This window comes from Falsiruegeria litorea R37, assembly GCF_900172225.1.
GTDB classification, from domain to species: Bacteria; Pseudomonadota; Alphaproteobacteria; order Rhodobacterales; family Rhodobacteraceae; genus Falsiruegeria; species Falsiruegeria litorea.
Genome location: NZ_FWFO01000002.1, coordinates 115,344 through 171,332 on the forward strand (window position 1 = coordinate 115,344; position 55,989 = coordinate 171,332).

59 protein-coding genes (2 of these 59 running past the window's edge) are annotated in these 55,989 nt (G+C 60.1%); 37 read left to right on the top strand and 22 right to left on the bottom strand.

Annotation, left to right across the window (positions count from 1 at the left end; genetic code table 11):
* The 5 genes from TRL7639_RS14135 to TRL7639_RS14155 all read left to right on the top strand — a co-directional run.
* Positions 1-194 carry the final stretch of a primosomal protein N' gene (locus tag TRL7639_RS14135; protein WP_085796518.1) on the top strand. Its footprint begins 2,002 nt before the window's first position, so the window shows 194 of its 2,196 coding nt (coding positions 2,003-2,196); its start codon lies off the left edge, out of view; the stop codon is at positions 192-194.
* A gap of 127 nt (positions 195-321) precedes the next feature.
* Positions 322-1,554 (top strand): MFS transporter, encoded by a 1,233-nt coding sequence (locus tag TRL7639_RS14140; RefSeq protein WP_085796519.1) that lies wholly within the window; start codon positions 322-324, stop codon positions 1,552-1,554.
* A gap of 6 nt (positions 1,555-1,560) precedes the next feature.
* A complete protein-coding gene (locus TRL7639_RS14145; RefSeq protein ID WP_235820389.1) occupies positions 1,561-2,955 on the top strand; it encodes an MATE family efflux transporter in 1,395 nt (464 codons plus the stop codon).
* Positions 2,955-3,833: a 50S ribosomal protein L11 methyltransferase gene (locus tag TRL7639_RS14150; protein WP_085796520.1), complete on the top strand. Its 879-nt coding sequence runs from the start codon at positions 2,955-2,957 to the stop codon at positions 3,831-3,833. The genes TRL7639_RS14145 and TRL7639_RS14150 overlap by 1 nt, the downstream gene beginning before the upstream one ends.
* 100 nt (positions 3,834-3,933) lie before the next feature.
* Positions 3,934-4,278, top strand: a complete 345-nt coding sequence (locus TRL7639_RS14155) for a hypothetical protein (RefSeq protein WP_085796521.1) — start codon at positions 3,934-3,936, stop codon at positions 4,276-4,278.
* Positions 4,279-4,391: 113 nt separating this feature from the next.
* Here TRL7639_RS14155 and TRL7639_RS14160 read toward each other — a convergent pair whose 3' ends face one another.
* Positions 4,392-4,607, bottom strand: coding sequence for a DUF1127 domain-containing protein (locus tag TRL7639_RS14160; RefSeq protein ID WP_085796906.1), 216 nt, complete (start codon positions 4,605-4,607; stop codon positions 4,392-4,394).
* Between the two features lie 335 nt (positions 4,608-4,942).
* Between TRL7639_RS14160 and ruvC the strand changes: the two genes are divergently transcribed.
* From ruvC to folD, 18 genes are all read left to right on the top strand, one after another.
* Entirely contained in the window at positions 4,943-5,440 is a 498-nt protein-coding gene (gene ruvC / locus TRL7639_RS14165; protein ID WP_085796522.1) for a crossover junction endodeoxyribonuclease RuvC, read from the top strand.
* Positions 5,437-6,120 carry a Holliday junction branch migration protein RuvA gene (ruvA, locus tag TRL7639_RS14170; protein ID WP_085796523.1) on the top strand — a complete coding sequence of 228 codons (684 nt, stop codon included), beginning with the start codon at positions 5,437-5,439 and terminating at the stop codon, positions 6,118-6,120. Before ruvC ends, ruvA begins: the two co-directional genes overlap by 4 nt.
* Before the next feature lie 4 nt (positions 6,121-6,124).
* Complete coding sequence (gene ruvB, locus TRL7639_RS14175) at positions 6,125-7,144, top strand: Holliday junction branch migration DNA helicase RuvB (RefSeq protein ID WP_085796524.1); 1,020 nt, start codon at positions 6,125-6,127, stop codon at positions 7,142-7,144.
* 39 nt (positions 7,145-7,183) lie between these two features.
* On the top strand, positions 7,184-7,492 hold the full coding sequence (locus TRL7639_RS14180; RefSeq protein ID WP_085796525.1) for a nucleoside triphosphate pyrophosphohydrolase family protein: 309 nt from the start codon (positions 7,184-7,186) through the stop codon (positions 7,490-7,492).
* Positions 7,489-8,112, top strand: coding sequence for a hypothetical protein (locus TRL7639_RS14185; protein WP_085796526.1), 624 nt, complete (start codon positions 7,489-7,491; stop codon positions 8,110-8,112). The genes TRL7639_RS14180 and TRL7639_RS14185 overlap by 4 nt, the downstream gene beginning before the upstream one ends.
* Positions 8,109-8,495, top strand: a complete 387-nt coding sequence (gene ybgC / locus TRL7639_RS14190) for a tol-pal system-associated acyl-CoA thioesterase (protein ID WP_085796527.1) — start codon at positions 8,109-8,111, stop codon at positions 8,493-8,495. Before TRL7639_RS14185 ends, ybgC begins: the two co-directional genes overlap by 4 nt.
* Before the next feature lie 106 nt (positions 8,496-8,601).
* Positions 8,602-9,297 (top strand): protein TolQ, encoded by a 696-nt coding sequence (gene tolQ, locus TRL7639_RS14195; protein WP_085796528.1) that lies wholly within the window; start codon positions 8,602-8,604, stop codon positions 9,295-9,297.
* Positions 9,298-9,300: 3 nt separating this feature from the next.
* The gene (gene tolR / locus TRL7639_RS14200; RefSeq protein WP_085796529.1) at positions 9,301-9,777 is read left to right on the top strand and encodes a protein TolR; all 477 of its coding nucleotides are present in this window, start codon (positions 9,301-9,303) and stop codon (positions 9,775-9,777) included.
* A gap of 9 nt (positions 9,778-9,786) precedes the next feature.
* Complete coding sequence (tolA, locus tag TRL7639_RS14205; protein WP_085796530.1) at positions 9,787-10,869, top strand: cell envelope integrity protein TolA; 1,083 nt, start codon at positions 9,787-9,789, stop codon at positions 10,867-10,869.
* Positions 10,866-12,185, top strand: coding sequence for a Tol-Pal system beta propeller repeat protein TolB (gene tolB, locus TRL7639_RS14210; RefSeq protein WP_085796531.1), 1,320 nt, complete (start codon positions 10,866-10,868; stop codon positions 12,183-12,185). Before tolA ends, tolB begins: the two co-directional genes overlap by 4 nt.
* A gap of 94 nt (positions 12,186-12,279) precedes the next feature.
* The gene (pal, locus tag TRL7639_RS14215; RefSeq protein WP_085796532.1) at positions 12,280-12,780 is read left to right on the top strand and encodes a peptidoglycan-associated lipoprotein Pal; all 501 of its coding nucleotides are present in this window, start codon (positions 12,280-12,282) and stop codon (positions 12,778-12,780) included.
* A gap of 4 nt (positions 12,781-12,784) precedes the next feature.
* On the top strand, positions 12,785-13,606 hold the full coding sequence (gene ybgF / locus TRL7639_RS14220) for a tol-pal system protein YbgF (protein WP_085796533.1): 822 nt from the start codon (positions 12,785-12,787) through the stop codon (positions 13,604-13,606).
* Entirely contained in the window at positions 13,597-14,856 is a 1,260-nt protein-coding gene (tilS, locus tag TRL7639_RS14225; RefSeq protein ID WP_085796534.1) for a tRNA lysidine(34) synthetase TilS, read from the top strand. Before ybgF ends, tilS begins: the two co-directional genes overlap by 10 nt.
* A 75-nt stretch (positions 14,857-14,931) precedes the next feature.
* A complete protein-coding gene (gene ftsH, locus TRL7639_RS14230) occupies positions 14,932-16,848 on the top strand; it encodes an ATP-dependent zinc metalloprotease FtsH (protein WP_085796535.1) in 1,917 nt (638 codons plus the stop codon).
* A gap of 349 nt (positions 16,849-17,197) precedes the next feature.
* The gene (locus TRL7639_RS14235) at positions 17,198-17,773 is read left to right on the top strand and encodes an MOSC domain-containing protein (RefSeq protein ID WP_085796536.1); all 576 of its coding nucleotides are present in this window, start codon (positions 17,198-17,200) and stop codon (positions 17,771-17,773) included.
* Positions 17,774-17,951: 178 nt separating this feature from the next.
* Positions 17,952-19,628, top strand: a complete 1,677-nt coding sequence (locus TRL7639_RS14240) for a formate--tetrahydrofolate ligase (protein ID WP_085796537.1) — start codon at positions 17,952-17,954, stop codon at positions 19,626-19,628.
* Positions 19,629-19,684: 56 nt separating this feature from the next.
* Complete coding sequence (locus TRL7639_RS14245) at positions 19,685-19,990, top strand: chorismate mutase (RefSeq protein WP_085796538.1); 306 nt, start codon at positions 19,685-19,687, stop codon at positions 19,988-19,990.
* Between the two features lie 45 nt (positions 19,991-20,035).
* Positions 20,036-20,938 carry a bifunctional methylenetetrahydrofolate dehydrogenase/methenyltetrahydrofolate cyclohydrolase FolD gene (folD, locus tag TRL7639_RS14250; protein WP_085796539.1) on the top strand — a complete coding sequence of 301 codons (903 nt, stop codon included), beginning with the start codon at positions 20,036-20,038 and terminating at the stop codon, positions 20,936-20,938.
* 1 nt (position 20,939) lies between these two features.
* Here the strand turns inward: folD and TRL7639_RS14255 are convergent, their stop codons facing one another.
* On the bottom strand, positions 20,940-21,305 hold the full coding sequence (locus tag TRL7639_RS14255) for a PaaI family thioesterase (RefSeq protein WP_235820390.1): 366 nt from the start codon (positions 21,303-21,305) through the stop codon (positions 20,940-20,942).
* A 420-nt stretch (positions 21,306-21,725) separates the two neighbouring features.
* Here TRL7639_RS14255 and TRL7639_RS14260 point away from each other — a divergent pair, with 420 nt between their 5' ends.
* Positions 21,726-22,253 carry a LytTR family DNA-binding domain-containing protein gene (locus tag TRL7639_RS14260; protein ID WP_165759819.1) on the top strand — a complete coding sequence of 176 codons (528 nt, stop codon included), beginning with the start codon at positions 21,726-21,728 and terminating at the stop codon, positions 22,251-22,253.
* A 10-nt stretch (positions 22,254-22,263) separates the two neighbouring features.
* On the opposite strand, the gene pdeM is transcribed toward TRL7639_RS14260, so the two are convergent.
* From pdeM to TRL7639_RS14335, 15 genes are all read right to left on the bottom strand, one after another.
* Positions 22,264-22,926, bottom strand: a complete 663-nt coding sequence (gene pdeM, locus TRL7639_RS14265) for a ligase-associated DNA damage response endonuclease PdeM (protein ID WP_085796542.1) — start codon at positions 22,924-22,926, stop codon at positions 22,264-22,266.
* 42 nt (positions 22,927-22,968) lie between these two features.
* Complete coding sequence (locus TRL7639_RS14270; protein WP_085796543.1) at positions 22,969-25,389, bottom strand: ligase-associated DNA damage response DEXH box helicase; 2,421 nt, start codon at positions 25,387-25,389, stop codon at positions 22,969-22,971.
* Positions 25,390-25,653: 264 nt separating this feature from the next.
* Positions 25,654-26,961, bottom strand: a complete 1,308-nt coding sequence (locus tag TRL7639_RS14275) for a DUF8689 domain-containing protein (RefSeq protein WP_085796544.1) — start codon at positions 26,959-26,961, stop codon at positions 25,654-25,656.
* A gap of 111 nt (positions 26,962-27,072) precedes the next feature.
* Complete coding sequence (locus TRL7639_RS14280; protein WP_085796545.1) at positions 27,073-27,615, bottom strand: prepilin peptidase; 543 nt, start codon at positions 27,613-27,615, stop codon at positions 27,073-27,075.
* 3 nt (positions 27,616-27,618) lie between these two features.
* Positions 27,619-28,464, bottom strand: a complete 846-nt coding sequence (locus TRL7639_RS14285; RefSeq protein WP_085796546.1) for a tetratricopeptide repeat protein — start codon at positions 28,462-28,464, stop codon at positions 27,619-27,621.
* A 30-nt stretch (positions 28,465-28,494) separates the two neighbouring features.
* Complete coding sequence (locus TRL7639_RS14290) at positions 28,495-29,070, bottom strand: tetratricopeptide repeat protein (RefSeq protein WP_370809024.1); 576 nt, start codon at positions 29,068-29,070, stop codon at positions 28,495-28,497.
* Between the two features lie 19 nt (positions 29,071-29,089).
* A complete protein-coding gene (locus TRL7639_RS14295; protein ID WP_085796547.1) occupies positions 29,090-30,073 on the bottom strand; it encodes a type II secretion system F family protein in 984 nt (327 codons plus the stop codon).
* 13 nt (positions 30,074-30,086) lie between these two features.
* Positions 30,087-31,055 (bottom strand): type II secretion system F family protein, encoded by a 969-nt coding sequence (locus tag TRL7639_RS14300; protein ID WP_085796548.1) that lies wholly within the window; start codon positions 31,053-31,055, stop codon positions 30,087-30,089.
* An 11-nt stretch (positions 31,056-31,066) separates the two neighbouring features.
* Positions 31,067-32,512: a TadA family conjugal transfer-associated ATPase gene (locus TRL7639_RS14305; RefSeq protein WP_085796549.1), complete on the bottom strand. Its 1,446-nt coding sequence runs from the start codon at positions 32,510-32,512 to the stop codon at positions 31,067-31,069.
* A 23-nt stretch (positions 32,513-32,535) separates the two neighbouring features.
* Positions 32,536-33,774 carry a CpaE/TadZ family protein gene (locus tag TRL7639_RS14310; protein ID WP_085796550.1) on the bottom strand — a complete coding sequence of 413 codons (1,239 nt, stop codon included), beginning with the start codon at positions 33,772-33,774 and terminating at the stop codon, positions 32,536-32,538.
* A 192-nt stretch (positions 33,775-33,966) separates the two neighbouring features.
* Positions 33,967-34,593, bottom strand: coding sequence for an OmpA family protein (locus TRL7639_RS14315; protein ID WP_085796908.1), 627 nt, complete (start codon positions 34,591-34,593; stop codon positions 33,967-33,969).
* A 16-nt stretch (positions 34,594-34,609) separates the two neighbouring features.
* On the bottom strand, positions 34,610-36,019 hold the full coding sequence (locus TRL7639_RS14320; protein ID WP_085796551.1) for a type II and III secretion system protein family protein: 1,410 nt from the start codon (positions 36,017-36,019) through the stop codon (positions 34,610-34,612).
* A gap of 192 nt (positions 36,020-36,211) precedes the next feature.
* Positions 36,212-37,066, bottom strand: coding sequence for a Flp pilus assembly protein CpaB (gene cpaB, locus TRL7639_RS14325; protein ID WP_085796552.1), 855 nt, complete (start codon positions 37,064-37,066; stop codon positions 36,212-36,214).
* A 250-nt stretch (positions 37,067-37,316) separates the two neighbouring features.
* On the bottom strand, positions 37,317-37,514 hold the full coding sequence (locus tag TRL7639_RS14330; protein WP_085796553.1) for a hypothetical protein: 198 nt from the start codon (positions 37,512-37,514) through the stop codon (positions 37,317-37,319).
* A 94-nt stretch (positions 37,515-37,608) separates the two neighbouring features.
* The gene (locus tag TRL7639_RS14335) at positions 37,609-37,806 is read right to left on the bottom strand and encodes a hypothetical protein (protein WP_085796554.1); all 198 of its coding nucleotides are present in this window, start codon (positions 37,804-37,806) and stop codon (positions 37,609-37,611) included.
* A 360-nt stretch (positions 37,807-38,166) separates the two neighbouring features.
* Here TRL7639_RS14335 and TRL7639_RS14340 point away from each other — a divergent pair, with 360 nt between their 5' ends.
* Complete coding sequence (locus TRL7639_RS14340) at positions 38,167-38,982, top strand: lytic transglycosylase domain-containing protein (protein WP_085796555.1); 816 nt, start codon at positions 38,167-38,169, stop codon at positions 38,980-38,982.
* A 73-nt stretch (positions 38,983-39,055) separates the two neighbouring features.
* Here the strand turns inward: TRL7639_RS14340 and TRL7639_RS14345 are convergent, their stop codons facing one another.
* From TRL7639_RS14345 to topA, 3 genes are all read right to left on the bottom strand, one after another.
* Positions 39,056-39,685 carry a CoA transferase subunit B gene (locus TRL7639_RS14345; protein ID WP_085796556.1) on the bottom strand — a complete coding sequence of 210 codons (630 nt, stop codon included), beginning with the start codon at positions 39,683-39,685 and terminating at the stop codon, positions 39,056-39,058.
* Positions 39,685-40,407, bottom strand: a complete 723-nt coding sequence (locus TRL7639_RS14350) for a CoA transferase subunit A (RefSeq protein WP_085796557.1) — start codon at positions 40,405-40,407, stop codon at positions 39,685-39,687. The genes TRL7639_RS14345 and TRL7639_RS14350 overlap by 1 nt, the downstream gene beginning before the upstream one ends.
* A 135-nt stretch (positions 40,408-40,542) precedes the next feature.
* Entirely contained in the window at positions 40,543-43,239 is a 2,697-nt protein-coding gene (gene topA / locus TRL7639_RS14355; RefSeq protein WP_085796558.1) for a type I DNA topoisomerase, read from the bottom strand.
* Between the two features lie 132 nt (positions 43,240-43,371).
* Between topA and TRL7639_RS14360 the strand changes: the two genes are divergently transcribed.
* Complete coding sequence (locus TRL7639_RS14360; RefSeq protein ID WP_110647150.1) at positions 43,372-43,809, top strand: hypothetical protein; 438 nt, start codon at positions 43,372-43,374, stop codon at positions 43,807-43,809.
* 3 nt (positions 43,810-43,812) lie between these two features.
* Here TRL7639_RS14360 and dprA read toward each other — a convergent pair whose 3' ends face one another.
* Together dprA and tldD are read right to left on the bottom strand one after the other, a co-directional pair.
* Entirely contained in the window at positions 43,813-44,958 is a 1,146-nt protein-coding gene (gene dprA / locus TRL7639_RS14365) for a DNA-processing protein DprA (RefSeq protein ID WP_085796909.1), read from the bottom strand.
* 173 nt (positions 44,959-45,131) lie between these two features.
* Positions 45,132-46,553: a metalloprotease TldD gene (tldD, locus tag TRL7639_RS14370; RefSeq protein ID WP_085796910.1), complete on the bottom strand. Its 1,422-nt coding sequence runs from the start codon at positions 46,551-46,553 to the stop codon at positions 45,132-45,134.
* A 176-nt stretch (positions 46,554-46,729) separates the two neighbouring features.
* Here tldD and coxB point away from each other — a divergent pair, with 176 nt between their 5' ends.
* The 11 genes from coxB to TRL7639_RS14420 form a co-directional block, all read left to right on the top strand.
* The gene (coxB, locus tag TRL7639_RS14375) at positions 46,730-47,566 is read left to right on the top strand and encodes a cytochrome c oxidase subunit II (protein ID WP_085796560.1); all 837 of its coding nucleotides are present in this window, start codon (positions 46,730-46,732) and stop codon (positions 47,564-47,566) included.
* Positions 47,567-47,660: 94 nt separating this feature from the next.
* The gene (gene cyoE / locus TRL7639_RS14380) at positions 47,661-48,620 is read left to right on the top strand and encodes a heme o synthase (RefSeq protein WP_085796561.1); all 960 of its coding nucleotides are present in this window, start codon (positions 47,661-47,663) and stop codon (positions 48,618-48,620) included.
* Positions 48,617-48,781 carry a cytochrome c oxidase system small membrane protein gene (locus TRL7639_RS23125; RefSeq protein ID WP_165759820.1) on the top strand — a complete coding sequence of 55 codons (165 nt, stop codon included), beginning with the start codon at positions 48,617-48,619 and terminating at the stop codon, positions 48,779-48,781. The genes cyoE and TRL7639_RS23125 overlap by 4 nt, the downstream gene beginning before the upstream one ends.
* A complete protein-coding gene (locus TRL7639_RS14385; RefSeq protein ID WP_085796562.1) occupies positions 48,781-49,356 on the top strand; it encodes a cytochrome c oxidase assembly protein in 576 nt (191 codons plus the stop codon). Before TRL7639_RS23125 ends, TRL7639_RS14385 begins: the two co-directional genes overlap by 1 nt.
* 23 nt (positions 49,357-49,379) lie before the next feature.
* On the top strand, positions 49,380-50,192 hold the full coding sequence (locus TRL7639_RS14390) for a cytochrome c oxidase subunit 3 (protein WP_085796563.1): 813 nt from the start codon (positions 49,380-49,382) through the stop codon (positions 50,190-50,192).
* 108 nt (positions 50,193-50,300) lie between these two features.
* Entirely contained in the window at positions 50,301-50,969 is a 669-nt protein-coding gene (locus TRL7639_RS14395; RefSeq protein WP_085796564.1) for an SURF1 family protein, read from the top strand.
* Positions 50,970-50,975: 6 nt separating this feature from the next.
* Positions 50,976-52,367, top strand: coding sequence for a threonine synthase (gene thrC / locus TRL7639_RS14400; protein WP_085796565.1), 1,392 nt, complete (start codon positions 50,976-50,978; stop codon positions 52,365-52,367).
* Positions 52,364-53,626: a M16 family metallopeptidase gene (locus TRL7639_RS14405; protein ID WP_085796566.1), complete on the top strand. Its 1,263-nt coding sequence runs from the start codon at positions 52,364-52,366 to the stop codon at positions 53,624-53,626. The genes thrC and TRL7639_RS14405 overlap by 4 nt, the downstream gene beginning before the upstream one ends.
* On the top strand, positions 53,626-54,210 hold the full coding sequence (locus tag TRL7639_RS14410) for a GNAT family N-acetyltransferase (RefSeq protein ID WP_085796567.1): 585 nt from the start codon (positions 53,626-53,628) through the stop codon (positions 54,208-54,210). The genes TRL7639_RS14405 and TRL7639_RS14410 overlap by 1 nt, the downstream gene beginning before the upstream one ends.
* An 85-nt stretch (positions 54,211-54,295) precedes the next feature.
* Positions 54,296-55,120, top strand: a complete 825-nt coding sequence (locus TRL7639_RS14415; RefSeq protein ID WP_085796568.1) for an MBL fold metallo-hydrolase — start codon at positions 54,296-54,298, stop codon at positions 55,118-55,120.
* A 15-nt stretch (positions 55,121-55,135) separates the two neighbouring features.
* A protein-coding gene (locus tag TRL7639_RS14420; RefSeq protein ID WP_085796569.1) for an FAD-binding oxidoreductase crosses the window boundary here: on the top strand, positions 55,136-55,989 show its 5' portion. It continues 562 nt past the right edge of the window; only the first 854 of its 1,416 coding nucleotides appear in the window; it begins with the start codon at positions 55,136-55,138; its stop codon lies off the right edge, out of view.

The following is a 55,989-nucleotide window of genomic DNA, read 5'->3' on the forward strand; positions in this document are numbered from 1 at the left end:
AGATCGGCGCGCAAGTGTTTGGGCCTGCCCCGGCCCCTATCGCACGCATTCGCGGGCGCCACCGCGTGCGGTTGTTGGTCAAGGCGGACAAGGGTGCGCCGATTCAGGACGCCATCGCCCGCTGGATCGCACCTCTGCGCCTGACAGGTGACTTGCGCCTGAGCGTCGATATCGATCCGCAGAGCTTTCTCTGATTGTCGCCTGACACGCTGCCTAGCCAGAACGCTTGACACTCCAAAATATCTGCGCGCTGACGCAGACGAGATGTGCGCTGGTCTCTTTGCGCTCGCCAGCGCCCACCAATCGGCGTAGAGAAATCTCATGATGAAACCGATCCCCCTTGCCGAAGCGCATTCTCTTCCGTTCTGGCGGCGGCCCTTTACCCTGCTGTTTGTTACCGCAATGGCCATGCCGATTGCGTTTTATGCCTGGTATGCTCTCCTGAACAATTTCGTCATCGAAGTTGCAGATTTTGACGGCGCGGACATCGGATTGCTGCACACCGTGCGCGAGATCCCGGGCTTTCTGGCAGTTGGGGTCATCGCCATCATCATCTTCGTACGCGAGCAGGTGCTTGGGCTGATCTCGCTCTTCATGTTGGGGGTCGCCACGGCCTTTACCGCTTGGTTTCCCAGCTTGCAGGGCTTGCTGTTCCTGACCCTGCTCAGCTCGATCGGGTTTCATTACTATGAGACGGTGAACCAGTCACTGCAATTGCAATGGCTGCCCAAGGAGCGGGCGCCGCAAATGCTGGGCTGGTTGATGGCGGCCGGATCCGCCACAACGACCGTGGTGTTTGTTCTGATCGTGATGATGTGGGACACGCTGAACCTGACGTATAACATCGTTTTCATGCTTTCAGGCGGGGTGACTGCGGCTATCGCGATTTTCTGCCTGCTGGCCTATCCCCAGTTCGAAGCGCCGACGCCGCAGGTCAAGAAGATGGTGCTGCGGAAACGGTACTGGCTCTATTACGCGCTGCAGTTCATGTCCGGCGCACGGCGGCAGATCTTCATGGTCTTTGCCGGCTTCATGATGGTCGAACGTTTTGGGTTCGAGGTGCATGAGTTGACCGGCCTTTACCTGATCAACCTTGTGATCAACATGTTTGCCGCGCCGTTCCTGGGCAAGGCCGTGGCCAAGTTCGGTGAGCGCCGGACGCTGATGTTCGAATACATCGGTCTGGCGCTGGTGTTCGGTGCTTACGGGGGGCTCTATTGGTTCGGCTGGGGCTTTATGCTGGCGGCGTTCCTTTATGTGATCGACCACATTCTGTTTGGTCTCGCAATGGCGCTGAAGACCTATTTCCAGAAGATCGCCGACCCCGGTGACATCGCGCCAACGGCTGCCGTGGCCTTTACCATCAACCACATCGCGGCGGTGTTCCTGCCGGTGTTGCTGGGGCTTTTGTGGGTTGTCTCTCCGGCGGCGGTCTTTGCGTTGGCGGCCTGTATGGCGCTGGTGTCCTTGGCGCTCTCGATGCTGATCCCACGCCACCCCGAACCCGGACACGAGACGATCTTTGCTCGCCCTGAGCCGGCCCCGGCGGAATAGGCGCGCATGGCGGATAAGGGACGGTTCCTGACCGGCTCCACCATGGGGCATGTGGTGCGCATGACCATGACGGGTGCCATGGGGATCACCTTTGTCTTTCTGGTGGATGCGGCCAATCTGTTCTGGATTTCGCAACTGGGCGACCCCAAGTTGATGGCCGCCATCGGCTTTGCCTTTGCGATCCAGTATTTCTCGGTCTCTGCCGGCATCGGCCTTATGATCGCGTCGACCGCGCTGGTGTCGCGCCGCATCGGCGAGGACAACCGGCCACTGGCGCGCCGCACCGCCACAAGTGCGGCGATGATCGCTTTTGCGATTCAGAGTACGGTGGCCGCCTCGATCTTTGTATTCCGGCATGAGATCGTGGCGCTTTCCGGCGCAACCGGAGAAACAGCGGCGCTGGCTGCACGTTATCTGGCGATGTCAGTGCCCAGCCTTGGCATCATGGCGGTGTCGATGATCGCCAACGGCACGCTCAGGGCCGAGGGCGACGGGATGCGGTCGATGATGGTCACGCTGACCTCTGGCGCGGTGGCCATGGTGATCGATCCGATCATGATCGTGGGCTTTGGCTGGGGGCTGGATGGCGCGGCCATGGGGCTGAATATCTCGCGCGTGGTGATGCTGGTTGTGGCTTTGCGGTTTGCGATTGGTACGCATGACCTTCTAGCGCGGCCTTGTCTGCGGGGCTTGCGAGAAACCGCAGCGCCCTATTTTGCCATCGCCTTGCCTGCGATCCTGGCGCAGATGGCTACACCTGTGGGCAACTACCTGCTTACCATTGTCATGGCCGGATTCGGGGATGAGGCCGTCGCAGGCTGGGCCGTGGTTGGCCGACTGACTGTTGTGGCGTTTGGCGGGATCTTTTCGCTGTCTGGGGCCATCGGTGGCATCTTTGGTCAGAACTTTGGTGCCGGGCGGCATGATCGCTTGTGTCGAACCTATCGTGATGCGTTGATCTTTGGGCTGATCTATACCGCCGTCACATGGTCTCTGCTGGCCTTGCTTGGTCCATGGATTGTCGGGGCCTTTGCTGTCACCGGTGCCGGGGTCGAGGTTGTTTTGAACTTCGTCTACTTCGGAGCCGGCGGGTTCGTGTTCGCCGCCGCGCTCTACGTGGCCTCAGCCGCCTTCAACGCTTTGATGAAGCCCGGCTGGGCCACGCTGGTATCCTGGATCCGCGACGGCATTCTGACGCTGCCTTTTGCCTGGGTCTTGGCTGGTTGGTTCGGTGCACCCGGCGTCATCTATGCCCAGGCGCTCGTTACCATCATCGTGGGGGCAGGGGCGGCTTGGTGGGGCTGGCTTTACGTGCAATCCCTGGGCCGAACCATGGTATCCGAGCTTGACCTCGACGCGCCGCGGCCCTACGCGCATGCGGACAGATTCAGGAGACGCTGATGCCGACCTTTACCGCACTGACCACGTTGATGGGCAAAGCCCCCGCCGAAGCCCTGGGCGAAGCCATGGAACGCCTGAACCCGGAACCCACTGGCGTGGGCGTGTTCGAGGTCGAGGACGGGTCGGGCCTGTGGGAGGTTGGCGGCTATTTCACCGAGGCCCCGGACGAGGCAGGTCTGGCGCTTTTGGCCGCAACGTTTGAGGCCAAGCCGTTTGTGATCTCGGAACTGCCGGAAACCGACTGGGTCGCCCATGTGCGCCGCGAGCTGGCCCCTGTCGAGGCCGGGCGGTTCTTTGTCTATGGCAGCCATGACGCCGACAAGGTGCCCGAGGGCAGCATTCCTCTGCTGATCGAGGCGGCGATGGCCTTCGGTACCGGCCACCACGGCACCACACTTGGCTGTCTGCGGGCTCTGGATCGTCTGATTTCGGACGGGTTCGAGGGCGCCAAGGTTGCCGACATCGGTTGTGGCACCGCGGTGCTGGCGATGGCCGCCGCTCGGGTGTGGACCGGCGATATCCTGGCCAGCGACATCGACGAAGTTGCCGTTGATGTGGCCGAGGCGAACCTGAAAGCCAACGGCATGGAGGGTACGGTCAAATGTCTGGAGGCCGCGGGCTTTGATCACCCCGATCTGGCGGCCCATGCGCCCTATGACCTGGTTTTCGCCAATATCCTAAAGGGCCCGCTGGTGGCCCTGTCTCCGGATGTGACATCGCACCTGCGCCCCGGCGGATACGCGATTCTTTCGGGTATTTTGAATGAACAGGCGGACGAAGTGGTCGCTGTATATGCCGATAATGGAAACAATCTGGTCCATCGGGATGAGATTGGCGAGTGGACAACGCTCACAATTCAAAGAAATGCCGCAATTTAGGCCAGTTTTAGTGGCATTTTAGACGTGGGTCTTTGTTTGGTCACATTTTAGCCGTAGGTTGTCTCAATCACCGGTGGGGGCCAGTGAGACGGAGGCTGCCATGGTTGAGGACCATCTCCAATTTGATCGTCGCGTCGCGAAACTGACGCGGAAACATCAGGCCATGTCGGGCGGGTACACGCACCGCTTGCGTTCGGACGGGCTGATCGAAGTGAAACCCAGACGGGCACGGCCCGGGGTGTCCCTGCGTGCGATTGCAATGTTTGTGTTTGGATTCTTCGTTTTCAAGGGCTTTCTGCTCGCACATCTTGGGCCTGCAGCTTATGAAGAACGGCTTGCCAAGTTGCATGAAGGAACCGTCGTGGAACAGGGCGGCGCGGCTTTGATGGCAGTGGAGCCCGTCTCAGAGTTTATCGCATCCCAAATCGGTCCAGTGCTGCGCTGAAACAAGCACCGCCGGGGCACTGTCCGGGATACATTCAGACAAAAGAAAACGCCGCATGAATATGTCATGCGGCGTTTCTTTTGATCCCCGAGGGAGAGGCGGGGAAGAAAGGCTCAGAAGCGGTGCGACCCTTCTGCAACGCCGTCGATGTCGCCGCGGATCAGACCGATGTCTTCCAGTTCGCGGTCGGACAGTTCCGACAGGGTGTTGCGGGTGACGCGTGCGTCGTTCCACAGGGCGATTGCGTTCACTGCGGAGGCGAATGTTGCGCCGATACGGCCAACGAGGCCGATCGAGCCATAGGTGCGGGTGGTGTCCAGTGCAGCCATATCCATGTTCCTTCTGGTTTGTGTGAGTAGTCACTGTTTTCGTTCTGAGCCGCACTTATGGCGGGCAAATCACCGGCACAAGAGATCAAAATTGCATGTGTCCTATGCAATTTCTGCAAGGGTCGAAATGGCTGAAACAGTCATGAAATAAAGGGTGATCAGGTGTCGCAAACGTGTCGCTTTTTGCATTGCGGCATGTCGTTTTCAGACCGAAAGTCGTAGGCGGAACAGGCGGTGTCGTTTTTGTCTGTGATCGCAAAGCGCTTGGAAAATGTTCCCCTTTCGTGCTAGTTCGTGAGAAACGTTACAAAAACGAGCAGGGCGTGGGCGGATTTATGCGAATTCTGGGCATCGACCCCGGATTACGGACCATGGGATGGGGCGTAATCGAATCAAACGGTAGCCGGTTGAGCCACATTGCCAACGGTCATTGCACCTCTGGTTCGGGTGATCTGGCAGAGCGGCTCTTGTCGCTGCATGAGCAACTTACGGATGTCGTGGCCCGCTATGCGCCAGATCAGGCGGCCATCGAACAGACTTTCGTGAACAAGGATGGGGCCGGGACGCTGAAACTGGGCCAAGCGCGTGGAGTGGCTTTGCTGACCTTGGCGCAGGCGGGCATCCCGATTGGCGAATATGCCCCCAACAAGGTCAAGAAAACCATCGTTGGCGCAGGTCACGCCGACAAGCAGCAGATCCTTTACATGGTGAAACTGCAGTTGCCCGGTTGTCAGCCTGCAGGCGCGGATGCTGCGGATGCTCTGGCCATCGCCATGTGCCACGCGCATTATGGTGGCAAGGGCGACATCCGGCTGCGAGAGGTACAGGCATGATTGGCAAGCTGACAGGGCGGCTGGATTACCGGGCCGCCGACCACATCCTGATCGACGTACGAGGGGTGGGGTATATCGTTTATTGCTCGGACCGGACACTGGCGTCGCTGCCGGGCGTGGGCGAGGCGGTCTCGCTTTATACCGACATGGTGGTGCGCGAGGATCTGATGCAGCTTTATGGCTTCACCTCGCTCATTGAAAAGGAATGGCATCGCCTGCTGTGTTCCGTGCAGGGGATCGGTGCCAAGGTTTCGCTGGCCATTCTGGGTACGCTGGGGCCAGATGGCGTGAGCCGTGCGATCGCTTTGGGTGATTGGGCCACAGTCAAGGCGGCCAAGGGCGTGGGCCCCAAGACCGCACAGCGCGTTGTGCTCGATCTCAAGGACAAGGCCCCAGGCGTCATGGCCCTGGGCGGTACCGTGACCGAGGCGATGGACGGCCCGGAACTGGAGGTGCTGGAGGCCGCGGATCCCGCACCAGCGCCCAAACCCCGCAAGAAACCGACCGCTCCCTCGGGTGCGGCTGCGGCCTCGGCTGGTGCTTTGTCTGCGTTGTCAAACCTCGGATATGGCCCGTCGGATGCTGCCTCGGCGGTGGCTGAGGCGGCCGCCTCAAACCCCGAGGCAGGGGAGGCGGATCTGATCCGCGCGGCGCTGAAATTGCTGGCACCCAAGGGGTAGATGAATGATCGACGCTGATCCCGCTTTGCGCCCCGAGCCACTGCCAGAGGACAACGATCGCGCCCTGCGCCCGCAGGGCTTGGGTGAATTCATCGGCCAGGCCGAGGCGCGCGCCAACCTGCGCGTCTTTATCCAATCCGCCAAACAACGCGGCGAGGCGATGGACCACACGCTGTTTCATGGCCCCCCCGGTTTGGGCAAAACCACCCTGGCGCAAATCGTGGCGCGCGAGCTGGGCGTCAACTTTCGCATGACCTCTGGGCCGGTGCTGGCCAAGGCAGGCGATCTGGCGGCGATCCTGACCAACCTGGAAAGCCGCGATGTGTTGTTCATCGACGAAATCCACCGCCTGAACCCGGCTGTCGAAGAGGTGCTTTACCCGGCGATGGAGGATTTCGAGCTCGATCTGGTGATCGGTGAGGGGCCTGCTGCGCGTACCGTGCGGATTGAGCTGCAGCCATTTACCCTGGTGGGGGCAACTACGCGGATGGGCCTGCTGACCACGCCGCTGCGCGACCGCTTTGGTATCCCGACGCGGTTGCAGTTCTATACGGTGGATGAGTTGCACGAGATCGTCACCCGAAACGCCCGAAAACTGGGCGCGCCAGCCGACGACGAAGGCGCGCGAGAGATTGCGCGTCGCGCTCGCGGTACCCCCCGGATCGCGGGACGACTGTTGCGCCGGGTGGTGGATTTTGCCGTGGTCGAGGGCGACGGGCACATCACCCGCGAGCTGGCGGATGGTGCGTTGACTCGTCTTGGGGTGGACAACCTGGGCCTGGATGGCGCGGATCGCCGGTATTTGAAGCTGATTGCCGAGAACTACAGCGGCGGTCCGGTGGGGATCGAGACGCTGTCGGCAGCCCTGTCGGAAAGCCGCGATGCGTTGGAAGAGGTGATCGAGCCTTATTTGCTGCAACAGGGGTTGATCCAGCGCACGCCGCGCGGGCGGATGCTGGCGCAAAAGGCCTGGGCGCATCTGGGGTTGCCCATGCCCAAAAGTCAGAGTGATTTGTTTGGTTAGGGACGCCTCCGGCGGCCGTATTTGGAACAAGAAGAAATTATGGACGAGCGACTCTCAGACCTGACCGATTTGGCGCGCCGGATTTCCGATCTTTATGCAGAACGGTTCGACGTGGAACGTGACGCCACATGGTATTTGGGCAAGATGTCTGAGGAGTTGGGCGAGGTGACCTCGGCCTATCTGAAACTGGCGGGGCAGGGGCGCGGCGCGGGATCGCGGGCGGATCTGGAGAATGAGGTTGCCGATCTCTTGGGCTTTGTGTTGCTGTTTGCTGATTGGCAAGGCATAGATCCCGGTAAGGCCCTGCAGCGCAAGTGGGGCAGCTATCTGGAGGCTGAGAAGGTATGACACCGCAAGAGATCGAGGCGCTCTTTACCCGCGACGGAGGTGAGTTTCTCTTTGCCCGTTGGTCGCGCCCGATCGTGCCGATTGTATTTGGTGTCGAAGATCAAACATTGGAAACGGTCAAAGGCGCGTTTGAGGCGGTTGTAACGCTGGCCAACCACAAGATGGCGGAAACCGACCCCGAGTTGGGCGCCAATTGCATGGTCTTCTTCTTTCGTGACTGGGCGGAGCTGCTTGAGGTTCCCGATCTGGACCGTCTGGTGCCGGAATTGGCTCCGCTGGTCGAGCGGCTGACCGAGATGGGCGCGAACCAATACCGTACCTTCCGGTTTGAAGACGACGGCGCCATCAAGGCGGCCTTTGTATTCCTGCGGATGGATGACGAGATGTCCAAAGTGCCTGCTGAAACATTGGCGCTTAGCCAGGTGGTGCAGATCATGCTGCTTTGGTCTGATCTGGCGTTTCGCGAACGCTCGCCTCTGGCGGTGGCGGGCGAGACAACGATTTTGCGCCCGGACATCGCCGATGTGATCCGGGCGGCTTATGATCCGGTGTTGCCGACGGCGGCACAGGATGCGTCACACGCCTTGCGGATCTTTGCCCGGATGGGGGCGGCGCAGTGAAACATCTCTTTCCCATTCGCGTCTATTACGAAGACACCGATATGGGCGGGATCGTCTACCACGCCAACTACCTGCGTTACATCGAGCGCGCGCGCTCGGATTGGGTGCGCAATCTGGGCAATGACCAGAACGCGATGAAAGATGCAGGCCTGGTCTGGGTCGTGCGCAAGATCGAGGCGGAATACCTCAATACAGCCAAGTTCGATGACGAGCTTCAGGTCGAAACCGAAGTGGCCAGTCTTTCGGGTGTCCGCCTGACAATGAACCAGCTGATCACGCGCGGTGACACGGAAATTTTCCGCGCATCGGTCACCGCTGTCTGCATGACAACCGAGGGACGCCCGACGCGCCTTCCGGCAGAGATTCGCGCATTGATGCAATAAATCGTGTGCTGGGGGTGGTTATGTTGGCATTTCGTGCCGATTTGAGATAGCGTCTGCCCAAACAAGGCCGACAAAACCGGCCGCAAGGCAAAGAACGAGCAGGTTCATGGAAGCAGAAACTCTGGCGCTGGCGCAGGAGATCGATTTCTCGTTTTGGGGATTGTTTGCGCGCGCGACGCTCACCGTCAAACTGGTGATGGTGATCCTGATGGTGGCGTCATTCTGGGCGTGGTCCATTATCATCCAAAAACTGATCATGTATCGGGCGGCCCGGCGCGAGGCGGATGTCTTTGATCAGGCATTCTGGTCGGGTGATCCGCTGGACGCGCTGTTCGAACAGATCGGGCCAGAGCCCAAGGGCAGCTCGCAAAAGATCTTTGCTGCGGGCATGATCGAATGGCGCCGCTCGCATCGCACGGATGGGGGACTGATCGCGGGTGCGCAGGCGCGCATCGACCGGTCGATGGACGTGGCCATCAACAAAGAGGCTGAAGCTCTGCAAAAAGGCCTGCCGGTGCTGGCCACCGTGGGCTCGACCGCGCCGTTCATCGGCCTTTTCGGCACCGTCTGGGGCATCATGAACGCGTTCATCGAGATTGCGGAACAGCAAAACACCAACCTGGCCGTTGTGGCCCCTGGCATTGCCGAGGCTTTGCTCGCGACGGGCCTGGGCCTGCTTGCGGCGATCCCGGCGGTAATCTTTTACAACAAACTCAGCGCAGACAGCGACCGCATCGTGGCAGGGTACGAGGCCTTTGCCGACGAGTTTGCGACCATCCTGTCGCGTCAGCTGGACAGCTGAATCATGGGCGCGGGTGTACAGCAACCAGCCGAGGCCAGTGGGCGGCGGCGTGGGCGCAGACGCGGTCGCGCGCGTCCCATGGCCGAAATCAACGTGACGCCCTTTGTCGATGTCATGCTCGTGCTTCTGATCATTTTCATGGTGGCCGCTCCCCTGCTGACGGTGGGGGTCCCGGTGGAACTGCCCAAAACCGCTGCAGGCGCCTTGCCCTCAGAAAGCGAAGAGCCGCTGACCGTGACCATCACCGCCGAGGGCGCGGTTGAAATCCAGACAACAGGCGTGGCCCGGAATGAGCTGGTGCCCAAGCTGCGCGCCATTGCCGCTGAGCGGTCCAGCGATCAGGTGTTTTTACGCGCCGACGGGGCCGTGCCTTATGCGTTGGTGATGCAGGTCATGGGCGCGCTCAACGCGGGTGGGTTTTCCAATGTGGGCCTTGTGACCGACACTGGCGGGCCCACGTTTGACGAAGGCGGAGAGTGAGGCAGCGGTTTGCAGACCGGCACCAAGATCTCGGCAGTTGTCCATGTGACGTTGGTCGGATGGGCATTTCTCGGCGGAGCCTTCCGGTCCGAGCCCTTGCCGTTTGACGTGCAGGACGTCTCGGTGATTTCCGCCGAGGACTTTGCGGCCCTCAGCGCGCCGGTGCAGACGCCCGAGGTGGCGCAGCAGCCCGATGCCTTGCAACAACCCGAAACGCCCGAGGTTGAGGTGGCCGTGCCCGAAGCACCACAGCCTGAGCCGGAACAACAACAACCGGACCCGGTAGTCGAGCCTTTGCCGGAACCCGTGCCCGATCCAGTGGTCGAGGCGCCTGATCCGCAAGTAAGCGAAGACACGGCTGTTCTGGTGCAGCCGGATCCGGAACCGACGATCGACTTGGCCCCGCCCGGCGCGCGCCCCAAGCCGCGCCCCGTCGAACGCGTGGCCCCGCAACCGGTCGCGCCGCCTCCGCCTGACGCGACGCCTGACGAGGTGGAAATTCCACCCGTCGTGGCCGAGGAAGGGGCAGAGGAACCACAACCCGAACAGGAACAGACCGCCCCCGAAGAGGCCACGGATCAGATCGTGACCGAGGCCGAGGAAAGCGATGAACTGGCCCCGTTGCGCTCGCCGCGTCCGCCTGCGCGTCGCCCGTCGCCGCCTGCGCAGACGGCTGAGCAGCCGACGCCGCAACCGGCCTCTCCCAGCGGAGTGCAGGATGCGTTGGCCGAAGCGCTGGCAGGCAGCCAAGAGGACATCCCGCTTGGACCGCCGCTGACCAGCGGTGAAAAGGATGGGCTGCGTTTGGCGGTTTCTCGCTGTTGGAACGTGGGCGCCTTGTCGTCCGAGGCATTGCAGACCACCGTCATTGTCGCCTTTTCCATGCAGAGGGATGGCAAACCGGACGCGGGCTCGATCCGCATGTTGGACAGCTCGGGCGGCTCTGCGTCCTCGGCGCAACAGGCGTATCAGGCGGCACGACGTGCTATTATCCGATGTGGCGCAAAAGGCTATGATCTACCGGCCGAGAAATACGGCCAGTGGCGTGACATCGAAGTGACATTCAATCCCGAGAGGATGCGGATCAAATGATGAAGTTTTTGGTAAGCCTGTTTCTGGGCCTTTCACTGATGGTCACAACGGCCCATGCGCAGAGCCAGCCGCTGCGGATCGAAATCACCGAAGGTGTGATCGAACCGCTGCCCTTTGCGGTGCCGAACTTTGTCCCCGACAGCGGGGCTGCTGCCGAGCTTGCAGGTCAACTGGCGCGCGTCGTGGCGGCGGATCTGTCTGGTACGGGCCTGTTCCGCGAAGTGCCCGCCAGCGCCTATATCAGCCAGGTCACGGGCTTTGATGACCCCATCAAATTCGCTGATTGGAAAGCGATCAATGCGCAGGCTTTGGTCACCGGCGCTGTCAATGTCCAGGGCAATCGCGTCACAGTGCGGTTCAGGGTCTGGGACGTGTTTTCGGACAAAGAGATCGAGCCGGGCATGCAGTTCTCGGGAACCAAGGATGGTTGGCGCCGCATGGCGCACAAGGTGGCCGATGCGGTTTACAGCCGGATCACGGGCGAGAGCGGCTATTTCGACAGCCGCGTCGTTTATGTGTCCGAAAGCGGCCCCAAGAACCAACGTCGCAAGCGCCTGGCGATCATGGATTATGACGGTTACAACGTTCAGTACCTGACTGACAGCTCGGCCATCGTGCTGGCGCCACGCTTCTCGCCCACTGGCGACCGGGTGCTTTATACCAGTTACGAAAGCGGCTTTCCCCGCATCCATGTGCTGGACGTGGGGCAGGTAAAGCGTCGCGTTCTGGAAAGCGCCGAAGGCACGATGAGCTTTGCGCCGCGCTTTTCGCCGGATGGCCAGACAGTGGTCTATTCGCTCAGCCAGGGTGGAAACACCGACCTTTACACAATGAACATCGCCTCGGGGCAGGCACAGCGGCTGACCAGCACGCCCTCGATCGAGACGGCACCCAGCTATTCCCCCGATGGCCAGCAGATCGTCTTTGAAAGCGACCGCTCAGGTACGCCGCAGCTGTATGTGATGTCGGCCAGTGGCGGAGAGGCCAAACGCATCAGCTTTGGCCAGGGCCGCTATGGCACGCCGGTCTGGTCCCCGCGCGGTGATCTGATTGCGTTCACCAAACAAAACAAGGGCCGCTTCCACATCGGCGTCATGCGCACCGACGGCAGCGAAGAGCGCTTGCTGACGGCCTCTTTCCTGGATGAGGGGCCAACCTGGTCGCCCAACGGTCGTGTGATCATGTTCACGCGGGAAACTCGAGGCGAAAACGGGCGCTCGTCTCTTTATACTGTGGACATCTCGGGCCGGAACCTGCGCCCGGTGCGCACACCTGACGGAGGCAGCGACCCGGCGTGGTCGCCGCTGCAGAAATGACAAGCACTTTATCACAGTTCCCCTTGCGTTCCCTTGGCTTGGGGGCTGTGATACGAAAAGATCAACAACAAGCGACACACGCGGGACAATTGACATGAACCTTTTGAGCAAGATTTCGATGGCGGTGGCGCTTGTGGCCATGGCTGCCTGTACGAACAATTCGGCGCTGGATGACGCCAATTCGGTCAACCTGGGGGATGCCGCAGCCGGATCGGCAGCGGATCCCAGCTCTCCGGCCTACTTCCAGCAGGCGGTTGGTGACCGCGTGTTGTTCGAGGTCGACCAGTCGACCCTAAACGACGCGGCACGCGCCACATTGCAGGCCCAGGCGGAATGGCTGCTGCAGAACACGGATTTCGCGGCCACCATCGAAGGTCATGCTGACGAGCAGGGCACCCGCGAATACAACCTGGCGCTTGGCGCACGCCGCGCCAATGCAGCGCGCGAGTTCCTGATTTCGCGCGGGGTGGCGGGAACGCGCCTCAAGGTGGTGAGCTACGGCAAGGAACGCCCGATCGAAATTTGCAGCGAAGAGGCATGTTATGCCAACAACCGTCGCGCGGTCACCGTGCTGGCCGGTGGATTGACGGGGTAAGATCATGCGTGTTCGAGGCTTGATTTTGGCAGCGGTTGTGGGACTGACCGCAGGTATGGCCTACGCGCAGGACGCGCAGACATTGGCTGATATCCGGCAGGAGCTGACGATTCTGCATGTGGAAATTCAGCGCCTCAAGCGCGAACTGTCGACAACCGGCGCGTCGACAACAACCCAGGCCAGCGGCTCGGTGCTGGAACGTGTGGACACGATCGAGGCCAGCTTGCAACGCCTGACGCGTCAGACCGAGCAGATGAACCAGCGCATCGACCGCATTGTGGCCGACGGCACCAACCGTATTGGCGATCTAGAGTTCCGGCTGGTCGAGCTTGAGGGTGGGGATGTTTCCACCTTGGGCGAAACCACCACTTTGGGTGGTGATACCGCGAGCCCACCCTTTGCCCCTGGCATTGAGGACGCGCGGCCCGATGACACCGAATTGGCCGTGGGTGAAAAGGCCGAGTTTGACACTGCCAAGGCGGCGCTGGATGCGGGTGATTACCGCAAGGCCGCCGATCTTTTGGCCAACTTTGATGCCTCATACCCCGGCAGCCCCCTGGGGCCAGAGGCGCATCTGAACCGCGGCAAGGCGCTTGATGGTCTGGGCGACACCCGTGAGGCGGCGCGCGCTTATCTGGCCAGTTTCACCAACAACTCAACTGGTCCTGTTGCCCCTGATGCGCTCTATGAATTGGGCGCTGCCTTGGGGCGTCTGGGGCAAGTCGATCAGGCCTGTGTAACCTTGGCCGAGGTCCGCGTCCGCTTTCCGGCCGCCACGGCCGTCAGCAACGCGCAGCAGGAAATGACCTCTTTGGGGTGCTCTTGAGCCCGCCTGAAGACGACCTTCTGAGCACGCTGAATACCTGTTTGAGCGCGCATGGTCTGGATCATGTGGCCGTCGCAGTGTCGGGGGGCGGTGATTCCGTCGCCCTTTTGCATCTGGCAAGCCGTTTGGCCGCGGCTCAGAACGTTCAGGTTCAGGCCGTCACCGTGGATCATGGTCTGCGTTCCGAGGCCGCTGATGAGGCCCGTCAGGTCGCGCAGCGGGCCACCGACTGGGGGCTCAAACACACCACGCTGAACTGGGCCGGATGGACCGGTGCCGGGAACCTGCAGGCCGAGGCGCGCAGGGCCCGTTATGCGCTGATGGCAGATTGGGCCAGGGGGCACGGTGTGCAGGCTGTGTTGCTGGCGCATACGGCAGATGATCAAGCTGAAACGGTTCTGATGGGCTTGGCCCGTGCCTCGGGCGTTGATGGTCTGTCTGCCATGCCCGAGATGCGAGAGGTCAACGGCTCCTGCTTGCTGCGACCCTTGTTGCGCCACAGTCGGCAAGAGCTGCGTGCCTATCTTGAGGCACATGGGGTGGGCTGGATCGAAGACCCATCGAATCAGGACATCCGGTTCGAGCGAATTCGCATGCGTCAGGCCAAGTCCGCTTTGGATGAATTGGGGCTCTCCGCCCCGGCATTGTCCCAAGTTGCACAAAATATGGCCCAGGCACAGGCGGCGTTGGATTTTCACACGCAGGCCAGCGCGCGCGCAATCTGTCAGCTTGATGCCGGTGATGTGTTGATCACGCTGGATAGCTTTGCCGCCCTGCCGCAAGAAACCGCGCGGCGGTTGCTTTTGGGGGCTGTGGCCTGGGTGAATGGCGGCAGCGAGCGCCCCCGGCGACAACCCACCCTGATGACCTTGACTGCAGCGCAGCAGGGTCGCCCTGCGCAGCTAGGTGGCTGCCGTATTGTCAAACAACGCAATCGGATGCGGGTTTGTCGCGAGCATCATGCGGTGCGCGATTTACGTACCCAGCCAGGAGAATTGTGGGACAACAGATGGCGATTGAGCGGCCCAGATGAAGATGGTGTCACCATTGCGGCCCTCGGTGAACAGGGCGTGTTGCAATGCCCCAATTGGCGCGAGACCGGGCGTCCACATGTTGCCATGCTGGCCGCGCCTGCGGTCTGGCGCGGGTCGGATCTGGTGGCCGCGCCGCTGGCAGGGATGGCGAATGGATGGCGTTTTGAGGGGCCGATGGATGAAGAAGAGTTCTTCGAGACTCTTTTATCTCATTGAACCTGCCTCAATCCTCTCTATTTTAGTGGTCTGATCGGCTAACCCTCCAAAAGCCGAAGATTTGGGAGATTTGCCTTGGGCAACGCACGCAATATTGCCTTCTGGGTTGTACTGTTCCTGTTGATTCTTGCACTGTTCAATTTGTTCAGCGGATCCGGGGGCACACTGCAAAGCCAGGAGCGAACCTATTCCGATTTTGTCAGCGCGGTTGAATCCGGCGAAGTCAGCCAGGTGACACTGGATGGCGAGCAGGTCCGCTACCGGATGGCGGACGGCAAGGATTATATAGCCATCAAACCTGGTGACGCCGAAGTAACCACGCTGCTGATCGAGCAGAACGTGCCGGTTCGCGCCGAGAAACAGCAGCAGTCGGGCTTTCAGTCCTTCATCATCACGCTGCTGCCCTTCCTGCTGCTTATTGGTGTCTGGGTCTATTTCATGAACCGGATGCAGGGCGGTGGCAAAGGCGGCGCCATGGGCTTTGGCAAGTCCAAGGCCAAGATGCTGACCGAAAAGCATGGTCGCGTCACCTTTGACGATGTCGCTGGCATCGACGAGGCCAAAGAAGAGCTGGAAGAGATCGTTGAATTCCTGCGCAACCCGCAGAAATTCTCGCGTCTTGGCGGCAAGATCCCCAAGGGCGCATTGCTGGTGGGCCCTCCGGGTACCGGTAAGACGCTTCTGGCCCGTGCGATTGCGGGTGAGGCGGGTGTGCCGTTCTTCACCATTTCCGGTTCCGATTTTGTCGAAATGTTTGTGGGTGTGGGTGCATCCCGTGTCCGCGACATGTTCGAACAGGCCAAGAAGAACGCGCCTTGCATCGTGTTCATCGACGAGATCGACGCCGTCGGTCGCCATCGTGGCGCCGGTTACGGCGGTGGTAATGACGAACGCGAACAGACCCTCAACCAGTTGCTTGTTGAAATGGACGGGTTCGAGGCCAACGAAGGCGTGATCATCCTGGCGGCCACAAACCGCAAGGACGTTCTGGACCCCGCGCTGCTGCGTCCGGGCCGCTTTGACCGCAACGTGACCGTCGGCAACCCCGACATCAAAGGCCGCGAAAAGATTTTGGGCGTGCATGCGCGCAAGACACCTTTGGGCCCCGATGTGGATTTGCGCATCATTGCGCGTGGCTCGCCGGGGTTCTCGGGTGCGGATCTGGCCAACCTGGTGAACGAGGCAGCGCTGATGGCTGCACGGGTCGGCCGTCGCTTTGTCACGATGGAAGACTTCGAGAACGCCAAGGACAAGGTGATGATGGGGGCCGAGCGCCGTTCGATGGTGCTGACGCAGGACCAGAAGGAAAAGACCGCGTATCACGAGGCTGGTCACGCGGTGGTTGGTCTGGCCTTGCCGGAATGTGATCCGGTCTACAAGGCGACCATTATTCCACGCGGTGGCGCCCTGGGGATGGTTGTGTCTTTGCCCGAGATCGACCGGCTGAACTGGCACAAGTCGGAATGTGAGCAGAAGCTGGCGATGACCATGGCTGGTAAAGCGGCCGAGATCATTAAATATGGTGCGGATCACGTTTCGAACGGTCCGGCGGGTGACATCCAGCAGGCCAGCCAATTGGCCCGTGCGATGGTGCTGCGGTGGGGCATGTCTGACAAGGTCGGTAACATCGACTATGCCGAAGCGCACGAGGGCTACAGCGGCAACACCGCCGGCTTCTCGGTCTCAGCCAACACCAAGGAACTGATCGAGGAAGAGGTGAAACGCTTCATCCAAGAGGGCTATGAGCGGGCGCACCAGATCCTGACCGAGAAGAACGCAGAGTGGGAGCGCCTGGCGCAAGGTTTGCTGGAGTATGAGACCCTGACCGGTGAAGAGATTCAGCGCGTCATGAAGGGTGAACCACCGAACGCGGGCGACGACGATGGTGACAGCCCGGATGAGGGCAACGCACCAAGCGTGACTGCCATTCCTAAAACCAAGCCCAAGAAACCCTCGGGCGACGGTGGGATGGAGCCCGAGCCCACAGCTTGATCTGACGAGATTGAGAAAAGCCCCGGAAGTTTTTCCGGGGCTTTTTTGTTGGCCAGGGGCACTCCCGCGTCCGCGCTGATCTCGGCTGAGCCGAAATCGCTGGCGGCCTTGGGCCGGGCGCCTCGCCTAACGGCTCGGCGCGGTCCCGCACGGGGCTAGAATTTCGCGAGAACGCGATCCAAGGCATGCCCTGCCCAGCAAAGCGAGGCCCGGCCCAACGGGAGACGGTGTTTCGCCAGAAGCACCGTCGACGGGCGGGAGCGCCTCGTTTTTCTGGATCGCACTGGGATTTGCCGTATGGTGTCCCCAATCACTCGTTACGTTCGAATACAGGCTGGGGAGGCACGGGATGCCGGTGCTCAAGGAAACGCATTATTCAGGGGAAATCGTTTGGCTGGGGCATGTACCGTCTGGTGGGACGCTCAAGGCAGACGCGACCGACCATTTGACCCTTGGGTTTGCAGGTGTTCCGGGTGAACGGCACGAGGGGGCGAACCGCGCCTCTTGCGTGCGGGTGCGCAATCTTTATGCCGAGGGCACCGAAATACGGAATGTTCGCCAACTGACAATCCTGTCTCAGGAAGAGCTGGATGCTGTTGCTGGCGATATGGGATTGGAGGCGCTCGATCCTGCCCTTTTGGGGGCCACGGTTGTCGTAAAAGGTATCCCCGATTTCACCTTTGTCCCGCCTGCCAGTCGCCTTCAAGGCCCATCTGGGGTGACGCTGACCGTGGACATGGAAAACCGTCCCTGCGTGTTGCCCGGGCGCGAGATCGAGGCGACATCGCCTGGCTATGGCGCGTCCTTCAAACCAGCGGCAAAGAATCGCCGTGGCATTACCGCTTGGGTCGAACGCCCCGGAGGGCTGGCCGTTGGGGATCGGCTGCAACTTTTCATTCCCGATCAACGTGCCTGGGCGCCCTGAAAGTATCCCAAGGGATACCGCGTTTCCGATTTGAAACGTCTAACGGCCCCCAACGCCGTTTCGAAGCATGAAAATGTCGGAATCTATACCCTGTTTCGAAATGGTGGCGGTTATGGGTTGAACAGCGCCGAAGGGGCGACCCTTCGGCATTGGCCGACATGCTTCAAGGATCTTGCTGATGAGCTACAAATCCGACATCGAAATCGCCCGCGAGGCGAACAAGAAACCCATTCAGGAAATTGGCGCCAAGATCGGCATTTCCTCGGATGATCTGCTGCCCTACGGCCACGACAAGGCCAAGGTGAGCCAGGACTTCATCAACTCTGTGCAGTCCAAAGAGGACGGCAAGCTGATCCTGGTGACCGCGATCAACCCGACGCCTGCGGGCGAAGGCAAGACCACCACCACCGTGGGTCTGGGCGATGGCCTGAACCGCATTGGCAAGAACGCGATGATCTGTATCCGCGAGGCGTCTTTGGGCCCGAACTTCGGCATGAAGGGCGGCGCTGCAGGGGGCGGTTACGCGCAAGTGGTGCCGATGGAGGAGATGAACCTCCACTTCACCGGCGACTTCCACGCCATCACCAGCGCTCACTCACTGCTGAGCGCGATGATCGACAACCACATTTACTGGGGCAATGAGGCCGAGATCGACACCCGCCGCGTCGCATGGCGTCGCGTGGTCGACATGAACGACCGCGCTCTGCGCCAGATCACTGCCAGCTTGGGTGGTGTTTCCAACGGTTTCCCGCGTGAAGCAGGCTTTGACATCACCGTGGCCTCCGAGGTCATGGCGATCCTGTGCCTAGCGAACGACCTGAAGGACCTGGAAAAGCGTCTGGGCGACATCATCGTGGCCTACCGCCGCGACAAGACCCCTGTCTACTGCCGCGACATCAAGGCCGAAGGCGCAATGACCGTCCTGCTCAAGGACGCGATGCAGCCGAACCTTGTGCAGACCCTGGAAAACAACCCGGCCTTTGTACACGGCGGACCCTTCGCCAACATCGCGCACGGCTGTAACTCGGTCATCGCGACCAAGACCGCGCTGAAAGTGGCCGACTATGTGGTGACCGAGGCTGGCTTTGGTGCCGACCTGGGTGCCGAGAAGTTCATGAACATCAAGTGCCGCAAGGCAGGCATCGCACCGTCCGCGGTTGTGCTGGTTGCCACCGTGCGCGCGATGAAGATGAACGGCGGCGTTGCCAAGGCCGATCTGGGCGCGGAAAACGTCGCAGCCGTGAACAACGGCTGTGCCAACCTTGGCCGCCACATCGAAAACCTCAAATCCTTCGGTGTGCCGGTTGTGGTCGCGATCAACCACTTTGTCACCGACACCGACGCCGAAGTTGATGCGGTCAAAGCCTATGCCGAGACCCATGGTGTCGAGGCGGTTCTGTCGCGTCACTGGGAGCTGGGTTCGGAAGGGTCCGCTCCGCTGGCCGAAAAGGTCGTGGAGATCGTCGAAAGCGGTACTGCCAACTTTGCGCCGATCTACCCCGACGACATGTCGTTGTTCGACAAGATCGACACAATCGCCAAGCGCATCTACCGCGCGGACGAGGTGCTGGCCGACAACAAGATCCGCAACCAGCTGAAGGAATGGGAAGCGGCCGGATACGGCAACCTGCCGGTCTGCATGGCCAAGACGCAATATTCCTTCTCAACCGATCCGAGCTTGCGCGGCGCGCCCGTGGGCCATTCGGTTCCCGTGCGTGAGGTTCGCCTGTCTGCGGGTGCCGGCTTCATCGTTGCTGTCTGTGGCGAGATCATGACCATGCCCGGTCTGCCGCGCAAACCGGCCGCCGAAACCATCTGCCTCAATGACGCAGGTGAGATCGAGGGCTTGTTCTAAGCTCTAAAATACGGTTTCTGCGGCCCGGACCCCTCCGGGCCGCAGGAGTTAGTGAAATGCCCTCTTTGACACCGCCAACCGATTGCGCCTCGATGCAGGCGCTGCGCGTCGAGATCGACAAGCTGGACCGACACCTGATCGACTTGTTGGTCACCCGTTCCGGATACATCGACCGCGCCGCCGAGCTGAAACCGGGCGAAGCCTTGCCCGCACGCATTCCGGCTCGTGTCGAAGAAGTGGTTCAGAACGTCCGCGCCACGGCCCGGGACAGGGGGATGGACCCCGACTTGGCTGAACAGCTGTGGCGCATTCTGATTGACTGGTCGATCGCACGCGAGGAACGTGTGATCGGCGTGGATTGACCGCCGCCCTTGCGGCAGGTGGGTTTTGAGCGAAGGGATCAAGACATGGTAGCGCAGGTTATCGACGGCAAGGCGTTTGCAGCCAATGTGCGGGGCCAGGTGGCCGAGCACGTGGCCAAACTGAAAGAGGAAAACGGCATCACCCCCGGTCTGGCGGTGGTTCTGGTGGGCGAGGATCCGGCAAGCCAGGTCTATGTCCGTTCCAAGGGCAAGCAGACCGTCGAGGTCGGCATGAACAGCTACGAGCACAAGCTGGATGTGGATACCTCCGAGGCGGACCTGCTGGCGCTGATCGACAAGCTGAACACTGACCCGGCGGTGCATGGCATTCTGGTGCAGCTGCCGCTGCCCAAGCACCTGAACGAGGATCTGGTGATCAACTCCATCGACCCGGCCAAGGACGTCGACGGTTTCCACATCTCGAACGTGGGCCTGCTGGGCACCGGTCAGAAATCGATGGTGCCCTGCACCCCGTTGGGCTGCCTGATGATGCTGCGCGACCACCACGGGAGCCTCTCGGGCATGGACGCCGTGGTTGTTGGTCGTTCGAACATCGTGGGCAAGCCGATGGCGCAACTGCTGCTGGGTGACAGCTGCACCGTGACCATCGCGCATTCGCGCACCAAGGACCTGCCTGATGTTGTCCGCCGCGCCGACATTGTGGTCGCTGCCGTTGGCCGCCCTGAAATGGTGCCGGGTGATTGGATCAAGGAAGGTGCGACCGTCATCGACGTGGGCATCAACCGCATCGACGCCCCCGAAAAGGGCGAAGGCAAAACGCGCTTGGTTGGCGACGTACATTACGAAAGCGCCGCTGCCCGCGCGGGTGCGATCACCCCGGTTCCCGGTGGCGTCGGCCCGATGACCATCGCCTGCCTGCTGGCCAACACGCTGACTGCTTGCTGCCGCGCCAACGGCCTGCAGGAACCGGAAGGCCTGACTGCTTGAGCTAGACGGGGACCGGAACAATGGTGCCCTGCAGGGCCGCCACGTGTGTTTCGGCTCCATCGCTGATGGCATAAACGTCAGCCGCCACAACAATCAGACGTCGGCCGGGTTTCAACACCCGGCCGATTGCCTTCAAGCGATCCCCACGACCCGGGGCCAGCAGGTTGATCTTGATTTCGGCGGTCACAACTTCGTGATTGGCGGGGGCGCACGTCAAAGCAGCATAGCCTGCTGCGGTGTCTCCCAAGGCAAAACTCAACGCGGCATGCGCATGGCCTTGTTGTTGCGTAAACTCAGGGACAATTGGTGCCGAAATCTCGATGTGGCCATCTTCAATCTTCTCAAGCCGCGCTCCCAGAGTGTCCATCATCCTCTGTTTCGCGAAACTTTCACTTATTCGTGTCTTCATATTTGTAATGCTCAACCTCTGGTGTTGCCCGGTCGGGTTCGATATTAATGGAACTCTGAAATACCACTTAGAAACGCTTTGACGATTTGAGGCCGTCCAGCGTCTGAGGTAAACAAAACAGCGTAGTAATTGCTCAAGTTCTCATAGTTCATGATTTCCAAGTTCAAAAAAATTCTAGCGGAACACAACCTTTTGGTTTTGGGGCCGTTGTTGGTTTTTCTGACACTTCTAGCGGCCCAGGCCAAACCTTTCGGCGCAGAGGGGGTCTCGTTCCTGGGACGTTTCCTGTTTTGGTCCGCGGTCATGGTGCTAGGCGCGTTGATCGCGCATTTCAGCGTCAGATGCATTCAACGATATGCCAAAAACCGCAAGCAAATCGTGCGCGATGTGGCCACGGTGGCTTTGGTGACGGTTTTGTTCACCCCAGTTTTATGGGCGTTGATATGGCTGACGGCGTTGCCCGAAACCAAAGAGGTGCCAGATCTGACGACGATGCTGCAATATGGAACGATCTTTGCCAGTGGATTGCTGGTGCTGCGTCGCAGTTTCCCGGGGCTGGACAGCCAAGCCCCAAAGGAAGAAGAGCAGATTATTCAGCCGCGTCTGTATCGCCGTTTGCCCGAAGGCTTCGAAGGGCCGATTTTGCGGCTCACGGTACACGACCACAGTGTTGATGTGGTCACGATGGATGAGGTGATCACGATCCGGTCGCGGTTTGCCGACGCCATTGATGAGATGGAGCCTGTCTTGGGGTATTGCACGCACAGGTCGCATTGGGTCACGCGTGAGGCCATCGAAAGCGTGGAACGCACCGGTGGACGCATCTACATCAGGCTGATCAACGGCGATCAGGTGCCCGTCAGTCGCAAGTATAAACCCAAGTTGGAAGAGGCCGGGATCGTCTGACGCTGACGCTTCAACGTGGCATCGGGACAAGGCAAGGCGTCGGACCAACCAAGATGGCCTGTGCCAGGGGGCTCATCAGATCGCAAAGCGGCGCGTCTTCGCTGCGCAGCCCGCCGGTATAGGTGCCATACGCGGGTTGAATGATCCGAACCTCATCCATCAGGAACGCCGGACGTGTTAGCGTGCGGCCCCGCATCCTGATCCGCGCCTTGGGGTGATAGTGGCCGGACACCTCGCCGGATGAGTCAGGTTTGGCGATGTGGCGAAAGGTCAGCCCGTCCAGGAACAGCTCTGCCACGTGGCTGCCGCCCAATTCCACCGGGCCGGGGTCATGGTTGCCTTCGATCCAATACCACTGCCGCCCGGCCTGGAGCTTGGCAATCCACAGGGCGTTGTCCTCGCCAATGGATTGGGCGGCCTGGGTGTCGTCAAAACTGTCGCCCAGGCAGATCACGGTTGTGACCTGTGTATGCTCCAGATCTCGGGCCAGGCGGGTCAGAGTGTCCTGGGTTTCATAGGGCGGTAGGGTGCCGCGGCCCAAACGTGCAAACCGCTCTGACTTCCCAAGATGTAGATCCGACACCGACAGAACGCTTTGCTCGGGCCACCACAAAGCACCGCTTTCCAGCGCCGTCAGTTGGATCTCGCGAAAGGTGAAATTCAAACCGTTCATGAAACGTTCTTTGCGTGTCTGATGCGCGGACGCAAGGGGTTTCTATCGCTCTGAAACCTGCGCTAATCCCGAGGCCTCCATCAGTCGTGTGCTTTCTTCCTGCAACAGCTTCTCCTCGGCCGATCCCTTGACCGGGACCTTGCCCACCTCAAGAAGCAGTGGAGCCGCAAGCGGCGACACGCGCTCCAGGCGCCTGAGGTCAATCCGTGTGCCGACACGGGCGATCATCTCTTCGATCCGCCCAAAATCGACCAGACCCCGCATCGCCTCGTCCCGAGTGATTTTCATCAGCAGGTGATCGGGGTCGTATTTCAGCAGCGTGTCATACAAGATGTCCGACGAAAACGTGGCCTGTCGCCCGCTTTTGCGAGCCGAGGGCGTGTTGCGTTCGATCAGCCCCGCGATCGTGGCGCAGCCCCGAAAGGTGCGTTTCATGACGGCGTTTCCTGCCAGCCAGGTGTCCAGCCCGTCGCGCAGGGCGTCGATCTGGAACAAAGGGGCGGGTTCGGTGAGCGGATCCAACCCCCAGATCAGCGTGGCATAATCCGTGGCGACAAAGCCAAGCGGGTGCAGTCCCAACTCCTCCATCCTTTTGGTCACCAGCAGGCCAAGCGTCTGCTGTGCGTTGCGGCCCGAGAACCCATAGATGCAGGCGTGCTCTCGCCCATCATGTGGAAAGCTCTCGATCAGCAACCGACCCCGCTCGGGCAGGGTTGACACATGACGCTGCAAGGCCAGCCACTCGGCGGTATGTCGTGGCAGTTGTGGCCAGGTAACCTGGGCGAACATGTCGAGAATGCGGTTGCTCAACTGGGTGGAGGTGGCAAACTTGGTGCCCGAGAACGTTGCGATCTTTGGTTTCTTGGCCGCATTGCGCGACACTTCGACCGTCATTTCGCGCAACCCCTCATAGCGCACGATCTGGCCGCCGATCAGAAAAGTGTCGCCGGGGGTGAGCGAGGCGGCAAAAGCCTCTTCAACCTCTCCCAGCGGCTTGCCACCCCGGTTCCGTTTCAGCCGAACCTTGAGCGTATCGGTGTCCTGGATCGTGCCCATGTTCATCCGGATGCGCGCAGCTGCGCGCGGGTCACGCAGTTGCCACGACCCGTCTGGGCGCTGCATCAGCCGCTGCCAGCGGTCATAGGCCCGCAGCGCGTAGCCGCCAGTGGCGCAAAAATCGAGGCAGGCGTCGAAAGCATCGCGGCTAAGCCCGGCATACGGACCGGCGGATGACATTTCGGCATAAAGGTCGTCGGCCACAAAAGGCCCGGCTGCCGCGGCGACTAGGATGTGCTGGCAAAGCACGTCACGGGGGCCGTCGCCGCGTGGATCACCATCAAGTGCATGGGCTTTGACCGCCTCCAGCGCGGCCACACATTCCACCACTTCAAAGCGGTTTGCGGGTACCAGCAGAGCTTTGGACGGGGCGTTGTACTGGTGATTGGCGCGCCCGATACGCTGTACCAGGCGCTTGACGTTTTTGGGCGCGCCGATCTGGATCACCAAATCCACATCCCCCCAATCGATACCCAGATCAAGGCTCCCGGTGCAGACGATGGCGCGCAGATCTCCGCGCACCATGGCGGCTTCGACCCGCTCGCGCTGTTGCCGGTCGAGCGAGCCGTGGTGGATGCCGATGGGCAGGGCGTTTTCATTGGCAAGCCACAGGTTGTGAAAGAAAATCTCGGCCTGCGCACGGGTGTTGTGAAAGATCAGCGTGGTCTTATGCGCCTTGATCTGCTCCATCACGGCGGGAATGGCATAGGCCGCGCCTCCCCCCGCCCAGGGGGGCGTTTCCTCGGTTTCTAGCATTGCGATGTCGGGGTCCGGGCCGGGATCGGCCAGCACGATGTTGCAAGGGTCCGGGTGGCAGGCCAGAAAGCGCGCGATGGCCTGCGGGTCTTCGACCGTCGCCGATAGGCCCACGCGCCGCAGACCGGGGCAGAACGTCTGCAATCGTGCCAGCGCCAGCATCAGCTGATCGCCCCGTTTGCTTTCAGCCAATGCGTGGATCTCATCCACGACCACACGCTGCAGTCCTGCGAACATCCGCGGTGCGTCTTCGTATGAAGTAAGAAGCGCCAGGCTCTCTGGGGTGGTCAGAAGGATATGCGGCGGGTCTGCGCGTTGTCGTTTTTTCTGCGTGGAAGTGGTATCGCCGGTGCGATCTTCGATCCGGATGGGCAGGTCAATGTCCTCTACCGGCGCGCGCAGATTGCGTTTGATGTCCGCCGCCAACGCCTTGAGCGGTGAGACATAGAGCGTATGCAGGCCCTCATGCGTGCCCTCTGCCAGTTCTGCCAATGTGGGCAGAAAACCGGCCATGGTCTTGCCGCTGCCGGTGGGTGCAATCAGCAGGGTCGCGGGGTCCTGCGCCCGGTCGAGCATGGCGTACTGGTGCGGGTGGATCGACCAGCCCCGGGTGGAAAACCAATCTGTGATCTGGGCGGGGAGGTGGGCCATGATGGGCAGCCTAGCCTGCGACAGTAAGTTGGAAAAGGGGGAAGGGGGCGCTGCCCCCGCCGCCCCTTGGGCGACTCCCCCGGGATATTTTTAGCAAGAGGAAGGAGAGTGCGTGTATGCGACGCGTTTTGCGAAGAGCGCACCTTTGAGTGCAGATATATGGGAAGAATGGCGTAGTTTTGCAAAGCTTCGCAAATTCTACATTTTGCGAAAATGGGTGTTTGATTGACTGCATGGGGCCTTGGGGTTGCGTCTGTGCCGCACTTATTTCACGATCGTCTCGTCCTTGACGAACATGTTGGCCCAAGCGCGGTCGATCAATTCGGGGGTCATCTGATAGGGGATGCCTTCGAACTCGCAGATCGCGATCATCTGGTCGATCAGGAACACCGGCTGATAGTTGGCGTAGGTGTTGTCGATGGTGGGATATTTTACCTTGAGCAGATGCACCAGGGCGCCTTCGTCCAATGGGATGCCCTTTTTGCGGGCCACCAGCGCAAAGATCTTCAGGAAGTTTTCTTGGTTCGGCCCGTCAATCTTGATCTTGAAAAAGATCCGGCGCAGGGCCGCCTGGTCAAAGATCTCGTTGGGGTGAAAGTTGGTTGAGAAGATCACCAGCGTGTCAAAGGGAACTTCGAATTTTTCACCCGACTGGAGGCCCAGAATGTCCTTGCCTTCTTCGAGGGGAACGATCCAGCGGTTGATCAGCGCCTGTGGCGGTTCCGCCTGACGGCCAAGGTCGTCGACGATGAAGATACCGCCGGTGGATTTCAGCTGCAGCGGCGCCTGATAGGTGCGCGCGGTCGGGTTGTAGACCAGATCCAGCATCGACAGCGACAGCTCGCCGCCCGTGACCACCGTGGGCCGCTCACATTGCACGTAGCGCGAGTCGAACCGCTTGCGACGGCGCAATTGGGTCGGGTCATCTGCCTCTTGCTCGATCGCGGTGTGTACGATGGGGTCGTAGACGGTGATGACCTGGCCCGAGTATTCTATGGCGCGCGGCACATAGACCGTATCGCCAAGTGAGTCGCGGATCCCGTTTGAGATCGAGGATTTGCCATTGCCCGGAGGGCCGTACATCAGGATCGAGCGACCGGCGCTGACCGCCGGGCCCAGATGATCCAGCAGGCTGTCGGGCAGCACCAGATGCCCCATGGCATTGGTCAGCTGCGTGCGCGTCACCTGAATGTTGCGGATCGATTGGCGCTTGACCTGCTCGCGGTAAACATCCAGCGGCACGGGCATGGCGCCGAAGTATTCCGACTGGCTGAGTGCATCCAGCGCGCGGGCTCTGCCCGCATCGGTCAGCTGGTAGCCCATCTCGTTGCCGTTGTTTGCGTTGAGCGTCCCGGTCGCCTCGAGCAGCTTCTGCTCGCGCGCCATATCGACCAGCTCTTGGGTGACGGAAAGGGGCAGACAGATCGCTTCGGCAATCTCGGTCACCATGTCCAGGTTCTTGCGAAACAGGGTCTTGAGCAAAATGTCCCGCATCATGACGAGGGGAAGCTGCATATCGCCCAAGCCTTTGGGGGCAGGGGGGGCAATGACCGAGGTGGGCTGCATGTTCATGGGTCTAGACCTGTCCGTTTCGCGATCAACACTTATGCTGCGGTGTCCCGCATTGGGCCAATCTGATCCAGCAATGTGGCATCACAAGGGCATAGGCACGGCGCGAAAAGGTTAGCTGCCGTAGATGGTGCCAAGGATCAGATACAGGCCCAGGGTTCCACCCAGGGCAAGGCCCATCGGGAACTCCAACCCCATGGTCCAGCTTTGCCAATTGGGGGCAAGACTGCGCAGCGGGGTGAACTTTGCGATCTTGTGGGTCGACCAGGCCGCCAGCAAGTTGGCGGCAAAGAGCGCGACGAGCACCCGGGCATCTCCGGCTGCGATAAAGGGTGCTGCAGCGGCGGCAAACTTTGCGTCGCCCGCCCCAACGGCGCCAATCATGTTGAGCACCATGCCCAACAGCAGCACGACGATCAGTTGAAAGAACTGCCAAACATAAAGAGGCAGCTCAACGGCAAAGGGGCCGACGAAGCCGACCTGCCAGGGATCGGTCAAGGGCAGAGCAAAGAGGCCCACGATCACATAGACAAAGAACAAGGCGGTTACGGACTTGTTGGTGATCCGCATCTCACGCAAATCTGTCAGCGCCACATACAGGCAGATTGGAAGGACGAAAGGCAGAAACCACCATGCCGCATAGGCCGTCAGTGCCATGGATCAGCTTTCAAGCGCCCGCAGGGATCGAACCGCGGCTTCAAAGTGCTGCGGGTGGGTTGCGATGGCTTCACGCAACAGGCCCTTGCCGGTGGTCACGTCACCCTGCTTCACTGCGGACAGAGCCATGGTGTGCAAAAGCTGTGCGCGCTCCATCTGGTCCATCGGGATGACGGGCAGGGTATAGTTGCGCTGTGCGCCACGGGCGAGAATAAGGTTGTTCTTGGCAGTGAACAGCGTTTGATCCTGACGGATCGCGTCGCCAAACAGGCGCTCGGCCTCGGCATAATCACCACGGGTCAGCTTGGAGTAGCCCCAGTTGTTCATCACGCTTGCAGGGCGCGTCGTCAGGCCAACGGCGGTTTCATAAAACGTGTCGGCGCGGTCCCATTCGCGGTTCGCATCGGCCACCATCGCTTCGAGCCGGTAACGCTTGAACGTCTCATGGGTGGGCGGCACGGTATCGAGCAGCTTTTCGGCACCCGCCCAATCGCCGGTGCGGATCAGCGCGTCGGCCAAGTCGACAGAGTCATCGGGGCTTGCACCGTCCATGCGCGAAACACGGGTCCATGCGGTGACACCTTCGGTGTTGCGTTTGGCGCGGACCAAGGATTTGGCCAAACCACGTTGCAGGTCGATCCGATCGGGGTTGGACTTGGATGCGCGCGCAAAATAATCGACCGCCTCATTGGGATCAGCCACTGTCAACATCACGTCGTTCAGGTCTGCTTCGTCGACGACATTGACGTCCTGAAACGCGCGTTCAACGGTTTCATCCCCGCTCTCGGAACATGCCGAAAGAGCCAGGCCACTGACCAGCATCGCCGGAATCAAGATGAGGTGGCGCATTTTTTGCGTCCTTTACTGCTCTTGCCCTAGTCATGGTGTCTTGCGGATTTGGAACTCGCCCTGTCCCCGCTGCACCAATTTATATTCTTGTTGTTGTCCAGCATTATTATCAGGATTTTCGGATTTTGCGAGTGCAATCCGTAAATTATCCCGAATTGAGTCACTTTCGCCATTGTCCAGGGCAAAAGCTTTGCGGAAAATCCCGGTGGCTTCGGCCAACTCTCCCCTTTCCATCAGCACGACACCCAGATTGTTCCAGGCTTCGGGCCAATCGGGGGCCTCTTCGACGGCGCGGCGCAGCATTTCTTCGGATTGCCCCAGGCGGCCCAGACCCAAATTGGCTGTACCCAATCCCGTTAGGATTTCTGTGGTCATGCCCTGATCTAGCGCTGCGCGGGTAAAGGCACCCAGGGCCAGTTCGTATTCTCCGGCGTTCAGCAAGCGCTGGCCCACCTCGACACCGCTGACCGCCTCTTGTTTGTGGTCAACACCGGGGGGGAAGGGGCCGTCAGGCAATTCTTCCAGACTGTTTGATGTGCAAGCAGCCACCGTTGCGGCAGCAACGATGGCCAAAGCTGTTCTTTTGATGGGGGCGGTCGTCTTCACACCTGGCCCGTGCCTTTTGTTAGTTACTGCTCATGTTGCCCAGATCCATGATGCCTTTTGCCGATGGCCCAACAAGGATGATCAGCAGGGGCGGAACCGTTAGCATCATTGTGGCAAGCGTCATTTTGGTTGGCAACTTGTTTGCGGCTTCTTCGGCCCGCATCACGCGTTTGTCACGCATTTCCCCTGCGTAAACCCGCAACGCCTCTGCAATTGATGTACCAAAGCTGGCGGATTGGATCAGCACGGTCACGAAGGATGCTACATCCGGTACACCACAGCGAATGCCCATGTCGCGCAAAACCTTGTCCTTGTCCTTACCTGCCTTCATCTCATAGGCGACGATTTCGAATTCGTCGGCCAGATCAGGATACGAGGCACGCAGCTCTCGGGCGACGCGGACGATGGATTGATCCAGCGACTGCCCCGCTTCGACACAGACCAGCATCATGTCGAGCGAGTCCGGGAAGCCGGCGGTGATGTTCTCTTTGCGGGTCTCGACCCGGCGCGTGATCCAATAACGCGGCAGGAAGTATCCCACACCGCCCGGGCCCAACACACGGATCAACATGGCCTGCGCATCGAATTCCTGATCGGCGGCAATGATGGTGACGTAGACCACCCCACAGATCAGGCCAAAGATACCCAAGGCGAACTGGGCAAAGTGGAAAAAGCGAACCGCATCCTTCGACTGGTACCCGGCCTGGCGCAGCTTGAGCTGCATGGCAGACAGCTCTTCGGCGTCCTGGGGTTCCAGGAACGTGGCAAAACGGTCCAGTTGTTCGTTGCGACCACCCTGGCGAAGTTGCTCTTTCTTTGGCTTCTTCTTGGTCTTGGGATCAATGTCGCGCTTGAGTTTCTTGAGCGGATCCTCGGGCTGGTTCAGCATCATCGGAACCGTCAGAAGGATCATGAACAGGCCCAACACGCCAACCACGATCAATGGGCCAAATTCGCCCAGATGTTGGGTTAGAAGGTCGTTGATGTTTTGCAGAAATTCCATGGCGCACCCTCGTTCAGACTTTGATGTTGGTCAGCGTGCGCATGACGAACAGATTGGCAGTAAGCAGTATGCCCACGATGAAACAGGCTGGGATGAAATAGGGGTGATCCATTACGCCGTCATAATAGGCGGGATCGTTGACCAGGATCACGGCCAGCGCGATCAGCGGGAAGGCGGACAGGAACTTGCCCGACCACTGCGCCTCGGCGGTGATGGCCTTGACCCGGCGGAACAGGCGAAAGCGCGCGCGGATCACCTTGGCCAGACCGGCCAGAACCTCGGCCAGGTTACCGCCCGACTGCTGTTGGATGGTCACAGCCACGGCAAGAAAGCGCAAATCCTGCATATCCAGGCGCTCGGCCATCTCTTTCAGGGCATCACCCACTTCGCGGCCATAAGTGCTTTCATCGGCGATGATGCCGAATTCGGTTGCGATCGGGTCTTCGGATTCCTTGGCCACGATCTGGATCGCGGACACGAACGGGTGCCCAACGCGCAGCGACCGCACCATCAGTTCCACCGCATCCGGCAATTGCTCTTCGAACAGGGCCATGCGTTTTTTTGCCTTGCCGTTGACCCAAACAAACACCGCGCCGACACTGATCAATACAGACGCTCCAACACGCAGGGGCACTTCGGTCTCGGTTCCGATGCTCAGGCCAACAAAGGCCACGCCTGCCAAGCCCACCATGATCATGATCAGCTGACGCGGCGTGAATGCAATCGCCGCCTTCTGCGCCTTTTCCGCCAGCAGCGAATAGAGCGGGATCGACGTTGATTTCATGTGCTGCTGCATTTCCTTGCGCAGCTGTTCCAGCACCTGTTCGCGACCAACGCCCTTGTCGAGCATTTCCAAACGGCGATTCACGCGGCTGTTCAGGCTGATCGATTTGCCAAAGGCGACCAGATAGATTCCGTTGATCAGCACCAGCACGCCGACAAAAATCAAGCCATAGATGATAGGTTCTGCACTCAGTTGCATGGCGTATCCCCTTACATTGTCGTCGGTTCATAGATGGATGGCGGCAGGTCATACCCCCACATCCGGAACCGCTCGGAATAATGGCTGCGCACGCCGGTCGCGGTGAAGTGACCGATAATCTTGTTGTCAGGCGTCAGGCCAACGCGCTGATAGCGAAAGATCTCCTGCATCGAGATCACGTCGCCTTCCATCCCCGTAATCTCGGTGATCGAGGTCATGCGGCGCGAGCCGTCCTGCAGGCGGCTGGCCTGCACGATTAGGTTCACAGCCGAAGAGATCTGGCTGCGCACGGCCTTGATCGGCATTTCGATCCCGGCCATGGCGATCATGTTTTCCAGACGGCTGACACCATCGCGGGCGCTGTTGGCGTGGATCGTTGTCATCGATCCGTCGTGGCCGGTGTTCATGGCCTGCAACATGTCGATGACTTCCTCGCCGCGGGTCTCGCCCACGATGATCCGATCAGGGCGCATCCGCAGGGCGTTTTTCAAACAGTCGCGTGGCGAAACCTCACCCTTGCCTTCGACGTTGGGTGGGCGGCTTTCCATCCGGCCAACATGGGTCTGTTGCAGCTGAAGTTCCGCGGTATCCTCGATCGTCAGGATGCGTTCGGCGTTGTCGATGAACGAGCTTAGCGCGTTGAGCGTCGTGGTCTTACCCGAACCGGTACCGCCCGAGACGATCACGTTAAGCCGCGTTGAAACAGCGGCCTGCAGATAAGCAGCCATTTCTTCGGTAAAGGCACCAAAATTCACCAGATCATCAATGCCCAGCTTGTCCTTTTTGAACTTACGAATGGACACCAACGAGCCATCCACCGCAATCGGTGGCACCATTGCGTTGAAACGCGAACCATCAGCCAGACGGGCGTCAACATAAGGGTTGGATTCATCGACACGGCGTCCCACGGCAGACACGATCTTGTCGATGATCCGCATCAGGTGCTTTTCGTCCTTGAAGGTGACGTCGCTCAATTGCAGCTTACCGGCACGTTCCACAAACACCTGTTGCGGACCGTTGACCAGAATATCGTTGACCGTCTCGTCCTGTAGCAAAGTTTCCAGCGGACCCAGGCCAGTGACCTCGTCGTAAAGGTCCTTGTTCAGCGTTGTGCGGTCTTCGCGGTTGAGCACAATGCCCTTCGATTCCAGGATTTCACTGGTGATGGTGCTGATTTCCGCACGCAATTCAGCCTCGGCCGCGTGTTCCAAAGCGGACAGGTTCAGGTTTTCCAGCAGTTCGCGGTGCAACTCGATCTTGATCTCGCCCATCCGCTCCTTGCGCTTGCGATCCTTATCGGTCGAGGTGACCTCGGCGGCCTTGCGGTCCAAGGGCTTGCGCAGGCTGGCTTGCGCAGGCTTCGGTTGGGGTGCGCTGGGCGCTGCTTCGACTTTCTTAACAGGCTTAGCCGGTTGAACCGGCTCGGCCTTTCCAGTCTTTTTGTATCTCGAAAACATCTTGGTCCCCCAATCTTACTCGTTTACGCGGCTTCGGCGTCGCTGCGACCCAGGTCATGCAAGGACTGGGCGAGCTTCGCGAGTTCCTTGCGCAAAGGGTTCTTTGCGGCGGACGAGGCCAAGGGCAGGCCGTGGTCGGCGCCCTGAGTGACCTGTTTGCCCCCATCAGGCAATTGCAGGTCGATGGAAATGCCCAGGGATTCGCCCATCCGCTTGACCCGGCTCTTGCCGCTGAGGTCGGTGAATTTGGGTGCGCGGTTCAGGGCAAAGCGCAGCTTGTTGAACGGCAGGTCCTCGGATTGCAACGCGCGCTTCATCCGCAGGGCGTTCTGAGCCGAGCGCATGTCCAGCTCGATCAGGGCAAAATAGACATGGGCCGCCTGCAACACGGTTTCCGACCACTGCACCAACGTCTTGGGCATGTCGACAATCACATAATCGAAGTGCGCCCGCGCCATTTCGATGACGCGTTCAATGTCTTCGGGGCTGATGATGTCGAGCGGCACCATGTCAGACGGCGCAGTCAGCACCTGCAGCTTGTCCTCAAAGCTCAGCAGAGCCTGACCAAAGACCTCTTCGTCCATGCTGTCTGTGTCTGACAGCATTTCGAACACGGCCTCGCGGCGTGGCAGGTCAAGAAAGGTCGAGACCGAGCCGTATTGCAGATCGAGGTCCAGCAGACAGACACTGGGTGCATCGTCCTTGTCGACGTTGGTCAGCTCCCACGCCAGATTCACGGCCATAGTCGTGGCCCCGGTACCGCCCGCCAATCCGTGCACAACAATCAACGCACCCTCTTTCGAGCTGCCGGATTTCAGTTGTGCAGTGTTGTGCTGCGACTGGTTGACCTCGGGCTCTGGTGAATTCAACCGCTCGATGGCGGACTGCAACTCGTGCTCGGGAAGGGGGTAGGGAACAAATTCGTCCGCGCCTTTGCGCAGCAGCTGGTGCAGTGAGGCCGGAGTGACGTCTTCGGCGATCAGAATGACCTTAATGCCGCGCGATTTGGCCTGGGCAATAATTTCTCCCATGAGAACAAGATTGTCCTCGTCCTCGCCGTCGATCGCCAAGGCAATGAATTCCAACGACTCGGCTTCCGGCTGTCCAAAAAAGGCCAGAGCCTCGGCAAAGCCCAGGTCTCCCCAGCTTTCACCAAGCGCAGTTTCCATGTCTTCGATCAACAGATCGAAATTTTGCACGTCCCTGCTGACTGTACAGGCCAGGATCGGGCTGTTCTCGGGTTGTGGCGCTACACTGCTCATTGCCTTCTTCCTCTTTACGGGGGGCACCAGAACCGAGCTTGCCTAGCTCTGGATCGATGCCGTCGCGCAACCTGCAAACGGTCGCACGTCACCTATTGGAAGCAATGTCGCTGTGAAGTTGGGCGAGATTTAGGCCGAAACAAACCAATTGTAGGGAATTGGGCGACGATACCGCCCAAATCACCCGGATTGTTATTCGGTAAAGCCACCTGCGCTGCTGGTGGTGGTCACCTTGCTCGGTGCCTCAGCGCTTTTGACGTAGTCGCGATAGATGATTTGCGCATATTTACCATCCAAAACAGTGGGATGGCGTCCGACAAAGCCCGAAACCTCGGTGACGGTGCGCCGGTTGCGACGGTCGCGATCGGGGGTGTTCACCAGCGGTTTGGTCTCGCCGAACGAGGCCAGGGCTTCAAGCCGCGAGCGTTTGATGCCTTGGGACGCAAAAAAGGCAACAACGGCCTGCGCGCGCCGCAATCCCAGGCGCTTGTTATACGCGGCCGAACCGACGGCGTCGGTGTGGCCGTAAACCCGGAATTTCACTTCAGGGAACTGGCGGATGAAATTGGCCTGTTTCAGAAGAGTTTGACGCGCTGTGTCGTCCAGTGACGCACTGTCAAAAGCAAAGTTGATCTGATTGGGCACTTCGCGGGCGAATCTGTCGGCCAGGGTCTGGGCGAAATTGCGTTCGCCGTTCTGCATTTGTGTGTTGTTCAGGGTGGCGTTGCCAAAGGTGCCAGAATCAACCTCATAGCCGGCTTCGCGTCCACAGGCTGCAACAGCAACCATCAAACCCAGTGAGACAACCCATTTATGCATCGGACCCATCCCTTGTTTAGTCCAGCACGTAGCCATACGAGCCGCTGAAATCCTGCTTGGCCACTTCCGAGGCCGCACCGCCACCTGCACGATCCGTGCTTGAGACCTGACCATAAAGGAACAGGCCGTTTTCGCTGGGTGGCTTCACCCGATCCGTTGGCAGGGCCAGCGCCTCGCCGCGGGTGGGTGTCACCAGATGCGCGGTCACGATGATGACCAGCTCGGTCTGGCTGCGCTGATAGTTGGCGCTGCGGAACAAAGCGCCCAGTACCGGAACATCACCGATCCAGGGCAGTTGCGAGTTGTTGTCCAGGAATTCGTCTTCGATCAGACCGGCAATCGCAAAGCTTTCGCCGTCGCGCAGTTCCACCGTGGTCGAGGTTTCGCGGCGGGCAAAGGCCGCGATGTTAAAGCCGTTCACCACAACGCTGTTGTTGGGGTCCAGCGACGACACCGCTGCCAGCAGTTCCAGATTGATCAGATCGCCATCCAGAACGCGTGGAATAAAGCTCAGCTCGATGCCAAAGGGTTTGTATTCAACGGAAAACAGACCGTCACGTTGAGCCACCGGGATCGGATACTCGCCACCTGCCAGGAACTTGGCTTCTTGGCCTGAAAGGGCCGACAGGTTGGGTTCGGCCAGGGTGCGAACAACGCCTTTGCGCTCCAGTGCTTCGATCAGCAGGCGGATCTGCGTCGCGCCCGCGCTAAAGCCAAAGAGGATCGCACCGGTGTTCTGGTTCGTTGCCGGGATATTGCCATTCAGGGCGCCTGTGAGGTTCGGCTGGTTGTTCAGAGTGTTGATACCACCTGTGGCGTCACCCCCGCTGAAACCCAGCGAGGCGCTCAGCGACTTTGACACCGACCGCTGCATTTCGGCAAAGCGCACTTTGAGCATGACCTGCTGCACGCCACCCACGCTCATCAGGTTCGACACCCGCTCGGGGGCATAGCGTTCGGCCAGATCCAGAGCCCGCTGGAGGCGTTGGGCGCTTGAGACCGTGCCTGAAAGCACAATGCCGTCGTTTGCGGTGCGCACTTCGATTTTTTCGCCGGGCAGGATTTGCCCCAGGCGTTCCTTGAACTCGGTCACATCTGCCGCCACACGGACGTTCACGTTCGTGATCAGGCGACCGGTGGCATCCAGCAAGGTCAGAGTGGTCAAGCCAGGGGATTTGCCCAGGACATAGATCGTGCGATCCGACAGAGATGAGATGTCAGCAATTCCGGGATTGGCGATACTGAGTTCCGCAAAGGGTTGGTCGCTTTCGACAACCACCGCACGGTTCATGGGCACATCCAGCGTGGCCGCCGTGCCTTTTTTCACAACACGCAGATTTTCCGCCTGCGCCATGGATCCGATGATCGGGGTACACGCCAGCGACAGCCCCAGCAGGGCTGCTTTGATCCATCCATCAATCTTCATGTGACCTGCCTCTCCGATCACGCCTCAAACCCGGGTCTTGTTGCCCGCTCTTTGCGACACTGTGCGCCAGTTCCGATTTTTTTGCAAGAATCAATGGTTTCCGGCGCGTTTCTTATGTGTGGTCCAAGCAACAACACAAAAGAGGCCCGCACGGGGTGTGCAGGCCTCTTTTTGTAACCAACTGATTTTGCATCAGTTTGTGCACGGGATCGGAATTTCCATAACTTCGGCACCGCGGCGCGTCCGAATGGTACAAACCTTCTCTTCAACCGGTTGAGGGGCGGCTTCGATCTCTCCCAGTCCCAGAAGGGACCGCTGGTTGATTTCCAGGGCAGAGGCCAGAGTGTCGTCTTCCGCTCCAACCAGCGACAGGGACAAGCGGCCGGTCTGTTGTGCCAGCTCCAATGCCAGTACGTCTGCGGGCGGGACCGAAACGGTGACCGTTCGTGCAATGTTGGCACCGGTCAGGTCGCCGCCTGCAATCTGATCGATTGCAATGATCTGCACGCTCGAGCGGATCAGTCGCGAAACTTCGCCACGAGAACCTTCGACTTCGCCGACGTTGCCGGTCCAGATCACGTCAACCCGGTCCCCGGGGCGCAAAAAGCCCGATACGCCCGACGATACGTCCACGCGAATGGCAAAGGCGCGCATGCCGCGTTCCAACTGCGAGGTCAGGCCGGCATCTTCTCCAGGCTCGGTCACCTTGACCGCCATAATGGCTTCGCCTTTTTCCATCGCCCGCAAAACAAATCGATTGTCTTCGGTGTTTTCGGGGAACAATACGGGGACTTCGGTGAAGACCCCTTCGGGCAGGGCGTTTTCCGGCCACTTCACCTTCAACACGTCTTCTTTGTTCAGACGCTCACCATAGCGAAGCGGACGCGCTGCGACCATCACATTGGTTGTCGGCACAATGTCCTGACGTGCCATGTTGGCCTGCGCGAGCGCAGTTTTGTGCGCCGAAATGTATTTTTGCGCCATCATGACCGCGCCGCCTGCAAGGGCAACGCCCACGATCAACACTAATCCGAATACTGCACGCATGATCCACCTCTACTTACATTCTCACTTGCGCAACTGGGGCAATCCGATTTGTTCGGTCCCCTGGCGCAAACACCCGCAACAACAGTTATTGGCCAATTGTGTCACAAAAAGGGACGATACGGGCCAATTCGAGGGTTGTTGTTTTTCTTTTGAATCAACTGTTTCGGGGTTGGGTTCAGATGTCAGCTTTGCCTGACACGCCAACGGCAGCCTTCTGGCTGCTTTCACGATCTAGGGATCGTTGGCTTGATTATTCGCCACCAACCGGGACCGCGACGGTCGAGTTGCTGAGCGAGTTGTTCAATGCGGATGATACATCACCGGTTGGTCCATGAAGCGAGGCAATCGTTGCCCCCGCCAAGCCAACAACGGCTGCGCAAAGGACGACCCAATCTACGGTGACGGCGCCGTTTTCATCCCGAAAGACATTCTTTACTCTTTCCCACATGACATTTCCTCTCTGGGCAGCTTCCTGAGGAACAAAGGGCCGCGTCTTCGTTAAGACGCGGCCCCTCGAAAACTTTTGGCTCTAAGCCGGAATATTATTCGCCGCCAACAGCAGTTGCCACGGTCGAGTTGGTCAGAGCGTTGTTGACGTCGGTCGACAGAGCGCCAGTACCGCTGTTGATGCCCTGATAAGCAACGCCAGCCAGTGCAACAACAGCTGCGGTCAGAACGACCCAGTCAACAGTCACAGCACCGTTTTCGTCTTTGCGGAAGTTTTTGATGAACTTGATCATGGTATGTCCCTCCTAAAGGATCACTTAGATTTGGTTGTCTCAACCCTCGGTGACCTTCGAACCTGCTCTCTCTCGTTGGTCCGTGTCCGCCGTGGTATGAATAGAGTTTTGCCCGTACCGCGTGGCAGGATTTGGGCCAAAAGCAGAATTTTCCTGCCCGAATTTAACATTTCGCTTAGAATTTCCGTAAGGTTTTGATTTTTAACAAAAAGAATTCTGAATTTTTGCTCATTCAACCTATGCGGCGGTGCAAAATGGTGCCAAATGGGGCAAAATCGCCCTATTTCGGCGGGTTTTTCTGGCTTTTGAGCACCTTTTCGGGAAGAAAAAACAAAAAAACATATCAATGAGGCGAGCAGAATGAACCTCAGATTATTTGTATTGGGCGCAACCGCGCTGCTTTTGGCGATTCCAGGTGTCGGATTCTCGCAATCCCCGACGCCGTTCCCTGATTTTCAGGCCAAACGCTTGAAAGCACCGCCCAAAGGCAGCCGTCCCAAGATTACGGTGCAGATCGATCCGACTCAGCAAGTGCGCCCGGCCAAGGCCAAACCGGCCGAAGACGCGCCCGCAGCACAATCTCCAGACGCCCCCGGAAAATATGCCTGGTTCTGGGACAAGGTTTCGCCGGATCTAAGCAAATCTGGCCCGGGGCGGTTAGAAGAGGCGATGCATACTCTGGCCGCAACCGGCGGAGTTTCTGTGCCGCGCCTGCAGTTCATGCAGGACATCGCAAAAGAACGCGGCATCCCGATTCTGCGTTCAACAGTGGGGACAGATGTGTCACCCGCACTGGTCTTGGCCGTGATCGCAGTGGAATCGGCCGGCAAATCAGATGCAGTCAGCGGGGCAGGGGCCCAAGGTCTGATGCAGCTGATGCCCGCGACGGCCGCGCGCTTTGGTGTCAGCGACAGCCTGGAGCCGGACGAGAACATCGCTGGTGGCGTCAAGTATCTGGATTGGCTGATGGGAGAGTTCGGTCACGATCCGATCATGGTGCTGGCCGGATATAATGCGGGCGAGGGGTCGGTGAAACAACACCAGGGTGTGCCGCCGTTCCCTGAGACGCGCGATTACGTGCCCAAGGTGCTGGCCGCCTTTCAGGTCGCGCGTGGGCTTTGTGCCACGCCGCCACAGCTGATCTCGGATGGCTGTGTGTTCACCGGCATGAACTAAACACATCTCGAACCGTCAAAAAGATAAGGCCCGCCGAACTAGGCGGGCCTTTGTCATTCTGTGTTGGGGAAGATCAATCCACGATTGTGGCTTGAGTCGCTGCACGCAGTTCTTCCTCGGTCACGCCATCGGCGGTTTCCACGATCTTCAGACCGCCCTCGACAACATCCATGACGCCCAGGTTGGTGATGATGCGGTCGACCACCGATTTGCCGGTCAGCGGCAAGGTGCATTCCTTCAGCACCTTGCTGTCGCCGTGCTTGTTGGTGTGATCCATCACGACAACCACGCGGCCAACACCGGCCACCAGGTCCATCGCGCCGCCCATGCCCTTGACCAGCTTGCCGGGGATCATCCAGTTCGCCAGATCGCCATTCTCGGCCACTTCCATCGCGCCCAGGATCGCCATGGCGATCTTGCCGCCGCGGATCATCGCAAACGACTGTGCACTGTCGAAATAGGCGGTTTGGGGCAGTTCGGTGATGGTCTGCTTGCCTGCGTTGATCAAGTCGGCATCTTCTTCACCCTCATAGGGGAAGGGGCCCATGCCCAGCATGCCGTTCTCCGACTGCAGCGTCACTTCTACACCCTCGGGGATGTAGTTGGACACCAGTGTCGGAATGCCGATGCCCAGGTTCACATACCAGCCGTCCTGCAGTTCCTGCGCGGCGCGTGCCGCCATTTGGTTACGATCCCAGGGCATTATGCTTCCTCCCGCTGGCGCACGGTGCGCTGTTCGATGCGTTTCTCGTGATCGCCTTGGATGATGCGATGCACGTAGATACCGGGCAGGTGGATGGAATCCGGCTCCAGCGAGCCGGTGGGCACGATTTCCTCGACCTCGACCACACAGACCTTGCCGCAGGTCGCGGCCGGCGCGTTGAAGTTGCGTGCAGTCTTGCGGAACACCAGGTTGCCGGTCTCATCCGCTTTCCATGCCTTGACGATGGCCAGATCGGCAAAGATGCCCTCTTCCATGATGTAGTCTTCCATCGCGCCATCTGGCCCGGTGGGGAACTGCTTCTCCATCTTGCCGTCCGCGATCACGGTGCCCACGCCGGTCTTGGTAAAGAAACCGGGGATGCCCGCGCCACCTGCGCGCATACGCTCGGCCAGGGTGCCTTGGGGATTGAACTCCAACTCCAGCTCGCCAGACAGATACTGGCGCATGAACTCGGCGTTTTCGCCCACGTATGAGCTGATCATCTTTTTGACCTGTTTGGTCTGCAACAGGATGCCGATGCCGAAATCATCGACGCCCGCGTTGTTGGACGCAAATGTCAGGTTCTGTGTGCCTGCATCCTTGATGGCGTCGAGCAGCAACTCGGGAATGCCGCACAGACCGAAGCCACCGGCGGCGATGAACATGCCGTCATGCAGCAGTCCGTCGAGTGCCTCGGCGGCGTTGGCGTAAACTTTCTTCATGGAAAACTCCCCCAATGACTTGGTGATGAGAGGCGTTGTGCCGCCGCGTCACGGTGAAGTCAACAAAGCGCAGGGGGCGCTGGTATTTCTACCTAATCGCGGGGCCGGGCCCAATGGGCTGGCCCCGCAGGCTGATCAGCTTTCGGCGGCTTTCTTGGCCGGAGCCTTTTTTACAGGAGCCTTCTTTGTCGTGGTCTTTTTGGTGGCCGCTTTCTTCTTGGGGGCTGCCTTTTTCTTGGTGCCCTTCTTGGCGGCCTTTTCGTTGACCAGCTCGACCGCCATCTCGACGGTCACATCCTCGGGCTTGGTCTCTTTGGGCAGGGTCGCGTTGACCTTTTCCCACTTCACGTAAGGACCATAACGCCCCTCATAAACGGCCATTACGCCACCATCGGGATGCTCGCCCAGCTCACGCAGGGGCTTGGCTGCCGTACCACGTCCACGACCAGGGTTAGCCCGCTTGTCAGCCAAAAGCTGCACGGCGTGGTTCATACCGATGTCGAACATCTCTTCCCAGGTTTTGACGTTCACATAGGTCGGCTTCTCCGCATCCGGTAGCTTGTGCATGATATAGGGGCCAAACCGTCCCAGGTTGGCGCTGATCTTGCCGCCTTCGGGGTGATCGCCCACATGGCGCGGCAGGCTGAGCAGTTTCAGCGCCTGCTCAAAGGTGGTGTTCTCCTTGGGCCAGCCGCCATGACGCACCTGCGGCAGCGAGCTGCGCTTGGGGCGCTTGTTTTCCGGCGTCACCTCGCCGCGCTGCACATACGGGCCAAAGCGCCCGTCCTTGAGCCAGATTTCGTCGCCTTCGTCCGTGCCCAACAGCTTTTCTTCGCCCTGCGCTCCTTCGCCCGCAATGGGGCGGGTATAGTTGCACTCAGGGTAATTGCCACAGCCGACAAACCCTCCGGTGCGCGAGGTTTTCAGATGCAACTGCCCCGTGCCACACTTGGGGCAAATCCGGGGATCGGTGCCATCCTCACGCGGCGGATAAAGCTGCGGGGCCAGCGCCTCGTCCAGCTTGTCCAACACCTCGGAAATCCGCAGCTCGGACGTCTCGCCAATCGCAGCCGAGAAATCGCGCCAGAACTTGGCCAGCAACTCTTTGTAATCGCTGTCACCCGCGCTGACGTGGTCCAGCTGACTTTCCAGGTTTGCGGTGAACTCGTACCCCACATACTGACGGAAGAAGTTCAGCAAAAAGATCGTGACGATCCGGCCCTTTTCTTCGGGAATCAGGCGGTTCTTGTCCTTGCGCACATATTCGCGGTCCTGAATCGTGGTCACGATCGAGGCATAGGTGGATGGTCGTCCGATCCCCAACTCCTCCATCCGCTTGACCAGAGTAGCCTCGGTATAGCGCGGCGGGGGCTGGGTGTGGTGTTGCAGGGCCAGCACCGCTTCGTTTTCAGACAGGATCGCCTCTTTCGCGATCTTGGCCCCTTCGGTCACCTGCGCCTCGCCGGTTGCCTTGGCGAATTGGTCGGACAGAGATGTCTTGGCGAAAACAGCCGGTTCGCCCTGCATCACCTGCGGCAGGCGCTTGTCGTCCTCGTCCGCAACATCATCGCGGCCCTCTTCATAGACCCGCATGAACCCGTCAAAAAGCACGACCTGCCCGGTGGCGCGCAGGCCCACCTGGCCATCGTCGCTGCCGACCTCAACCGTGGTGCGCTCCAGCCGCGCGGCGGCCATCTGACAGGCAATCGTCCGCTTCCAGATCAGATCATAAAGCTTGCGCTGATCATCCTCGATCCTCAGCTGCGAGGCATCTTTGGTCATATCCGTGGGCCGGATACATTCGTGCGCCTCTTGCGCGTTCTTGGCCTTGTTCTTGTACATGCGCGGGCTGTCGGGCACGTATTCAGCGCCATAGCGATCCGCAATCGCATCGCGCGCCGCCGTCACGGCCTCGGGCGCCATGTCGATGCCGTCGGTCCGCATATAAGTAATGTAGCCCGCCTCATAAAGCCGCTGCGCCGTGCTCATGGTCTGACGCGCGCCCATGCCGAACTTGCGGCTGGCCTCTTGCTGCAGGGTCGAGGTCATGAAAGGCGCCGAGGGGTTGCGGTTCGCAGGCTTCGCCTCAACCGACTGTACGCTCAAGGCACGCGACGTGATCGCCTGCACCGCCAGCTCGGCTTGCGTCGCGTTGGTCAGGTCCATCTTGTCGAGCTTGTTGCCCGCCAGCTTGACCAAACGTGCCTCATAGGTCTGACCGCGCGGGGTGTCGAACAGCGCCTTGACCGACCAGTATTCGACGGGCTTGAAGGCCTCGATCTCCATCTCACGCTCGACGATCAGGCGCAGGCAGACGGATTGCACGCGGCCCGCCGATTTCGCACCGGGCAGTTTGCGCCAGAGCACGGGCGAGAGGTTGAAGCCCACCAGATAGTCCAGCGCGCGCCGCGCCAGATAAGCCTCAACCAGGGGCATGTCGACCTGGCGCGGGTTCTGCATCGCCTCGGTCACCGCGGATTTGGTGATGGCGTTGAACACCACGCGGCTGACGGGGGTGTCTTTTTTGATCGAACGGCGCTTGGTCAGCGCCTCTTGCAGGTGCCAGCTGATCGCCTCGCCCTCGCGGTCGGGGTCGGTCGCGAGGATCAGTTCGTTGTCTTCTTTCAGCGCATCCGCGATGGCTTTGACATGTTTGCGGCTGTCGGTGCCGACCTCCCATTTCATGTCAAATTCGTTGTCCGTATCGACCGATCCATCCTTTGGCGGCAGGTCGCGAACGTGACCGTAGGAGGCTAAGACCGTGTAATCGGAGCCAAGATATTTGTTGATCGTTTTGGCCTTGGCTGGCGATTCTACAACAACTACGGGCATTTAGGGGCAAACCTCATTAAGCGGATACGGCGCGTTCTATGGCCGGGCAAGATGTGGGGTGCAAGGGCCGATTGTCAATCCGTGCCGTTTCGGCGCAGGATTGACGAAGCGTTTTTGGTACAGGGGGCAGGGATGCGTGCGGTTTGGGCATTGGTGATATGGGTACTGCTGGCGGCGTCTGCGCAGGCCTGGACAGAACCCGCACGCGGCAGCCAAACCCGCAGCGATCTGATGAGTGCCGTGCGCCCGCTGGTCGAATGGCAGTTGGGCGCGCCAGTGCAATTTGTGGTGAACGAGCTGCGGGTCGAAGGCGATGTCGCCTATGGGGCTTTGTCGCCGCAAAGACCCGGTGGTGCTGCGATTGATTTGTACTCCACCCCAGCTTACCGGCGCGGCGCGCTGAGTTTTGAGGAACTCGATGGCCTGCGGTTTCATGTGCTCTATCAAAAATCCGGCAGCGTCTGGGTTGCTGTGCAGTGGTCGATGGGGGCGACAGATGTCTGGTGGGCCGCATCAGAATATTGCGCGATCTGGCGTCCTGTGACGCCCGAGGTCTGTCAGGGGTTGTAACCTTCAGTGCGCCAATGACAGCAATCCGCCCGCCTGCCGGTTGATCTTGCCATCAAGCTCCAGATCCACCAGCGCAGGGCCTACATCTCCGGCCGAGGCCTGCAAATCGCGGATCAACTGATCTTCGGCCACGGGTGATGGTCCCAATCGGTTTAGGATCTGGGTGTGCAGCTGCGCGGTTTCCTGCAAGCTGCGTTTTGGCGCAGGGCGCGGGGCCTCTTGCAGGACCTGATCCAGGGCCAACTGTTCGGGTTCCTGCATCGGCAATGCGGCAATCACGTCATCGGCATTGCGCACCAGCTGTGCCCCGTCGCGGATCAACATGTTGCAGCCTGCAGCGCGCGCATCAAAGGGGTGGCCTGGCACCGCCAGAACCTCGCGTCCCTGATCCAGCGCGTCGCGCGCCGTGATCAGGCTTCCGGATTTGGCGGCGGCCTCGACCACGACCACGGCCTGAGACATGCCAGAGATGATCCGATTGCGGCGTGGGAAATGCCGCGCCTGTGGGCGCATGCCCATCGGTTGTTCCGAAATGCGCAGCCCTTGCTGCGCGATATCATTGGCCAGACCGGCATTCTCTGACGGGTAGATCACGTCGACTCCACCTGCCATCACGGCCACGGTGCCTGTCTTCAGCGACGCCAGATGCGCCGCCGTATCAATACCCCGTGCCAGCCCCGACACGATCACATTGTCCTTGGCCCCCAGATCATGCGCCAGCGCCCGAGCCATGCGGGCCCCCAACGAGCTGCAATTGCGGGCACCGACCATCGCGATCATCGGGCGTTGCAGGATCGACAGATCACCAATCGCCCACAACAGCGGCGGTGCATCAGAGATGTCGGCCAGAAATTCGGGATACAAAGCATCGCCCAGGCACAAAAGCCGCGCTTTGACGGCCTTTGCGGCCTTGAGCTCTGCAGTAATGACGCCGGCCGGACAGATTTCATAGTCCTCTTCGCCGGCAGCGCGCGCCACTTCGGGCAACGCGGCAAGCGCGTTCTGCGCTTTGCCATGCTCGCTCAGAAGCCGCCGAAACGTTGTCGGCCCGACCCGTCGCGAGCGCAAAAGACGGAGCCACGAAAACCGATCCTCTTCCGTGGTGGGTGGGAGTGGGGGGTGATTGGAAGAATGCTGTTCCTCGGTCATCCTGTGCTCCGCCTTGTTGCAAAACCGGTTTAGCGCGGACGGGGTTAACAGCTCGTGAATCAACGCAAATTCTCGATAGTTTTTTCCGAAATTTTTCGGATGAGCGTTAATGACCATAAAAAACAGGGGCCTAAAGCCCCTGTCCTGGGCCGTGTTGAACGGCATCTAGCGAATCAAGCGGCCGAGCCGCCCACCGTCAGCCCGTCCATCAGCACAGTGGGCTGGCCAACGCCCACGGGCACCCATTGGCCGTCCTTGCCGCAGTTGCCCATGCCGGGATCCAGCGCCATGTCGTTGCCCAAACCCCGAATGCGCTTGAGTGCCGAAGCCCCATCCCCGATCAGGGTCGCACCCTTCACAGGTGCGCCGATCTTGCCGTTTTCGACGCGATACGCCTCGGTGCAGGAGAAGACAAACTTGCCATTGGTGATGTCCACCTGACCGCCGCCAAAACCCACGGCCCAGATGCCATCCTTGATCTGCGCCACCAGATCGGCCGGGTCGGCATCGCCGCCCAACATATAAGTGTTGGTCATGCGTGGCATCGGTTTGTGGGCATAGCTTTGGCGCCGCCCGTTGCCGGTGGGGTCAACTCCCATCAGCCGCGCGTTCTGCCGGTCCTGCATGTATCCCACCAGAATGCCGTCTTCGATCAGCGTGGTCTTGTTCGATGGCGTGCCCTCGTCATCCACGGTGATCGAGCCGCGTCGGTCCGGGATGGTGCCATCATCCAGCACGGTCACCCCCTTGGCGGCCACCTGCTGTCCCATCAACCCTGCAAAGGCCGAACTGCCCTTGCGGTTGAAATCCCCCTCCAGCCCGTGACCGATGGCCTCGTGCAACAGAATGCCGGGCCAGCCGGGGCCAAGCGCCACCTCCATCACGCCTGCGGGCGCAGGGACTGCCTCAAGGTTTACCAAAGCCACCCGCAGGGCCTCGCGCGCCTTGGCCTGCCAATCCATCGGGTTAATCAACCCGTCCAGCCCCACACGTCCGCCGCCCCCGGCGCTGCCGGATTCGCGACGGCCACCTTGCTCCACGATCACGGACACATTCACGCGGGTCATCGGGCGCACGTCGCGCACATGCACCCCGTCGGGGCGCAGAATCTCGACCTCCTGCAACGACGCGGCCAGCGACGCCGACACTTGAACCACCCGCGAATCCAGATCGCGGGCAAAAGCGTCGATCTCGCGCAGCGTCTCGATCTTGACCGGAAAGGAGGCAGATTCGATCGGATCGGCGTCCGTATATAGATGTGTATTGGTGCGGGCAGGGGCCTCGGCCAGGGTGCCGCCGCCGCCGCCCACGGCAAGGCGCGCGGTTTCCGCCGCGCGTTTCATCGCGGGGATCGATACCTCGGTCGAATGGGCATAGCCGGTCACGTCCCCCTGCACCGCGCGCAGCCCGAACCCCTCGGACGCATCATATGACGCCGACCGCAGCCGCCCGTCATCAAACACGAGGGATTCGGATTTTCGCCGCTCTACAAAGACTTCTCCGTCATCGGCCCCATCGGTTGCCCCTTGCAGGACAGACAGGGCGTCATCCATGGGAAGAACGGTTTCAAAAGGTCGAAAGGTGTCCTGGGACATGCGCGGGGCCTCGTTCATTTGATCCAGATCAAAAATAGCGTCTGTTTGACGCAAGCATTTTGCTTTATCTGCCACCCGGAATATGATTTTTAGCGTCGACAAAGACAATGGGAGCGGTGCGTTTTGATTCACCGTGCCCCGTCAGGGACAAAAAGATCAAACGATCAGGACACGAAATGAAAAACCTTTTCACGCTTACGGGGCTGTTTGCCACACTTCTCAGCCTGCCCGCCGCGGCGCAAGATCTGGAAATCATCGGCAAGCCCGTCGACGGCGCCATGGGCTTTCAGCCCGCAGCAACCGGTCTGGCCTCAGAATTGCAGTGGCTGGACAACCTGCTTTTGATCATTATCACCGTGATCTGTGTGTTTGTTGCCGGGCTGATCCTTTACGTGATCCTGCGTTTCAACCGCCGCGCCAACCCCAACCCGTCGTCGTTCACCCACAACACGCCGATCGAAATTCTGTGGACCATTGGTCCGATCTTGATCCTGGTGTTCATCGGCGCATTCAGCCTGCCGGTGCTGTTCAACCAGCAGGAAATCCCCGAAGGTGACATCACCATCAAGGTGACAGGCTACCAGTGGTACTGGGGTTATGAGTATGTCGATCACGAGTTCGGTTTTGAGAGCTTCATGCTGGGCCGTGAAGGTCTGGAAGACGCCGGTTACAGCCAGGACGAATACCTGCTGGCCACCGACACCGCCGTTGTTGTGCCCGTTGGCAAAACTGTCGTGATGCAGGTGACCGGTGCCGACGTGATCCACTCGTGGACCATCCCGGCCTTTGGCGTGAAACAGGACGCGGTTCCCGGTCGTCTGGCCGAACTGTGGTTCAACGCCGACAAAGAAGGAATCTACTTCGGTCAGTGTTCCGAGCTTTGCGGCAAGGACCACGCCTATATGCCGATCACCGTCAAAGTGGTCAGCCAAGAGGCCTATGATGAATGGCTGAAGGGCGCGATCGAAGAGTATGCGGGCGTTCCGCAGGCCTATCAGGTCGCCTCGAACTAAGTCGGATGGGGTGTGTCCTGCACACCCCGACGCACCCGAACGTGACAAGTAAGGTGCGCCACGCGGCGCATTTTTCGCCCCCGAAGGACCCAAGATGACCGACGCAAGCATCAACGCCAGCACCCAGAGCCAGACCCAAGGCTATGAGGACGAGGCCAGCTTTGGCGACTACTTCGCGCTGCTGAAACCGCGCGTGATGTCCCTTGTCGTGTTCACCGCCTTTGTGGGTCTGGTGGCGGCACCGGTGTCCGTACACCCGGTGATCGGTTTCTGCGCCATCCTGTTCATTGCCATTGGCGGCGGTGCGTCTGGCGCGCTGAACATGTGGTGGGATGCGGACATCGACCGCGTGATGAAACGCACCAAAGGTCGTCCGATCCCGTCGGGCAAAGTGCAGGAAGGCGAGGCGTTGAGCCTTGGTCTGGCACTGTCGGGTCTTTCGGTGATCATGCTGGCGCTGGCGACCAATGTGTTTGCCGGCCTGTTCCTGGCCTTCACCATCTTTTTCTACGTCGTCATCTACTCGATGTGGCTGAAACGCTCGACCCCGCAGAACATCGTGATCGGTGGCGCGGCGGGTGCGTTCCCGCCCGTGATCGGCTGGATCGCTGCAACTGGTTCGATGGCGGTCGAAGCCTGGCTGATGTTTGCGCTGGTGTTCATGTGGACCCCACCGCATTTCTGGGCGCTGGCGCTGTTCATGCGCTCGGACTATGACGATGCGGGCGTGCCGATGCTGACCGTGACCCACGGTCGCCGCGCCACCCGCGTGCACATCCTGGTCTATACCGCGCTGCTGGCCCTGCTGGCCGTTGGCGCCGCGTTCTCGGACATCGGTGGCCCGACTTATCTGGTGGTGGCTGCGGTCATGAACGCCATGTTCCTGCACGGCGCCTGGAAGATCTCACGCCGCAACGAGGACGACTCCGAGGCCGACAATTTCAAGGTCGAGCGCAGCTTCTTCAAGCTCTCGCTGCTTTACCTGTTCCTTCACTTTGGCGCGATCCTGGTCGAAGCCGTCCTGAAACCCTATGGTCTGGGAGGCTGGTCATGAGCCTGCGCAAAGAGCATGAACTGCACGGCCGTCGTTTTGGCCGCAACCTGGGCGTTGGCCTGACGCTGGCCGCTTTCATCGTGATCGTGTTCAGCCTGACCATCGTCAAGGTCTCGCGCGGTGATTTCCAGATGGTCCCCAACACGCAGGTGCAGAACTGATGGCGATGAGCGGTCCTCAAAAAACGGTTCTTCAGACCGTTAGTGTGGTTGTCCTGATGGGCGGCTTGGCCTGGGCTTCGGTGCCGTTTTATGACTGGTTCTGCCGGGTCACCGGATTTGGCGGCGTCACGGGCGTGGCCGAAACCGGGTCTGACACCATTCTGGACCAAACCATCAAGGTTCGCTTCGACGCCTCCAAAGACCGCGACATGCCGTGGGAGTTCAAGCCCGTCGAGCGCACCATGGAGGTGCGCATCGGCGAGACCGGGCTGGCGTTTTATGAGGCCTACAACCCCACCGACCGTCCCGTTGCAGGGCAGGCGTCCTACAACGTGACGCCCTATGCCGCTGGTGGGTATTTTGACAAGATTCAGTGCTTCTGTTTTGAGGAACAGGTGCTGCAACCAGGTGAACGGGTGCAAATGCCCGTGACCTTCTTTGTCGATCCCGAAATTGTCGAGGATCGAGAAGCCAAGTATGTGCATACGATCACGCTGTCGTATACATTCCACGAAATTGATCTGCCCGAGGGCTACGCCGCCCTTGATACAAAAGCAGACAATCAAACGAACTAAGCCGCTAGGTGAGGGACACTTAAATGGCACACGCTAAAAACCACGACTACCATATTCTACCGCCATCGATCCTGCCTCTGCTGGGCGCGATCGGCGGCTTTATCATGCTGTTCGGCGCTGTGCTGTGGATGCACGGCATCACGCCCTACATGTTCTGGGGCGGCCTGGTTCTGGTGCTCTACACCATGTACGACTGGTGGTCCAAAGTGGTGCAAGAAAGCCGTATCGGCGATCACACCAAGGTCGTGCGCATCGGTCTGCGCTATGGCTTCATCCTGTTTGTCATGTCAGAAATCATGTTCTTCTTCGCGTGGTTCTGGTCGTTCTTCAAACACGCCATGTACCCGATGCAGGAATACACTGGCACTGAATACGTTCAGCCCGACATCCATGTTGTCGACGCCTTCCACCTGCCGCTGATCAACACCGTTGTTCTGCTGCTCTCGGGCTGCGCCGTCACTTGGGCCCACCACGCGCTGGCACATGACAATGACCGCAAGGGCCTGATTCAGGGTCTGGCAATCGGCATTGTCCTGGGCGTCTTCTTCACCTTCCTGCAGGCGTTCGAATACTACGAGCTGCTGGCCCACGAAGGCTGGAAGTTCGGCGACGACATCTTCTACTCGAACTTCTTCATGGCAACCGGTTTCCACGGCTTCCACGTTCTGATCGGCACCATCTTCCTGCTGGTCTGCTTGGCCCGTGCGGGCAAGGGCGACTTCACCCCCGAACAGCACGTTGGCTTTGAGGCCGCCGCCTGGTACTGGCACTTTGTTGACGTTGTCTGGCTGTTCCTGTTCTTCGCCGTTTACCTCTGGGGCCAATCGGTTCTGTAATTAGGGGCGTCGAGCGGTTGCAAAACGGCTGACAACACGTAACAAGCACAGCGCGCGGGCAGGTCCCGGGCGCTGTTTTCGTATCACCACGCGCGCACAGGGCACATCATGGGCCGTTTCCTCTTTCTGCTGATCATCGTGGCCGCGGGCCTCGGGGTTCTGCTGTATCTGGGCACCTGGCAGGTGCAGCGCCTGGCCTGGAAAGAGGGCGTGCTGGCCGAGATCGAGGCCCGCATTGCCGCCGACCCCGTCGCCGTCCCTGATCAGATCGACCGCGAGCGTGATCGCTATCTGCCGGTCACCGTGACCGGAGCGATGTTGCAGGGGGAAATCCACGTTCTTGTCTCGGTCAAACGCGTTGGCCCCGGATACCGCATCCTTGCCCCGTTTGATGATGGCACCCGCGTGATCATGATCGACCGCGGCTTTGTCCCGCTGGACGACAAGAACACCCCCCGCGCCATTGGTCCGATGACGATCACTGGCAACCTGCACTGGCCGAACGAGGTCGACGAGTATACCCCCGAACCGGACGTCGAGGGAGAGATCTGGTTCGCGCGCGAGGTCGACATGGCCTCGGTCGTTTTGGGCACCGATCCCATTCTGCTGATCGCAAAGTCCAAAACCGACCCGAATGTGACGCCCTTGCCGGTCGACACCAGCGGCATTCCCAACGATCACTTGCAATACGCCATCACTTGGTTTGGCCTCGCCCTGGTCTGGGCCGCCATGAGCGTGTTTTTCCTGTGGCGCACCCGCGCCCGTACAGAGAGCTAGAGAGCGATGAAATACATCTCGACCCGGGGCCAAGCGCCCGAGCTGACATTCGAAGAAGCCATGCTGACCGGCCTGGCGCGCGACGGTGGCCTGTATGTGCCCGCCGAAATTCCGACGATGACCAAGGACGAGATCGCCGACCTCGCAGGCAAATCTTATGAAGAGGTTGCTTACCGCGTCATGCGCCCCTTTGTGGGCGACAGCTTCTCGGGTGATGAGTTCCGCGCCATCATTGACCGCGCCTATGCAGTGTTCGGTCATGACGCCCGCGCGCCTTTGGTGCAGCTCAACGAAAACCACTACCTGCTGGAACTGTTCCACGGGCCCACGCTGGCGTTCAAAGACTTCGCAATGCAGCTGATCGGTCAGCTGTTTCAGGTGGCCCTGAAACGTCGCAATGACCGCGTGACCATCGTTGGTGCCACATCGGGCGACACCGGTTCGGCGGCGATGGAGGCATTCAAGGGCCTCGATGCGGTCGACGTCTTCATCCTGTTCCCCGATGGGCGGGTGTCCGAAGTGCAGCGCCGCCAGATGACCACGCCGCAGGAAAGCAACGTCCACGCGCTGGCGCTGGATGGGGATTTCGATGACTGCCAGGCGGCTGTGAAAGAGATGTTCAACGATTTCGGCTTCCGCGATGGCGTCAAACTGGCGGGTGTGAACTCGATCAACATCGCGCGCGTGCTGGCGCAGGTGGTCTATTACTTCACCTCTGCCGTCTCGCTGGGGGCCCCGCACCGCAAGGTCAGCTTTACCGTGCCCACCGGTAACTTTGGTGACATCTTTGCAGGCTTCATCGCCAAGCAGATGGGCCTGCCGATCGACCGTTTGGTCGTGGCGACCAATCAGAACGACATCCTGCACCGCTGCCTGAGCGGGCAGGGCTATCACAAGGGCGAGACGATCCCCTCGATCAGCCCGTCGATGGACATTCAGGTCAGCTCGAACTTTGAGCGCGCGTTGTATTTTGCCTATGGCCGCGACGGCAACGCCGTGGCGCAGCTGATGGATGAACTCAAATCCGGTGGCGGGTTCGAGGTCAGTCGAGGCGCGATGGAAGCCTTGGGTGAGCAATACGACTCGGGCCGCGTCAGTGAAGACGAGACACTGGCGACGATCAAATCGACACTGGCGTCGAGTGGCGAGCTGCTTTGCCCGCACTCGGCTGTTGGTGTGATGGTGGGCGAGGCGCAACGCGACGCCGCCATCCCGATGATCACCCTTGCCACCGCACACCCGGCCAAGTTCCCCGCAGCGGTCGAAGAGGCCAGCGGTGTACATCCGCCTCTTCCCTCTCGCATGTCTGATCTATATGAACGCTCGGAACGGATGACCCGCGTTGCCAATGATCTGGGCGTCCTGCAATCCCATATCAAAGAGCATATCGCCAAGTGACAGTAAGACAGGACCAACTGAGCAACGGTTTCCGGATCGTCAGTGAACATATGCCGGGGCTGCAATCGGCCTCGATCGGGATCTGGGTTGCCGCAGGCGCCCGTCACGAGCGCATCGAGCAGAACGGCATCGCGCATTTCCTTGAGCATATGGCGTTCAAGGGCACCAAACGGCGCAGCGCCTTGCAGATCGCCGAGGCGATCGAGGATGTGGGTGGCTATATCAACGCCTACACCTCGCGCGAGGTGACGGCGTACTATGCCCGCGTGCTCAAGGCCGACGTGCCGCTGGCGATGGACGTGATTGGCGACATCGTGATGAACCCGGTTTTTGATCCCAAAGAGATCGAAATCGAGCGCGGCGTGATCCTGCAGGAAATCGGTCAGGCGGCGGACACGCCCGACGATGTGATCTTTGACTGGCTGCAGGAAGAAAGCTATCGCGACCAACCCCTGGGCCGTACTATCCTGGGGCCAACCGAGCGGGTCAGCAATTTCACGCGCGAGGATCTGTCTGGCTTTGTTGCCGAGCACTATGGCCCCGAGCAGATGATCCTGTCCGCAGCCGGTGCCGTGGACCACGACATGCTGGTCAAACTGGCGACCGAGATGTTTGGCCACCTGCAACCCCGCAAGGGCCTGATCGCTGACGCTGCGCGGTTCACCGGCGGTGAGGCACGGCAGCTCAAGGATCTGGAACAGGCGCATTTTGCTTTGGCCCTGGAAAGCCCCGGCTATCGCGACGACCAGATCTATACCGCGCAGATCTATTCCAGCGCTTTGGGCGGCGGCATGTCGTCCCGTCTGTTCCAGGAGGTCCGCGAAACCCGTGGCCTGTGCTATACGATCTTTGCCCAGACCGGCGCTTATGCCGACACTGGCGCCACCACGATCTATGCCGGCACGTCTGGCGAGCAGGTCGCGGAACTGGCCGGGATCACCATTGATGAGATGAAGCGCGCCGCTGATGACATGTCGGATCAAGAGGTCGCCCGCGCCCGCGCCCAGATGAAGGCCGGGATGCTGATGGGACTGGAAAGCCCCTCCAATCGTGCCGAACGTCTGGCCCGCCTGGTGCAGATCTGGGACGAGGTGCCCTCGCTTGAGGATACGGTCGCCCGGATCGATGCGGTCACCACGGACGATGTGCGCGCCTTTGCCGAGCAGATGGCCGTCCGCGCCCCCGCAGCGCTGGCGGTCTATGGCCCGGTTGATGCGGCGCCGTCGCTGGAGGAGTTGCAGCAGAGGCGCGCCGCCTGATGCTTCTGTCCAAGCGCAAGCTGAAGATCGAGACCGAACGTCTGAGCCTGCGCCCGCCGGTGCATTCGGACTTTCGCGAATGGTCCGCCTTGCGCCGGTCCAGCGAGGCCTACCTGACCCCGTGGGAGCCCAGCTGGGCCCCCGACCACCTGACCCGCAAGGCCTTCACCAACCGGGTCTATTGGGCGCAACGCTCGGTCTCGGGTGGCACTGCGATCCCACTGTTTCTGTTCCGGCGCGAGGACGACCGCCTGATGGGCGCGATCACGCTGGACAACATCCGACGCGGGCCTGCACAGGCGGGCACGCTGGGGTATTGGACCGGTCAGGCCTATGCGCGCCAAGGCTTTATGCGCGAAGCCATCGGTGCGATGCTGCATTACGCCTTTGCACGGCTCGACCTCAGCCGGATCGAGGCGGCCTGTCTGCCCGAAAACGCGGCCTCTCGCGGGTTGCTTGAAAGCTCGGGCTTCAAATACGAAGGCGTGGCGCAATCCTATCTGCAGATCGGAGGGCGCTGGCGGACGCATGTTTTGTACGCCTCGCTGCGCAGCGACCGGCGTGGGAAAACCGACGTTGGTTGATTGGGGTTTCACCCCAAACCCCAGAGTATTTCCAAAAGGGTGAAGAACAGGGTGACTTGAGGCTCATCTGCGCTAGACTTCGCACATGCGGTGGATTTTGGCAGGGATCTTGAGTTTGGTGGCGGCAGTTGCGGGTGCGCAGGAGCGGCGGCCGAGCCATTGTATTGCAATCGCAGATGCCGCGCCCGGTCTTGAATATCTGCACAAGGCCAGCTGGCAAGATCCCGTACCGAAGTATTCCGTCCGGATCAGCTATATCGCCCATGCTTCGTTTCTGTTGCAGACCCATGGCGGGCTAAGCGCTGTGACCGATTTCACGGGCTTCATCGGCAATGTCGGTCTGATCCCCAATGTGGTCACCATGAACCATGCCCATGAAACCCATTGGACCGCCTTTCCTGACCCGGCGATCAAACACCCCCTCAATGGGTGGGGGCCGTTTGGCGAGGGGATCGAGCATCATCTGGATCTGGGCGAGATGCTGATCCGCAACGTCTCGACCGACATCCGCTCGCAATTCAGCGGGGTCGAACCAAAGGGCAATTCGATCTTTGTGTTCGAAGTCGAGGGGCTGTGTATCGGCCATCTGGGCCACCTGCATCACATGCCAAGCGACGAACAGTTTGCCGCCCTTGGTCGGCTCGACGTGGTAATGGCGGCAGTGGACGGGGGGTCAACACTTGCGCTGCCGGAGATGATCAAGGTGATCAATCGGCTCAAGTCGTCGATTGTTATTCCCATGCATTGGTTTGGCGACTATACGCTTGGGGCGTTTCTTGTCGGAATACGCGAAGAATTCGATGTGCGGCGCGACTGGATAAGCGAGATAGAGGTTTCCCTGGCAACCTTGCCCGACCGCCCCACGGTGATCGTGCTCGAGCCCAAATACCTGATTGAACCTGACGACTAGCTCTTGAGGATTGGCATGACTTTGAACGCGGCGGATGAGGCATTTGCAACGCGGTTGAGCACCCTTGTGCCCGAAGATGTGCTGCGCCCGGCTGAGGCACGCTATGCCCAAGACCCGCGCGGTCGCCGAGAAGGGCAAGTAGGGGTTCTGGCCCTGCCGCGCGACGTACATCAGGTATCAGCCTTGGTCAAAGCCGCAGCAGAGGCACGCGTGCCGGTTCTGCCTTATGGCGGCGGCACTGGTTTGGTGGGCGGGCAGGTGGCCTGGGATGGGCCTGCACCGCTGGTGATATCACTGGAACGCATGTCGGCGATCCGGGGCGTCTATCCGACCGAGAATGTACTGGTGGCCGAGGCGGGCGCGGTGCTGGCCGATGTTCAGGCTGCGGCCGAAGCCGAGGACCGGCTGTTCCCCCTGTCTCTGGCTGCCGAAGGGTCCTGCCGCATCGGCGGTAACCTGTCGACCAACGCAGGCGGGGTGAATGTGCTGCGCTATGGCAATGCGCGCGATCTGTGTCTGGGGCTTGAGGCGGTGCTGCCCAACGGCGAGATCTGGCACGGCCTGACCCGGCTTCGCAAGGACAACACTGGCTATGACCTGTGCAACCTGCTGGTGGGGGCCGAGGGGACGCTGGGGATCATCACGGCGGCGGCGCTGAAACTGTCACCGGTGCCGGTGGGGCAGGGCACGGCGATGATCGTGGTGCCGTCTGCTGCTGCGGCGCTGGATCTGCTCGCATTGGCGCGCGCGATCGTGGGCGACGGCGTCAGCGCCTTTGAGTTGATCCATCGGCAAGGGCTGGAGTTTTTGGCCGAGGTGCTGCCAGACGTCCGCCAACCCTTTGCCGAGCCGCCCGAATGGTGCGTGTT

What these genes read in the sequence shown, in the direction of transcription:
- ruvB (WP_085796524.1), top strand. Translation starts at nt 6,125, where the DNA reads ATGATCGACGCTGATCCCGCTTTGCGCCCCGAGCCACTGCCAGAGGAC.
- TRL7639_RS14270 (WP_085796543.1), bottom strand. Translation starts at nt 25,389, where the DNA reads ATGGCCCACCTCCCCGCCCAGATCACAGATTGGTTTTCCACCCGGGGC.
- TRL7639_RS14295 (WP_085796547.1), bottom strand. Translation starts at nt 30,073, where the DNA reads ATGGAATTTCTGCAAAACATCAACGACCTTCTAACCCAACATCTGGGC.
- coxB (WP_085796560.1), top strand. Translation starts at nt 46,730, where the DNA reads ATGAAAAACCTTTTCACGCTTACGGGGCTGTTTGCCACACTTCTCAGC.
- TRL7639_RS14350 (WP_085796557.1), bottom strand. Translation starts at nt 40,407, where the DNA reads ATGAAGAAAGTTTACGCCAACGCCGCCGAGGCACTCGACGGACTGCTG.
- TRL7639_RS14320 (WP_085796551.1), bottom strand. Translation starts at nt 36,019, where the DNA reads ATGAAGATTGATGGATGGATCAAAGCAGCCCTGCTGGGGCTGTCGCTG.
- TRL7639_RS14160 (WP_085796906.1), bottom strand. Translation starts at nt 4,607, where the DNA reads ATGGCTGCACTGGACACCACCCGCACCTATGGCTCGATCGGCCTCGTT.
- folD (WP_085796539.1), top strand. Translation starts at nt 20,036, where the DNA reads ATGGTAGCGCAGGTTATCGACGGCAAGGCGTTTGCAGCCAATGTGCGG.
- TRL7639_RS14310 (WP_085796550.1), bottom strand. Translation starts at nt 33,774, where the DNA reads ATGAGCAGTGTAGCGCCACAACCCGAGAACAGCCCGATCCTGGCCTGT.
- TRL7639_RS14180 (WP_085796525.1), top strand. Translation starts at nt 7,184, where the DNA reads ATGGACGAGCGACTCTCAGACCTGACCGATTTGGCGCGCCGGATTTCC.
- tolQ (WP_085796528.1), top strand. Translation starts at nt 8,602, where the DNA reads ATGGAAGCAGAAACTCTGGCGCTGGCGCAGGAGATCGATTTCTCGTTT.
- TRL7639_RS23125 (WP_165759820.1), top strand. Translation starts at nt 48,617, where the DNA reads ATGAGCCTGCGCAAAGAGCATGAACTGCACGGCCGTCGTTTTGGCCGC.
- TRL7639_RS14245 (WP_085796538.1), top strand. Translation starts at nt 19,685, where the DNA reads ATGCCCTCTTTGACACCGCCAACCGATTGCGCCTCGATGCAGGCGCTG.
- thrC (WP_085796565.1), top strand. Translation starts at nt 50,976, where the DNA reads ATGAAATACATCTCGACCCGGGGCCAAGCGCCCGAGCTGACATTCGAA.
- TRL7639_RS14140 (WP_085796519.1), top strand. Translation starts at nt 322, where the DNA reads ATGATGAAACCGATCCCCCTTGCCGAAGCGCATTCTCTTCCGTTCTGG.
- ruvC (WP_085796522.1), top strand. Translation starts at nt 4,943, where the DNA reads ATGCGAATTCTGGGCATCGACCCCGGATTACGGACCATGGGATGGGGC.
- tolR (WP_085796529.1), top strand. Translation starts at nt 9,301, where the DNA reads ATGGGCGCGGGTGTACAGCAACCAGCCGAGGCCAGTGGGCGGCGGCGT.
- TRL7639_RS14315 (WP_085796908.1), bottom strand. Translation starts at nt 34,593, where the DNA reads ATGCATAAATGGGTTGTCTCACTGGGTTTGATGGTTGCTGTTGCAGCC.
- TRL7639_RS14145 (WP_235820389.1), top strand. Translation starts at nt 1,561, where the DNA reads ATGGCGGATAAGGGACGGTTCCTGACCGGCTCCACCATGGGGCATGTG.
- TRL7639_RS14410 (WP_085796567.1), top strand. Translation starts at nt 53,626, where the DNA reads ATGCTTCTGTCCAAGCGCAAGCTGAAGATCGAGACCGAACGTCTGAGC.
- tolB (WP_085796531.1), top strand. Translation starts at nt 10,866, where the DNA reads ATGATGAAGTTTTTGGTAAGCCTGTTTCTGGGCCTTTCACTGATGGTC.
- TRL7639_RS14280 (WP_085796545.1), bottom strand. Translation starts at nt 27,615, where the DNA reads ATGGCACTGACGGCCTATGCGGCATGGTGGTTTCTGCCTTTCGTCCTT.
- TRL7639_RS14285 (WP_085796546.1), bottom strand. Translation starts at nt 28,464, where the DNA reads ATGCGCCACCTCATCTTGATTCCGGCGATGCTGGTCAGTGGCCTGGCT.
- cpaB (WP_085796552.1), bottom strand. Translation starts at nt 37,066, where the DNA reads ATGCGTGCAGTATTCGGATTAGTGTTGATCGTGGGCGTTGCCCTTGCA.
- dprA (WP_085796909.1), bottom strand. Translation starts at nt 44,958, where the DNA reads ATGACCGAGGAACAGCATTCTTCCAATCACCCCCCACTCCCACCCACC.
- TRL7639_RS14235 (WP_085796536.1), top strand. Translation starts at nt 17,198, where the DNA reads ATGCCGGTGCTCAAGGAAACGCATTATTCAGGGGAAATCGTTTGGCTG.
- ruvA (WP_085796523.1), top strand. Translation starts at nt 5,437, where the DNA reads ATGATTGGCAAGCTGACAGGGCGGCTGGATTACCGGGCCGCCGACCAC.
- TRL7639_RS14340 (WP_085796555.1), top strand. Translation starts at nt 38,167, where the DNA reads ATGAACCTCAGATTATTTGTATTGGGCGCAACCGCGCTGCTTTTGGCG.
- TRL7639_RS14240 (WP_085796537.1), top strand. Translation starts at nt 17,952, where the DNA reads ATGAGCTACAAATCCGACATCGAAATCGCCCGCGAGGCGAACAAGAAA.
- TRL7639_RS14155 (WP_085796521.1), top strand. Translation starts at nt 3,934, where the DNA reads ATGGTTGAGGACCATCTCCAATTTGATCGTCGCGTCGCGAAACTGACG.
- TRL7639_RS14360 (WP_110647150.1), top strand. Translation starts at nt 43,372, where the DNA reads ATGCGTGCGGTTTGGGCATTGGTGATATGGGTACTGCTGGCGGCGTCT.
- TRL7639_RS14415 (WP_085796568.1), top strand. Translation starts at nt 54,296, where the DNA reads ATGCGGTGGATTTTGGCAGGGATCTTGAGTTTGGTGGCGGCAGTTGCG.
- TRL7639_RS14330 (WP_085796553.1), bottom strand. Translation starts at nt 37,514, where the DNA reads ATGTGGGAAAGAGTAAAGAATGTCTTTCGGGATGAAAACGGCGCCGTC.
- TRL7639_RS14390 (WP_085796563.1), top strand. Translation starts at nt 49,380, where the DNA reads ATGGCACACGCTAAAAACCACGACTACCATATTCTACCGCCATCGATC.
- TRL7639_RS14385 (WP_085796562.1), top strand. Translation starts at nt 48,781, where the DNA reads ATGGCGATGAGCGGTCCTCAAAAAACGGTTCTTCAGACCGTTAGTGTG.
- TRL7639_RS14335 (WP_085796554.1), bottom strand. Translation starts at nt 37,806, where the DNA reads ATGATCAAGTTCATCAAAAACTTCCGCAAAGACGAAAACGGTGCTGTG.
- TRL7639_RS14150 (WP_085796520.1), top strand. Translation starts at nt 2,955, where the DNA reads ATGCCGACCTTTACCGCACTGACCACGTTGATGGGCAAAGCCCCCGCC.
- topA (WP_085796558.1), bottom strand. Translation starts at nt 43,239, where the DNA reads ATGCCCGTAGTTGTTGTAGAATCGCCAGCCAAGGCCAAAACGATCAAC.
- TRL7639_RS14185 (WP_085796526.1), top strand. Translation starts at nt 7,489, where the DNA reads ATGACACCGCAAGAGATCGAGGCGCTCTTTACCCGCGACGGAGGTGAG.
- tldD (WP_085796910.1), bottom strand. Translation starts at nt 46,553, where the DNA reads ATGTCCCAGGACACCTTTCGACCTTTTGAAACCGTTCTTCCCATGGAT.
- ybgF (WP_085796533.1), top strand. Translation starts at nt 12,785, where the DNA reads ATGCGTGTTCGAGGCTTGATTTTGGCAGCGGTTGTGGGACTGACCGCA.
- TRL7639_RS14395 (WP_085796564.1), top strand. Translation starts at nt 50,301, where the DNA reads ATGGGCCGTTTCCTCTTTCTGCTGATCATCGTGGCCGCGGGCCTCGGG.
- TRL7639_RS14275 (WP_085796544.1), bottom strand. Translation starts at nt 26,961, where the DNA reads ATGAACATGCAGCCCACCTCGGTCATTGCCCCCCCTGCCCCCAAAGGC.
- TRL7639_RS14255 (WP_235820390.1), bottom strand. Translation starts at nt 21,305, where the DNA reads ATGGACACTCTGGGAGCGCGGCTTGAGAAGATTGAAGATGGCCACATC.
- cyoE (WP_085796561.1), top strand. Translation starts at nt 47,661, where the DNA reads ATGACCGACGCAAGCATCAACGCCAGCACCCAGAGCCAGACCCAAGGC.
- TRL7639_RS14305 (WP_085796549.1), bottom strand. Translation starts at nt 32,512, where the DNA reads ATGTTTTCGAGATACAAAAAGACTGGAAAGGCCGAGCCGGTTCAACCG.
- TRL7639_RS14300 (WP_085796548.1), bottom strand. Translation starts at nt 31,055, where the DNA reads ATGCAACTGAGTGCAGAACCTATCATCTATGGCTTGATTTTTGTCGGC.
- TRL7639_RS14345 (WP_085796556.1), bottom strand. Translation starts at nt 39,685, where the DNA reads ATGCCCTGGGATCGTAACCAAATGGCGGCACGCGCCGCGCAGGAACTG.
- pdeM (WP_085796542.1), bottom strand. Translation starts at nt 22,926, where the DNA reads ATGAACGGTTTGAATTTCACCTTTCGCGAGATCCAACTGACGGCGCTG.
- pal (WP_085796532.1), top strand. Translation starts at nt 12,280, where the DNA reads ATGAACCTTTTGAGCAAGATTTCGATGGCGGTGGCGCTTGTGGCCATG.